49 protein-coding genes are annotated in these 53644 nt (G+C 73.2%); 20 read left to right on the top strand and 29 right to left on the bottom strand.

Annotation, left to right across the window (positions count from 1 at the left end; translation table 11 throughout):
• Positions 1–160: 160 nt before the first annotated feature.
• Both ACZ4XX_RS09325 and hutH read left to right on the top strand, forming a co-directional pair.
• Positions 161–442, top strand: coding sequence for a hypothetical protein (locus ACZ4XX_RS09325; protein ID WP_468507335.1), 282 nt, complete (start codon positions 161–163; stop codon positions 440–442).
• Positions 443–620: 178 nt separating this feature from the next.
• Positions 621–2162 carry a histidine ammonia-lyase gene (gene hutH / locus ACZ4XX_RS09330; protein ID WP_468507501.1) on the top strand — a complete coding sequence of 514 codons (1542 nt, stop codon included), beginning with the start codon at positions 621–623 and terminating at the stop codon, positions 2160–2162.
• A 131-nt stretch (positions 2163–2293) separates the two neighbouring features.
• Here hutH and ACZ4XX_RS09335 read toward each other — a convergent pair whose 3' ends face one another.
• Positions 2294–2563 (bottom strand): LPXTG cell wall anchor domain-containing protein, encoded by a 270-nt coding sequence (locus ACZ4XX_RS09335; RefSeq protein ID WP_468507336.1) that lies wholly within the window; start codon positions 2561–2563, stop codon positions 2294–2296.
• A 111-nt stretch (positions 2564–2674) separates the two neighbouring features.
• Here ACZ4XX_RS09335 and ACZ4XX_RS09340 point away from each other — a divergent pair, with 111 nt between their 5' ends.
• Together ACZ4XX_RS09340 and ACZ4XX_RS09345 are read left to right on the top strand one after the other, a co-directional pair.
• Positions 2675–3016, top strand: coding sequence for a hypothetical protein (locus ACZ4XX_RS09340; protein WP_468507337.1), 342 nt, complete (start codon positions 2675–2677; stop codon positions 3014–3016).
• Between the two features lie 218 nt (positions 3017–3234).
• On the top strand, positions 3235–4506 hold the full coding sequence (locus tag ACZ4XX_RS09345) for a L,D-transpeptidase (protein WP_468507338.1): 1272 nt from the start codon (positions 3235–3237) through the stop codon (positions 4504–4506).
• 63 nt (positions 4507–4569) lie between these two features.
• Here ACZ4XX_RS09345 and ACZ4XX_RS09350 read toward each other — a convergent pair whose 3' ends face one another.
• Positions 4570–5430, bottom strand: coding sequence for a helix-turn-helix domain-containing protein (locus tag ACZ4XX_RS09350; RefSeq protein ID WP_468507339.1), 861 nt, complete (start codon positions 5428–5430; stop codon positions 4570–4572).
• A 128-nt stretch (positions 5431–5558) separates the two neighbouring features.
• Between ACZ4XX_RS09350 and ACZ4XX_RS09355 the strand changes: the two genes are divergently transcribed.
• The gene (locus ACZ4XX_RS09355; protein WP_468507340.1) at positions 5559–6611 is read left to right on the top strand and encodes an NAD(P)-dependent alcohol dehydrogenase; all 1053 of its coding nucleotides are present in this window, start codon (positions 5559–5561) and stop codon (positions 6609–6611) included.
• A 74-nt stretch (positions 6612–6685) separates the two neighbouring features.
• Positions 6686–7042 carry a DUF1330 domain-containing protein gene (locus tag ACZ4XX_RS09360; protein ID WP_468507341.1) on the top strand — a complete coding sequence of 119 codons (357 nt, stop codon included), beginning with the start codon at positions 6686–6688 and terminating at the stop codon, positions 7040–7042.
• On the opposite strand, the gene abc-f is transcribed toward ACZ4XX_RS09360, so the two are convergent.
• From abc-f to ACZ4XX_RS09380, 4 genes are all read right to left on the bottom strand, one after another.
• Positions 7025–8662, bottom strand: coding sequence for a ribosomal protection-like ABC-F family protein (gene abc-f, locus ACZ4XX_RS09365; protein ID WP_468507342.1), 1638 nt, complete (start codon positions 8660–8662; stop codon positions 7025–7027). The genes ACZ4XX_RS09360 and abc-f overlap by 18 nt on opposite strands.
• 83 nt (positions 8663–8745) lie before the next feature.
• Positions 8746–9489, bottom strand: a complete 744-nt coding sequence (locus ACZ4XX_RS09370) for a hypothetical protein (RefSeq protein ID WP_468507343.1) — start codon at positions 9487–9489, stop codon at positions 8746–8748.
• Between the two features lie 17 nt (positions 9490–9506).
• On the bottom strand, positions 9507–10169 hold the full coding sequence (msrA, locus tag ACZ4XX_RS09375; protein ID WP_468507344.1) for a peptide-methionine (S)-S-oxide reductase MsrA: 663 nt from the start codon (positions 10167–10169) through the stop codon (positions 9507–9509).
• Positions 10170–10287: 118 nt separating this feature from the next.
• On the bottom strand, positions 10288–11394 hold the full coding sequence (locus ACZ4XX_RS09380) for a hypothetical protein (protein ID WP_468507345.1): 1107 nt from the start codon (positions 11392–11394) through the stop codon (positions 10288–10290).
• A gap of 72 nt (positions 11395–11466) precedes the next feature.
• Here ACZ4XX_RS09380 and ACZ4XX_RS09385 point away from each other — a divergent pair, with 72 nt between their 5' ends.
• A complete protein-coding gene (locus ACZ4XX_RS09385; protein WP_468507346.1) occupies positions 11467–12621 on the top strand; it encodes a cystathionine gamma-synthase in 1155 nt (384 codons plus the stop codon).
• A 140-nt stretch (positions 12622–12761) separates the two neighbouring features.
• On the opposite strand, the gene ACZ4XX_RS09390 is transcribed toward ACZ4XX_RS09385, so the two are convergent.
• Genes ACZ4XX_RS09390 through ACZ4XX_RS09405 form a run of 4 tightly spaced genes read right to left on the bottom strand, consistent with a single transcriptional unit; the run spans position 12762 to position 14382 of the window.
• Positions 12762–12953: a DUF1059 domain-containing protein gene (locus ACZ4XX_RS09390; protein ID WP_355961746.1), complete on the bottom strand. Its 192-nt coding sequence runs from the start codon at positions 12951–12953 to the stop codon at positions 12762–12764.
• A 55-nt stretch (positions 12954–13008) separates the two neighbouring features.
• Entirely contained in the window at positions 13009–13260 is a 252-nt protein-coding gene (locus ACZ4XX_RS09395; RefSeq protein WP_468507347.1) for a hypothetical protein, read from the bottom strand.
• Positions 13257–13751, bottom strand: coding sequence for a sigma factor-like helix-turn-helix DNA-binding protein (locus ACZ4XX_RS09400; RefSeq protein WP_468507348.1), 495 nt, complete (start codon positions 13749–13751; stop codon positions 13257–13259). Before ACZ4XX_RS09400 ends, ACZ4XX_RS09395 begins: the two co-directional genes overlap by 4 nt.
• A 31-nt stretch (positions 13752–13782) precedes the next feature.
• On the bottom strand, positions 13783–14382 hold the full coding sequence (locus ACZ4XX_RS09405) for a MarR family winged helix-turn-helix transcriptional regulator (RefSeq protein ID WP_468507349.1): 600 nt from the start codon (positions 14380–14382) through the stop codon (positions 13783–13785).
• A gap of 149 nt (positions 14383–14531) precedes the next feature.
• Between ACZ4XX_RS09405 and ilvA the strand changes: the two genes are divergently transcribed.
• The 3 genes from ilvA to ACZ4XX_RS09420 all read left to right on the top strand — a co-directional run bounded on the left by ilvA (position 14532) and on the right by ACZ4XX_RS09420 (position 17743).
• Positions 14532–15761: a threonine ammonia-lyase gene (gene ilvA, locus ACZ4XX_RS09410; protein ID WP_468507350.1), complete on the top strand. Its 1230-nt coding sequence runs from the start codon at positions 14532–14534 to the stop codon at positions 15759–15761.
• A gap of 135 nt (positions 15762–15896) precedes the next feature.
• On the top strand, positions 15897–16940 hold the full coding sequence (locus ACZ4XX_RS09415; RefSeq protein ID WP_468507351.1) for an ATP-binding cassette domain-containing protein: 1044 nt from the start codon (positions 15897–15899) through the stop codon (positions 16938–16940).
• A gap of 5 nt (positions 16941–16945) precedes the next feature.
• Positions 16946–17743, top strand: coding sequence for an ABC transporter permease (locus ACZ4XX_RS09420; protein ID WP_468507502.1), 798 nt, complete (start codon positions 16946–16948; stop codon positions 17741–17743).
• 22 nt (positions 17744–17765) lie between these two features.
• On the opposite strand, the gene ACZ4XX_RS09425 is transcribed toward ACZ4XX_RS09420, so the two are convergent.
• From ACZ4XX_RS09425 to ACZ4XX_RS09440, 4 genes are all read right to left on the bottom strand, one after another.
• Positions 17766–20102: a protein kinase domain-containing protein gene (locus ACZ4XX_RS09425; RefSeq protein ID WP_468507352.1), complete on the bottom strand. Its 2337-nt coding sequence runs from the start codon at positions 20100–20102 to the stop codon at positions 17766–17768.
• A 4-nt stretch (positions 20103–20106) separates the two neighbouring features.
• Complete coding sequence (locus tag ACZ4XX_RS09430) at positions 20107–22575, bottom strand: protein kinase domain-containing protein (protein ID WP_468507353.1); 2469 nt, start codon at positions 22573–22575, stop codon at positions 20107–20109.
• Between the two features lie 120 nt (positions 22576–22695).
• On the bottom strand, positions 22696–23193 hold the full coding sequence (gene greA / locus ACZ4XX_RS09435; RefSeq protein ID WP_355961763.1) for a transcription elongation factor GreA: 498 nt from the start codon (positions 23191–23193) through the stop codon (positions 22696–22698).
• 189 nt (positions 23194–23382) lie between these two features.
• A complete protein-coding gene (locus ACZ4XX_RS09440) occupies positions 23383–23784 on the bottom strand; it encodes a DUF4307 domain-containing protein (RefSeq protein ID WP_468507354.1) in 402 nt (133 codons plus the stop codon).
• A 98-nt stretch (positions 23785–23882) separates the two neighbouring features.
• Here ACZ4XX_RS09440 and mca point away from each other — a divergent pair, with 98 nt between their 5' ends.
• Both mca and ACZ4XX_RS09450 read left to right on the top strand, forming a co-directional pair.
• Positions 23883–24764, top strand: a complete 882-nt coding sequence (gene mca / locus ACZ4XX_RS09445) for a mycothiol conjugate amidase Mca (protein ID WP_468507355.1) — start codon at positions 23883–23885, stop codon at positions 24762–24764.
• Positions 24757–24993, top strand: a complete 237-nt coding sequence (locus ACZ4XX_RS09450; RefSeq protein WP_468507356.1) for a hypothetical protein — start codon at positions 24757–24759, stop codon at positions 24991–24993. Before mca ends, ACZ4XX_RS09450 begins: the two co-directional genes overlap by 8 nt.
• 64 nt (positions 24994–25057) lie before the next feature.
• On the opposite strand, the gene ACZ4XX_RS09455 is transcribed toward ACZ4XX_RS09450, so the two are convergent.
• Entirely contained in the window at positions 25058–28363 is a 3306-nt protein-coding gene (locus ACZ4XX_RS09455; RefSeq protein WP_468507357.1) for a tetratricopeptide repeat protein, read from the bottom strand.
• 319 nt (positions 28364–28682) lie between these two features.
• Here ACZ4XX_RS09455 and ACZ4XX_RS09460 point away from each other — a divergent pair, with 319 nt between their 5' ends.
• The 3 genes from ACZ4XX_RS09460 (at position 28683) to ACZ4XX_RS09470 (ending at position 33008) form a co-directional block, all read left to right on the top strand.
• On the top strand, positions 28683–29315 hold the full coding sequence (locus ACZ4XX_RS09460) for an ABC transporter ATP-binding protein (RefSeq protein ID WP_468507358.1): 633 nt from the start codon (positions 28683–28685) through the stop codon (positions 29313–29315).
• A complete protein-coding gene (locus tag ACZ4XX_RS09465; protein WP_468507359.1) occupies positions 29312–30862 on the top strand; it encodes a hypothetical protein in 1551 nt (516 codons plus the stop codon). The genes ACZ4XX_RS09460 and ACZ4XX_RS09465 overlap by 4 nt, the downstream gene beginning before the upstream one ends.
• Before the next feature lie 82 nt (positions 30863–30944).
• The gene (locus ACZ4XX_RS09470) at positions 30945–33008 is read left to right on the top strand and encodes a thioredoxin domain-containing protein (protein ID WP_468507360.1); all 2064 of its coding nucleotides are present in this window, start codon (positions 30945–30947) and stop codon (positions 33006–33008) included.
• 76 nt (positions 33009–33084) lie between these two features.
• Here the strand turns inward: ACZ4XX_RS09470 and ACZ4XX_RS09475 are convergent, their stop codons facing one another.
• The 3 genes from ACZ4XX_RS09475 to ACZ4XX_RS09485 form a co-directional block, all read right to left on the bottom strand.
• On the bottom strand, positions 33085–33492 hold the full coding sequence (locus ACZ4XX_RS09475; protein WP_030324004.1) for a rodlin: 408 nt from the start codon (positions 33490–33492) through the stop codon (positions 33085–33087).
• 94 nt (positions 33493–33586) lie between these two features.
• On the bottom strand, positions 33587–34627 hold the full coding sequence (locus tag ACZ4XX_RS09480; protein ID WP_468507361.1) for an LCP family protein: 1041 nt from the start codon (positions 34625–34627) through the stop codon (positions 33587–33589).
• A 411-nt stretch (positions 34628–35038) separates the two neighbouring features.
• Positions 35039–35449 (bottom strand): rodlin, encoded by a 411-nt coding sequence (locus tag ACZ4XX_RS09485; protein ID WP_468507362.1) that lies wholly within the window; start codon positions 35447–35449, stop codon positions 35039–35041.
• 218 nt (positions 35450–35667) lie between these two features.
• Between ACZ4XX_RS09485 and ACZ4XX_RS09490 the strand changes: the two genes are divergently transcribed.
• Both ACZ4XX_RS09490 and ACZ4XX_RS09495 read left to right on the top strand, forming a co-directional pair.
• Entirely contained in the window at positions 35668–36081 is a 414-nt protein-coding gene (locus tag ACZ4XX_RS09490; protein WP_468507363.1) for a rodlin, read from the top strand.
• 169 nt (positions 36082–36250) lie between these two features.
• Positions 36251–36484 (top strand): chaplin, encoded by a 234-nt coding sequence (locus ACZ4XX_RS09495; protein ID WP_468507364.1) that lies wholly within the window; start codon positions 36251–36253, stop codon positions 36482–36484.
• Between the two features lie 69 nt (positions 36485–36553).
• Here ACZ4XX_RS09495 and ACZ4XX_RS09500 read toward each other — a convergent pair whose 3' ends face one another.
• The gene (locus ACZ4XX_RS09500) at positions 36554–37810 is read right to left on the bottom strand and encodes an FAD-dependent oxidoreductase (RefSeq protein ID WP_468507503.1); all 1257 of its coding nucleotides are present in this window, start codon (positions 37808–37810) and stop codon (positions 36554–36556) included.
• Between the two features lie 26 nt (positions 37811–37836).
• A complete protein-coding gene (locus tag ACZ4XX_RS09505) occupies positions 37837–39201 on the bottom strand; it encodes a carboxylate--amine ligase (protein WP_468507365.1) in 1365 nt (454 codons plus the stop codon).
• A 157-nt stretch (positions 39202–39358) separates the two neighbouring features.
• Here ACZ4XX_RS09505 and ACZ4XX_RS09510 point away from each other — a divergent pair, with 157 nt between their 5' ends.
• The gene (locus ACZ4XX_RS09510; protein WP_468507366.1) at positions 39359–40921 is read left to right on the top strand and encodes a glycoside hydrolase family 26 protein; all 1563 of its coding nucleotides are present in this window, start codon (positions 39359–39361) and stop codon (positions 40919–40921) included.
• Positions 40922–40945: 24 nt separating this feature from the next.
• Here the strand turns inward: ACZ4XX_RS09510 and ACZ4XX_RS09515 are convergent, their stop codons facing one another.
• The 9 genes from ACZ4XX_RS09515 to ACZ4XX_RS09555 form a co-directional block, all read right to left on the bottom strand.
• A complete protein-coding gene (locus tag ACZ4XX_RS09515; protein WP_468507367.1) occupies positions 40946–42106 on the bottom strand; it encodes a GNAT family N-acetyltransferase in 1161 nt (386 codons plus the stop codon).
• A complete protein-coding gene (locus tag ACZ4XX_RS09520; protein ID WP_468507368.1) occupies positions 42103–42786 on the bottom strand; it encodes a YveK family protein in 684 nt (227 codons plus the stop codon). The genes ACZ4XX_RS09515 and ACZ4XX_RS09520 overlap by 4 nt, the downstream gene beginning before the upstream one ends.
• Before the next feature lie 13 nt (positions 42787–42799).
• Positions 42800–43933, bottom strand: coding sequence for a glycosyltransferase (locus ACZ4XX_RS09525; protein ID WP_468507369.1), 1134 nt, complete (start codon positions 43931–43933; stop codon positions 42800–42802).
• Complete coding sequence (locus ACZ4XX_RS09530) at positions 43930–44733, bottom strand: polysaccharide deacetylase family protein (protein WP_468507370.1); 804 nt, start codon at positions 44731–44733, stop codon at positions 43930–43932. Before ACZ4XX_RS09530 ends, ACZ4XX_RS09525 begins: the two co-directional genes overlap by 4 nt.
• A complete protein-coding gene (locus tag ACZ4XX_RS09535; protein ID WP_468507371.1) occupies positions 44630–46255 on the bottom strand; it encodes a lipid II flippase MurJ in 1626 nt (541 codons plus the stop codon). Before ACZ4XX_RS09535 ends, ACZ4XX_RS09530 begins: the two co-directional genes overlap by 104 nt.
• Before the next feature lie 557 nt (positions 46256–46812).
• Complete coding sequence (locus tag ACZ4XX_RS09540) at positions 46813–48126, bottom strand: O-antigen ligase family protein (protein ID WP_468507372.1); 1314 nt, start codon at positions 48124–48126, stop codon at positions 46813–46815.
• A gap of 2 nt (positions 48127–48128) precedes the next feature.
• A complete protein-coding gene (locus ACZ4XX_RS09545; RefSeq protein ID WP_468507373.1) occupies positions 48129–49577 on the bottom strand; it encodes an exopolysaccharide biosynthesis polyprenyl glycosylphosphotransferase in 1449 nt (482 codons plus the stop codon).
• On the bottom strand, positions 49574–50710 hold the full coding sequence (locus ACZ4XX_RS09550) for a glycosyltransferase (protein WP_468507374.1): 1137 nt from the start codon (positions 50708–50710) through the stop codon (positions 49574–49576). Before ACZ4XX_RS09550 ends, ACZ4XX_RS09545 begins: the two co-directional genes overlap by 4 nt.
• A 1-nt stretch (position 50711) precedes the next feature.
• Entirely contained in the window at positions 50712–51770 is a 1059-nt protein-coding gene (locus tag ACZ4XX_RS09555; RefSeq protein ID WP_468507375.1) for a DUF3344 domain-containing protein, read from the bottom strand.
• A 379-nt stretch (positions 51771–52149) separates the two neighbouring features.
• Here ACZ4XX_RS09555 and ACZ4XX_RS09560 point away from each other — a divergent pair, with 379 nt between their 5' ends.
• Both ACZ4XX_RS09560 and ACZ4XX_RS09565 read left to right on the top strand, forming a co-directional pair.
• Positions 52150–52389: a chaplin gene (locus ACZ4XX_RS09560; protein ID WP_468507376.1), complete on the top strand. Its 240-nt coding sequence runs from the start codon at positions 52150–52152 to the stop codon at positions 52387–52389.
• 276 nt (positions 52390–52665) lie between these two features.
• The gene (locus ACZ4XX_RS09565) at positions 52666–53562 is read left to right on the top strand and encodes a hypothetical protein (RefSeq protein ID WP_468507377.1); all 897 of its coding nucleotides are present in this window, start codon (positions 52666–52668) and stop codon (positions 53560–53562) included.
• The last annotated feature ends 82 nt before the right edge of the window (positions 53563–53644 follow it).

The raw sequence follows: 53644 nt of genomic DNA on the forward strand, positions 1-53644 counted from the left end.
CTCCGCGATCTTCCACAGCCCGTCCGGAACAATCCAACTCCACGTACCCCGCCCCATGACGGTCTCAACGACCGCCTCACCACATAGGACACGGTATTAGTGGCCGTCAGTTCACTTCCCCGTCATCCGCGTCAGCCGATCGCGGCCGTACATTTTTGACATGGACCTTCCCGAGGTGCCCGGCGTGGTCCGCTGGGTGTTCGTAGCCGTCGTCGCGCTCCATCTCGTCTCCCTCGTCGCCGTGCTGCGGAGGATGCGCCGGCCCGAGGCCGGGGCGCGGACCGAGGTGGTGCTGGACCTCGTGGACTCCGCCACGAGCGTCACACTGATGGTCGGGATTCTGCTCGACAGCGGTGTGCTGGTGTCCGTCGGAATCGTCGGTACGGGGGTGGTGATTCTGGTGAAGGGGGCCCGGCTGCTCCAGGTCCGGAGGCAGGCCTGACCCCGGTGTCCGCGCGGACGCACCGCCGTCCCGGACGGGATTCCCCGGCGGTGCCGAGCGGCGGAGTGGGGCCGGACCGGCGATCATCGGAACGGTAAGGGTCCGTCCCCCGCCCGGACGGTGACGAAGTCACCTAGTGACATGGCGGTCTTCAATCCGTAGGGTGCTGAATATGGATATGCAGACAGTCGTCCTCGGCACGTCCGGCACGACCCCGCAGGACGTCATCGACGTCGCCCGCCACGGCGCCCGCGTCGAGCTGTCGCCCGAGGCCGTGGAGGCCCTGGCCGCCGCCCGCAACATCGTCGACGCGCTCGCCGCCAAGCCCGAGCCCGTCTACGGGGTCTCCACCGGCTTCGGCGCGCTCGCCACCCGGCACATCGGCCACGAGCTCCGCGCCCAGCTCCAGCGCAACATCGTCCGCTCGCACGCCGCCGGCATGGGCCCGCGCGTCGAGCGCGAGGTCGTCCGCGCCCTGATGTTCCTGCGGCTCAAGACCGTCGCCTCCGGCCACACCGGCGTCCGCCCCGAGGTCGCCCAGACCATGGCCGACGTCCTCAACGCCGGCATCACCCCGGTCGTGCACGAGTACGGCTCCCTCGGCTGCTCCGGCGACCTCGCCCCGCTCTCCCACTGCGCCCTCGCGCTCATGGGCGAGGGCGACGCCGAGGGCCCCGACGGCGAGCTCCGGCCCGCCGGCGAGCTGCTCGCCGCCCACGGCATCACCCCCGTCGAGCTCAAGGAGAAGGAGGGCCTCGCCCTCCTCAACGGCACCGACGGCATGCTCGGCATGCTGATCATGGCCCTCGCCGACCTCGACACCCTCTACAAGTCGGCCGACATCACCGCCGCGCTCTCCCTCGAAGCCCTCCTCGGCACCGAGAAGGTCCTCGAACCCGAGCTGCACGCGATCCGCCCGCACCCCGGCCAGGCCGCCTCCGCCGCCAACATGCTGGCCGTGCTCAAGGGCTCCGAGCTCACCGGTCACTTCCAGAGCGGCGAGGCCCCCCGCGTCCAGGACGCCTACTCGGTCCGCTGCGCCCCGCAGGTCGCCGGCGCCGGCCGCGACACCATGGCGCACGCCCTGCTCGTCGCCGAGCGCGAGCTCGCCGCCGCCGTCGACAACCCGGTGGTTCTCGCCGACGGCCAGGTCCGTTCCAACGGCAACTTCCACGGCGCTCCCGTCGCGTACGTCCTCGACTTCCTCGCCATCGCCGCCGCCGACCTCGGCTCCATCGCCGAGCGCCGCACCGACCGGCTCCTCGACAAGAACCGCTCGCACGGCCTGCCGCCCTTCCTCGCCGACGACCCCGGCGTCGACTCCGGCCTGATGATCGCCCAGTACACGCAGGCCGCCCTGGTCAGCGAGATGAAGCGGCTCGCCGTCCCGGCCTCCGCCGACTCCATCCCGTCCTCGGCGATGCAGGAGGACCACGTCTCCATGGGCTGGTCCGCCGCCCGCAAGCTGCGCACCACGATCGGCAACCTCAACCGGATCATCGCCGTCGAGCTGTACGCCGCCACCCGCGGCATCGAGCTCCGCCACGGCCTGTCCCCGGCGCCCGCCTCCGCCGCCGCCATCGAGGCGCTGCGCGCGGCCGGCGTCCAGGGCCCCGGCCCCGACCGGTTCCTCGCCCCCGACCTGGCGGCCGCCGACACCTTCGTGCGCGAGGGGAAGCTGCTCGCCGCGGTGGAGCCGGTCACCGGCCCGCTGGCGTAACCCGGAGAAGACCTGAGGCCCGTCCCGGACGTCCCGGGGCGGGCCTCACGCGCGTACGGAAACGGCCGCCACGGAGGCGGCCGCTTGACGAAACCGGACGCCACGGAGCCGGTCGCCACGGAAACGACCGCTCAGGACGTCCGGTCGCGGCGCCGCATCGCCAGCGCCACGAAGCCCGCCCCGACACCCAGGAAACCCGTCCCGCCGAGCAGATACGACGTGGTGTCCCGGCCGCCGGTCTCCGCAAGGCGCCCGCCGTCCCCGACGGGGCCGTCCTGGGTCACCCCGATCCGTACCCCGCCCTGATCGTCGGTGGCGTTGGCGGACGGTACGAACCACAGGGCGCACAGCAGCGTGCCCGCGGCGGTCGCGGTCAGCAGTGGGCGTCGGGCGGCGGACACGGAAATTTCGATCCCCCTTGCGGAAACCGCGAATTGGTCGGTGCGTCGATGCTAATGAACACAGCGGGTCGTGGGAAAGCCGGGAGCCCCCCGACGCCTACGCTCCGACCCATGAGTACTTCTGAGACACCGCGCTATGTACGTCTTCGGGTCGATGTGGTCCTGGAGATCGACGGACCGGCCGAACTGGCCTCGGCTGCCCAGGCCCGGATCGACGCCGACGAGTTCATGCCCGAGGAGGAGCGGGTGCCCGCCCGCGCCGCCGCGCACGAGGACAGCGCCGAGGCCCTCGCGTACCTCGTCGAGCCCTTCGACCTGATCCGCGACGTCCCCGGCATCGAGATGGTCCAGGCCTCCTGGAGCACCGAGGAGATCGAGTACGACCCCGATGCGCTGGAGTGGGATCTCGGCGAGGAAGATGGGCAGGAGGAAGACGACGACGACCGGTCGTAGGACCGGTATCCGACCTGTTCGCAGGCCCCGGGACGGCGTCCCGGGGCCTGCGGCGCGCCAGGCGTGCGACGGGTGACGGGGGCCACTGCGGCTCCGGGAACCGGCCGGGACCGTACGAGCGTGTCGATCAGTGGTGTTCCCCACAAACGCTCCGCTTCCGGAACCGGACGGGGTGTCATGGGCGTTCTTAACAAGAAGTTGGCAGGGAATCGGCGACGATGGAGAAGCGTGTGATGACGGACGGCAAGCGCCGCCGCAGGAGCCTGGCCGCCGCGGCCGCCGTGCTCAGCGGTGTGCTGGTGCTTTCGGCGTGCAGCGACGAGGACAAGGGCGCGGGCGCCTCCGGTTCCGCGTCGCCGCAGTCACAGGCTCAGGTCGACGAGGCGGCCGCACAGAAGACCTCCAAGGCGAAGATCACGATCTCGCCGAAGAACGGCGCGCAGAACGCCTCCATCAACAACGACGCCAAGGTCTCCGTCACCGAGGGCAAGCTCACCGAGGTCGTCATGACCTCCGCCGAGGGCAAGGCCGTCGAGGGCGAGATAGCCGCCGACGGCCTGAGCTGGAAGCCGACCGGTCAGCTGGAGCGCGCCACGGTCTACAAGATCGCCGCCACGGCCACCGACGCGGAGGGCCTGGAGGCGCACGAGAACTCCTCGTTCACCACGGTCTCCAAGGCCAACAGCTTCATCGGCAACTTCACGCCGGAGGACGGCTCGACCGTCGGCGTCGGCATGCCGGTCTCGATCAACTTCAACAAGGCGATCACCGACAAGAAGGCCGTCCAGGCCGGCATCACGGTGACCTCCAGCACCGGCCAGGAGGTCGTCGGGCACTGGTTCGACGGCACGCGCCTCGACTTCCGTCCGGACGACTACTGGACCGAGGGCTCGACCGTCACCCTCAAGCTCGACCTCGACGGCGTCGAGGGCGCCGAGGGCGTCTTCGGCGTCCAGCAGAAGACCGTCACCTTCAAGATCGGCCGCAACCAGGTCTCCACCGTCGACGTCGCCACCAAGACCATGACGGTCACCCAGGACGGCAAGACGATCAAGACCATCCCGATCTCCGCCGGCTCCCCGGACAACCCGACCTACAACGGTCAGATGGTGATCTCCGAGAAGTTCAAGGAGACCCGGATGAACGGCGCGACCGTCGGCTTCACCGACGACGACGGCAAGGGCGAGTACGACATCAAGGACGTGCCGCACGCCATGCGCCTGTCCACGTCGGGCACGTTCATCCACGGCAACTACTGGGGCCCGGACTCGATCTTCGGCTCCGCCAACACCAGCCACGGCTGCGTCGGTCTGAACGACGTCAAGGGCGCCGGCGACCCGAACCAGCAGGCCGCCTGGCTGTACGACCACTCGATCGTCGGCGACGTCGTGATCGTCAAGAACTCCAAGGACAAGACCATCGCCCCCAGCAACGGCCTCAACGGCTGGAACATGAGCTGGGCGGACTGGAAGGCCGGCTCGGAGGCCTGATCCCCGGCACGCACGCACGAGAACGGCGGCCCCCTCCACCAAGGAGCGGGCCGCCGTTCCGCGTCACCGTACGACTTCCTCCACACCCCACTGCGCCAGCAGCCGCAGCGCGTCCGCCGACGCCGACCCCGGCTCCGCCTGGTACGTGATGAGCATCAGGTCCGGGTCCCCGCCCGCCACCTGCATGCTCTCGTACGTCAGCGTCATCTCGCCCACCAGCGGATGCCGCAGCACCTTCGTCCCGTGCCCCTTGTCCGCGACGGTGTGCGCCGCCCACAGCGAACGGAACTCCTCGCTGCGCACCGACAGCTCACCGACCAGTGCCAGCAGCGCCGGATCCTCCGGATAGCAGCCCGCGTACAGCCGCAGCACGCTCACCACCTCGGTCGCCTTGCACTCCCAGTCCCGGTACAGATCACGCGCGTTGGGCCCCAGGAAGACCATCCTGGCCACATTGCGCTCGACCGGCTCCATCGCCTCGAAGTCGCCCATCAGGGCCCGCGCCATCCGGTTCCAGGCGAGGACGTCGAGCCGCCGGCCCACGACGAACGCCGGGATGCCCTCCATGGCGTCCAGCAGGTGCCGCAGACCGGGCCGCACCTGCTGAGGACGGGCGATGGCCGCCCGGTGCTGCCTCTTCTTCGCCGTCGGCTTCGCCAGATGCGTCAGATGCGCCCGCTCGGTGTCGCTCAGCCGCAGGGCCCGCGCGATCGAGTCCAGCACCTCCATGGACACGTTGCGGCCGTTGCCCTGTTCGAGCCGGGTGTAGTACGCCACCGACACCCCGGCCAGCTGCGCCAGCTCCTCCCGGCGCAGCCCGGGCACCCGGCGGTGGCGCCCGAACTCCGGCAGACCCACGTCCTCCGGCTTCAGCCGGGCCCGGCGCGAGCGCAGGAATTCGCTGAGTTCGGCACTGAGATCCATGCGTCCCGATTATCCCAGGTCGCACGTCCCTACGGACGGCTGTTCCTGTCCCTGCCAGTGGTAGGCACACTGGACGTAGGCAGAACAGGGGGCTGGGTGATGCCCGCGCCCTCACGCAGGCTGGGTCCATGACCACGAACGTGACCACCGTCCCCGCGTACGCCGCACCCGCCGCCGACGCCCCGCTGGAGCGCACCACCGTGCCGCGCCGGCCCGTCGGCGAGCACGACGTCCTCATCGAGATCAAGTACTCCGGCATCTGCCACTCCGACATCCACCAGGCCCGTGACGGCTGGGGCGAGGGCATCTTCCCGATGGTCCCGGGCCACGAGATCGCGGGCGTCGTCGCCGAGGTCGGCTCCGGGGTCAGCAGGTTCCAGGTCGGCGACCGGGTCGGCGTCGGCTGCTTCGTCGACTCCTGCCGCGAGTGCGCGTACTGCCGCCAGGGCCTGGAGCAGTACTGCGTCCAGGGCGGGACCGGCACGTACAACGCCCTCGACAAGAACGGCGAGCCCACCTACGGCGGCTACTCCAGCCACATCGTCGTCGACGAGAACTACACCCTGCGCATCCCCGAGGGCATCGGCCTCGACGAGGCCGCCCCGCTGCTCTGCGCCGGCATCACCCTCTACTCGCCGCTCGCCCACTGGCAGGCGGGCCCCGGCAAGAAGGTCGCGATCGTCGGCCTCGGCGGCCTCGGCCACATGGGCGTCAAGATCGCCCACGCGCTCGGCGCCGAGGTGACCGTCCTCAGCCAGTCGCTCAAGAAGCAGGAGGACGGCCTGAAGCTGGGCGCCGACCACTACTACGCCACCAGCGACCCGGCGACCTTCACCGAGCTGGCCGGCACCTTCGACCTGGTGATCTCCACGGTCTCCGCGCCGCTGGACTTCAACGCCTACCTGAGCCTGGTCAGGACGGACGGCGCCCTGGTGAACGTCGGCGCCCCCGAGGAGCCCGTCTCCCTCAGCCTCTTCTCCCTCATCGGCGGCCGCAAGACCCTCGCCGGCTCGATGATCGGCAGCATCGCCGAGACGCAGGAGATGCTCGACTTCTGCGCCGAGCACGGCCTCGGCGCGGAGATCGAGCTGATCCGCGCCGAGCAGATCAACGAGGCGTACGAGCGGGTGCTCGCCAGTGACGTGCGCTACCGCTTCGTGATCGACGCGTCGACGATCTGACGCCCGCGCCCGGTGCCGGGGCATGACCTACGGGGTAATCGACCCCGCAGGGCGTGCCCCGGCATGCTTGCGTCATGACCGCATACGCCATCGGAAACCTGCACCCGAAGCCCGTCCTCGACGAGGAGGTCTTCACCTACATGGAGCGCGTCCAGGGCACCCTGGACCCCTTCGGCGGCCGCTTCCTCGTCCACGGCGCACCCGCCCGTGAGGTCCCCGAGGGCGACTGGCCTGGCGCCGTCGTGATCATCGGCTTCCCGTCGTACGAGAACGCCCGCGCCTGGTACGACTCCGCCGCCTACCAGGCCCTGATCCCGCTCCGCACCCGCCACATGGCCGGCGACATCCTCCTCGTCGAGGGCGTGCCCGACGGGTACGACCCGGCGGCGACGGCCGCGACGATGCGGGCCGCGTCAGGCGACCCGGCCTGAACGGAGCTCCAGCCGCCGGCCGCCGAAGCCCGCGCGGAAGCGTTCGTCGTGGGAGACCGCGACCACCGCGCCGGGGAAGGCGGCCAGGGCCGCCTCCAGGTCCTCCACCAGGGAGAGCGCCACATGGTTGGTCGGCTCGTCCAGGACGAGCAGATCGGCCGGCCGGGTCACCAGCCGGGCCAGCTCCAGGCGGCGCTGCTGGCCGACCGAGAGCCGGGCCACCGGCACCGACAGGTCCTCCTCCCGGAAGAGCCCGAGGGCGAGCAGCTCCGCCGCGTACTCCTCGGGCGGACCGGGGCGCCCGGCCGCGTACTCCGTGAGCAGCGGCTTCGGGGACGGTACGGCGGGCAGCTCCTGGCGCAGCCGGCCCACCCGGCCCGAGCGGCCGACCGTCCCGCTGTCGGGGCGCAGATCCCCGGCGAGCACCCGGAGCAGGGTCGTCTTGCCGGCGCCGTTGGGCCCGGAGACGAGCAGCCGGTCCCCGGCCGAGATCCGCAGCTTGTCGATGCGCAGCCGCTCGCCGACGACGACGTCGACGAGCTCGGCGAGCGGCCCGTCGACGGGAACTCCTTCGGCGTCGGCGGCCGCCGACGCGATCCGGGCCGTGAAGCGCAGGGGTTCCGGTGGGGCCGGGACCGGGGACCTCCGCAGCTGCTCCAGCCTGACCCGGGCCGCCCTGACCTGGCCCGACAGCTTGTTCTCGTGCGAGCGGCGGTGCTTGCCGAAGCCCTGCCGGGGGTCCTTCCCCGACCCGGCGAGCCGCTGCCCGGCCGCCGCCACCAGCTCCTCCGTACGGGCCAGTTCCTCCCGCCACTCCTCGTGCTCCTGCGCCCGGCGGCGGCGGGCTGCGGCCTTCGCCGCGCGGTAGCCGGACCAGCCGTCGCCGTACCGGGTCACCGCGCGGGTGTCCCGGTCGACCTCCAGGATCGTGGTCGCCATGCCCTGGAGGAACGCCCGGTCGTGGGTGACCGCGACCACGGTCCCGCGGTGGGTGCGCAGCCGTGCCTCCAGCCAGTCGGCGGCGGCACGGTCGAGGTGGTTCGTCGGCTCGTCGAGGAGCAGCAGCTCGGCGCCCGAGGCGAGGACGCAGGCCAGGGCGAGCCGTGACTGCTCGCCGCCGGAGAGCGTCCCGACGCGGCGCTCGTACGGGACATGGCCGAGGCCGAGCCCGTGCAGGGCGGCGTCCACCCGGGCGTCGGCCTGGTAGCCGCCCCGTTCCTCGTAGCGGGCGGCGAGTTCCCCGTACGCGAGGAGTTCCTCGGGGGTGGCTGAGCCGAGGGTCTCCTCGGCGGCCCGCATCTCCCGTTCCATGGCGCGGAGTTCGGCGAGCGCCGCATCGACGGCGTCCCGCACGGTGTGCCCGGGCCCGAGGCCGAGGGTCTCGGCGAGCGTCTGGGCGAGACGTGCGACGCCGCCGGGGAAGCGGACGGTCACCTCTCCGGTGTCGGGCGCCTCGGCCCCGGCCAGGAGCCGGAGCAGGGTGGATTTGCCGGAGCCGTTCTCACCGATGACGGCGGCCTTCTCACCGGGGCGGACGGTGAGCGTGAGCTGGTCGAGGACGGAGCGGTCCCCGTAGGACTTGGAGACGTCTTTCAGGGTCAACTGGGCGCGGTCGCGCATGGGATCTTTCCCTGGGTGCTGGGGGCATTCGGGCCGGGGAAGGGACACCGGGACCACCACTGCCGTGCCCCGAGGGCGCCGGATCAGCGGGTCGGACCGTGTCCGCGGCCGGAATCAGAGAAAGAAGTAGAACGAACCCATGCCCCCGAGTGTAGCCAGCGGGAGTGCGGGACCGCCGTGGCTTCCACGGCGTAGTCGAGGAGCTCCGCGAAGCGGAGCCACTGGAGAAGGGGTACGTTCAGCGGCCCGTAGCCGGGGGTGAGGTGCCCGCGGATGCCGGCGACGATGTCGCCCGGCTCGTCCCGGCCGTCGACCCGTCCGAGGGCGGTGAGATAGGCCGCCGCGCAGGCGTCGAGACGGCCGTGCAGCTCCGCGAGCCGGTGCCCGAGGTCGTCGGGAAGCAGCGACGGGTCGGGGTGGGGGACCTCCAGGAACGCGCCACGGCGGTTCGCCACGGCGGCGACGAGCCCCAGGCGCGAGGGCCCGGCCCCACCGGGCCAGCGGGGCCGCCACGGCGACGCCAGGGGGCCGGCGCCACGAGGCGTACGGACACCGGCCGCCTTCTCCACGCGGCGGCGGGCCGCGAAGACCGCGATCTCCTCGATCCTGGCGGCGCGGCTCGCCTCCAGGATGTCGAGCGCGCGCAGCAGCGCGGCCGTGTCCCGCCGCAGATCCGGCGCGGGCACGGCCGTCGCGGCCAGATAGGCCCAGGTCGCGTGGAAGCCGAGCGGCCCGTACTCCGCGACGGCACACCGCAGGGCGCCGTGTCTGCGGGCGGGTGACGCCTGTTCGTCCCGCACCCGCCGCGCGTGGGTCCCGAAACTCACGATGAGGACGCGGACCGTCAGCCGTCGGCCTTCGCGACACCGATCGGGCAGGAGACGCCCGTGCCGCCGATGCCGCAGTAGCCCGCCGGGTTCTTGTCCAGGTACTGCTGGTGATATCCCTCCGCCGGGTAGAAGGCACGGCCCTCCGCCGGGAGGATCTCGGTGCTGATCGTGCCGTAGCCGGAGCCCGTCAGGACCTTCTGGTAGGCCTCGCGGGAGGCGTCGACGGTGGCCGCCTGGGCGGGGGAGTGGGTGTAGACGGCCGAGCGGTACTGGGTGCCCACGTCGTTGCCCTGGCGGAAGCCCTGGGTCGGGTCGTGGGACTCCCAGAAGAGCTTCAGGAGGGACTCGTACGAGACCTTCGACGGGTCGAAGACGACCCGGACGGCCTCGGTGTGCCCGGTCAGGCCCGAGCAGACCTCCTCGTAGGCCGGGTTCGGCGTGTAGCCGCCCTGGTAGCCGACGAGAGTGGTCCAGACGCCGTCGGTCTGCCAGAACTTGCGCTCGGCGCCCCAGAAACAGCCGAGGGCGAAGTCGGCGACCTCCAGGCCCTCCGGGTACGGGCCGAGGAGCGGGTTGCCGAGGACCGTGTGGCGCTCGGGAACGGCGAACTCCGGCTCGGGACGGCCGCGCAGGGCCTGCTCGGGAGTGGGGAGGACGGGGGTGCGGGACAGGAACATGCTGCATCTCTCCTCGACGGTCGGCAGTGGTCACAACGCAGACGGGCGGGGAGGGATTCCCCGAGGGTTCCTCAGGGGTCCCTCCCCGCCCGCCGGGGAGTCGCGGTCCGCCGCGCCGTCAGTGCGGCAGCGTCGCCGGATTGCCGCCGTTCGCCTCGTACCCCGCCACCGCCAGGTTCCGGACGACCGTGAACGCCGCCGCCGGGTCACCGCTCAGCGTCCACGGCACCGCGCCCACGTGCCCGTCGACCTTCACCAGCTGGTGCATGGCCTCCGCCCAGCGCTCGCCGCGCACCAGGAACCAGACGAGCAGATGGCGGACGTGCGCCAGCATCGGGTCGTCGGGCCGGGCCGAGTGCACCGCGTACAGCGCGCCGTCCATCGCCTTCGACACCACGGCCGTGCGGAAGAAGTCCTGGACGAGCACCACGTCCGGCACGTGCTCGTGGACCGCGAACAGCGGGAGCGCCGCGAGCAGCGAACCCCGGGGGGCGCGCGCCGCGGCCGTCGTCGCGAAGTGGTCGGCCTCCTCGCGGGAACCGTGCCACTTCTCGCACCAGTAGTGCAGGGCCGCGAGATGGGCGCCCATGTGCTGCGGCGCCCGGTCGATGACCCGCGCCCACACCTGGTCGAACTCCTCGTGGCTGTAGCCGAGGCCGCGGGCCACGGCGAGCTGCGTGATGTACGGGACGGGGTCGCCCGGAGCGAGCAGCGCCGCCTCCTCGGTGACCTTCCGCGCCTCCTCCAGGATGATCCGGAAGTCGTCGGTCCCCGCCGCCGAGGAGCGCCAGGCCTGCTGCACCAGGAACTCGCCGTGCACCGCGGCGCCGCCGGCGTCCTTCGGGGCCTCCGCCCGCCAGGTCCGCAGCCATGCGCCGCCGACGCCCGGCCGCTCCTGGAGTTCCAGGGACGCGGCGCCCGCGAACGCCTGGACGCGCTGCCAGCGCACCTCGCCGTCCTTGTCGGTGGCGGCGAGCAGCCGCGACGCGGCCCGCCAGTCCTGGGTGGCCTGGACGACGTCGAGGACGTGCAGGAGTTCGTCGTCCGCGCCCGGGAGCCGTACGTCCTGGTCCTCCTGACGTACGAATCCGTACGCCTCCGGGTCCGCCGCGTCCGGTGCGCCCGGCGCGACCTGGCGGATGCCGCCACCGCGGCGGCGCAGCAGGTAGGGGCCGAGGACGCCGAACAGCAGGCCCAGCGCGATCAGGAACCAGAGAATCTCCATGTGTCCATTGTCCAGGACGCGTGGTGAGACGATCGAGGCGCCCGGGGTCACTCGGGACTACGCTCCTGACACATGAGCGACCAGCACTCTCACCAGAGCTTCGAGACCCGCGCGATCCATGCGGGCAACACCGCGGACCCGCTGACCGGCGCGGTCGTCCCGCCCATCTACCAGGTGTCCACCTACAAGCAGGACGGCGTGGGCGGGCTGCGCGGCGGTTACGAGTACAGCCGCAGCGCCAACCCCACCCGTACGGCCCTCGAGGAGAACCTGGCGGCCCTGGAGGGCGGCCGGCGCGGCCTCGCGTTCGCGTCGGGCCTGGCCGCCGAGGACTGCCTCCTGCGCGCGCTCCTCGCGCCCGGCGACCACGTGGTCATCCCGAACGACGCCTACGGCGGCACGTTCCGGCTCTTCGCCAAGGTCGTGCAGCGCTGGGGCGTCGACTTCTCCGTCGCGAACACCTCCGACGTCGAAGCGGTGCGTGCGGCCGTCAACGACCGTACGAAGCTGATCTGGGTCGAGACCCCGTCGAACCCGCTCCTCGGCATCACCGACATCGAGGCGATCGCGGGCGTCGCGCGGCAGGCCGGCGTGAAGCTGGTCGTCGACAACACCTTCGCCTCGCCCTACCTCCAGCAGCCGCTGGCTCTCGGTGCGGACGTCGTCGTGCACTCCCTCACCAAGTACATGGGCGGCCACTCCGACGTCGTCGGCGGCGCGCTGGTGACGGCCGACGAGGCGCTCGGCGAGGAGCTCGCGTACCACCAGAACGCGATGGGCGCGGTCGCCGGTCCCTTCGACTCGTGGATCGTGCTGCGCGGCATCAAGACCCTCGCGGTCCGTATGGACCGGCACAGCGAGAACGCCGAGAAGATCGTCGAGATGCTGACCCAGCACCCGAAGGTCACCCAGGTCCTCTACCCGGGGCTCCCGGAGCACCCGGGGCACGAGATCGCCGCCAAGCAGATGCGTTCCTTCGGCGGCATGATCTCGTTCCGTGTGGAGGGCGGCGAGGAGGCGGCCGTCGAGGTCTGCAACCGTGCGCAGCTGTTCACCCTCGGTGAGTCCCTCGGCGGCGTCGAGTCCCTCATCGAGCACCCGGGCCGGATGACCCACGCGAGCGTCGCGGGTTCCGCCCTGGAGGTCCCCGCCGACCTCGTCCGCCTGTCGGTGGGCATCGAGAACGTCGACGACCTGCTCGCCGACCTGCGGCAGGCGCTGGGCTAGTCGCCGGTAAGGGCCGGGTGCGGGCTCCTGTCGGTACGTCCCGGGCACCTGTTCGTCCCGGGCACCTGTTCCTGCGGGCCGGGTGGGTGCTCCTGTCGTCCGGAGCGCCCGCCCGGCCCGTCGTGCGGGGTGCCGCTCGTTCAGGTGCCGGGCAGGGGCTCCTTCATCGAGGCCCTGATCTCCGCGCGGAGTTCGGGGCTGTCCGTGTGCTCGTGGACGGAGACCACGTGCTGGACGGCGGCCCGTACGAGCTCCTCCTCCTCGCCCGACATGTAGAGCGAGCAACCGGAGACACTCGGAGTGTCCCGGCAGTCGGTTGCTTTCCTGGCCATGACGACCTCCTGACGGGCCTGCGGACAGGCCCCTTCCTCCAGGCTAGGTCCGTCCTCACAAGCCGTCGAACGGCGGTGTGGTCTCCGCCGCGGGGGCTTCCCAGGGCTGTGCCACCGATGCCCAGAACACGAAGGCGAGCACCGCGAGGGCGAACAGCGTCCACGCGGCCCGTCGGACGACCCGGTTCCTCCGGAGCAGTCGGGAGCCGCGTTCCGCGGCCTCCCCGGCGAGGTCGCCGGGGACCGGTGGGTGCGGGGTGTCGAGCAGTCGCCTGACCGCCGCCTCCCTGTCCTCGTAGCGGCTCACGCGGCGGTCCTCCCGGAGGATCTTCCGGTCGGCGTCCCCGTGCTGCCCCGGGCCGCTCTCAGGGCGGACACCGCGCGGGCGTGGACGGCCCTGACGCGGGCCTCCGGCAGTCCGAGCAGGGCCGCGACCTGTTCCTCGGCGACCCCCTCGTACAGCCGGAGGACGAGGATGAGCCGTTCCTGCGGGTGGAGGGCGGAGAGGACCCCGCCCCGGCCGCCGTGGTGCCGCCAGGCGGTGCGGGCGAAGCGGGCGGTGAGCTCGCGCCGGGTGAGCTCGTACGGATCCTCGTCCCGCAGTCGCTCCCACACCGCGTAGGTGTGCGCGAGGGCGGCGGTCAGCAGGGCCCGGGCGTACGGGTTGCGGGCGCGGGTCTCGGCGGTGAGCAGGGTCGCGGTGTGCAGCAGCCGGCCCGCCGCCCCGGCCACGAACGCGTCGAATTCCCGGGTGCGGTAGGCGCGTTCGGCGCGGGGTCCGTTCCGCTGCTCTGCCACGTCCTCATCTGAGGACAGCGGCGGGTCGGGGTCAAGAGGTCTGCGCGGACTCGTTCGACCTCTCGGCCGTGCTCCCGGTCGTGGACGGGGGCGCCGACGGGGCCGCCGGTGCGGGCATCGCCGCGGCCGCGGACTCCGTCGCCGGTCCGCCCGTGTGCGCCGACTGCCGTGCGGACAGGGCGGTGTTGAAGCGGGTGAGCAGGGTGCAGAAGGACTCGCGCTCGTCCGGCGTCCAGCCCTCCGTGACCTCCACCATCAGCTGGCGGCGCGAGGAGCGGACCTCCTCCAGGCGGGCGAGCCCGCGCGGCGAGAGCTGGAGCACGACCGCGCGCCCGTCCTCGGGGTGCGAGGTGCGCTTCACCAGGCCGGTGTCGACGAGCGGTGCGACCTGGCGGGTGACCGTCGACGAGTCGATGCCCATGCCCGCCGCCAGGGCCTTCACGCCCATCGGGCCTTCCTGGTCAAGACGGTTGAGGAGCAGGTACGCGGCGCGGTCCATCGAGTTGCGGAGCTGCCCGGTGCCACCGAGGCGCGTCTGCTCGGCCCGGCGGGCGAAGACGGCCACCTGGTGCTGGAGGGCATCGAGGAGACCGGGGTCGAACTCAGTCGTCATGTCCTGAGATGTGGGCATGGCTGTGGGTCTCTCTCGTGCGGGGGTGGTCGGTTGGTGGGGGACAGAGTACGCGGCCCCGGGGAGGTCCGTACCGGGGCTGCGCAAACCCGCTGGAGCACCCGGTCACCGGGCGGCCACCAGGGCCGTGAGCTGCGAGACTTGCTGTCATGAGCTTCCGTACGCCAGACCCCTTGCACCGGCTGATGCTCGACGACGTACGGGGGGCGCAGAAGATGCTGTCCGGGGTGGCCAGGACGACCCCGATGGAGGGCAGCCGTCATCTGTCGTCGCTGGTGGGAGCGCCCGTCCACTTCAAGTGCGAGAACCTGCAGCGGACCGGTTCGTTCAAGCTGCGCGGGGCGTACGTGCGGATCGCCGGGCTGCGGCCCGAGGAGCGGGCGGCCGGGGTCGTCGCCGCCTCGGCGGGCAACCATGCGCAGGGTGTGGCGCTCGCCTCGCATCTGCTCGGTGTGCGCGCGACCGTCTTCATGCCGGTCGGGGCGCCGCTGCCGAAGGTCGCGGCGACCCGGGAGTACGGCGCCGACGTCCGGCTGCACGGCCATGTCGTGGACGAGACGCTGGCGGCGGCGGAGCGGTACGCGCGGGAGACCGGAGCCGTCTTCATCCATCCCTTCGACCACCCCGACATCATCGTCGGGCAGGGCACGGTGGGCCTGGAGATCCTGGAGCAGTGCCCGGAGGTCCGGACGATCCTGGTGGGCGTCGGCGGCGGCGGTCTCGCCGCGGGGGTCGGGCTCGCGGTGAAGTCGGTGCGCCCGGACGTGAAGGTGATCGGTGTGCAGGCCGAGGGCGCCGCCGCCTATCCGCCCTCGCTGGCGGCCGGACACCCGGTGGTGGTCGAGTCGCCGGTGACGATGGCGGACGGGATCAAGGTGGGGCGGCCGGGCGACGTGCCGTTCGCGTTGATCCAGGAGTACGTCGACGAGGTCCGTACGGTCTCCGAGGACGCGCTCTCCTCGGCGCTGCTGCTCTGCCTGGAGCGGGCGAAGCTGGTCGTCGAGCCGGCCGGCGCCAGCCCGGTCGCGGCCCTGCTCAGCGACCCGGGGTCGGTCGAGGGCCCGGTGGTGGCGGTGCTGTCCGGCGGGAACGTCGACCCGCTGCTGCTCCAGCGCATCCTGCGGCACGGCATGGCCGCGGGGGGCCGCTATCTGAGTCTGCGGCTGCGGGTCACGGACCGGCCGGGGGCCCTGGCGACCCTGCTCGCGGTGCTCACGGTCGCCGACGCGAACGTCCTGGACGTCAGTCATGTACGGACCGATCCGCGGCTGGGCCTGACCGAGGCGGAGGTCGAGCTGCACCTGGAGACGAAGGGTCCTGAGCACTGCCGCGAGGTGGCGGACGCCCTGCGGGACGCGGGATACACGGTGCTGGGCTGAGTCCCGGCCCGTCTCCGCCCGACGCATGATCATGTGTCCCAGGTCACACATTCACTGGGCGGGGCGGCTCGGGCGAACCTAGGATCGGTGGGAAAAGCCCGAACTCAACGTTCGTATCTCCCTGGGAGTACCCACATGCCAGGCGCGATCTACGCCGAGGGTCTGGTGAAGACCTTCGGTGACGTACGAGCTCTGGACGGCGTGGACCTCGACGTCCCCGAGGGCACCGTCCTGGGTCTGCTCGGTCCGAACGGCGCGGGGAAGACGACCGCCGTTCGCGTACTGACCACCCTCCTCCAGCCCGACAGCGGCCGGGCCGTCGTCGCCGGGATCGACGTCCTGAAGGACCCCGACGAGGTGCGTCGCAGGATCGGGCTCTCCGGTCAGTTCGCGGCCGTCGACGAGTACCTCACCGGCCGCGAGAACCTCCAGATGGTCGGACAGCTCTACCAGATGAGGGCGAAGGACGCGAAGGTGCGGGCCGACGAGCTCCTGGAGCGCTTCCACCTCGCCGACGCCGCCGACCGCACCGCGAAGACGTACTCCGGAGGCATGCGCCGCCGCCTCGACCTCGCGGCCGCCCTCGTGGTGTCCCCGCCGGTCATGTTCATGGACGAGCCGACCACCGGTCTCGACCCCCGCAACCGGCAGGGCCTGTGGGAGGTCATCAAGGAACTCGTCGCGGGCGGTACGACCCTGCTGCTCACCACCCAGTACCTGGAGGAGGCCGACCACCTCGCCCATGACATCTGCGTGGTCGACCACGGCAAGGTCATCGCGCGCGGCACCTCCGACCAGCTCAAGGCCCAGACGGGTGGCGAGCGGGTCGAGGTCGTCGTCCACGAGAAGCGGATGATCGGCGACGCCCGGGACGTGCTCGCGCGCTACGGCATCGCGGGCATCGGTCACGGCGAGGTGTCCGTCGAGGACCACACCCGCAAGCTCACGGTCCCCGTCGCCGGCGGTGCGAAGCTGCTCGCCGAGGTCATCCGCGACCTGGACGCGGTGGGTGTGGAGATCGACGACATCGGACTGCGCCGCCCCACCCTCGACGACGTCTTCATCTCGCTCACCGGCCACGCGGCCGAGCGGGAGGCGGAGGAGAACGGCGGGTCGGACGGCACGTCCCGGCCGGGCGGCGGCCGCGACGGCAGGCGCGTGAAGGAGGCGGCCGAGTGAGCACCATGAACGACTCCCTGGTGATCGCCCGCAGGAACCTGATCAGGATGTCCCGGATTCCCGAGATGATCCTGTTCGGCCTGATCCAGCCGGTGATGTTCGTGATCCTCTTCACGTACGTCTTCGGCGGCTCGATGAGCGTCGGCGGCAGCACCGCCCCGGACGTCTACAAGAACTTCCTGATGGCCGGCATCTTCGCGCAGACCGTCACCTTCGCCACGGCGGGCGCGGGCGCGGGCATCGCCGACGACATGCACAAGGGCCTCATCGACCGGTTCCGGTCCCTGCCCATGGCCCGGGGCGCGGTCCTCACCGGCCGCACCCTGGCCGACCTCGTGCAGACCGCGCTGACGCTGTTCGTGCTCGCGATCGTCGCGCTGATCATCGGCTGGCGGCCCGGTTACGCGGCGCCGACCAACTTCGGGAAGGTCATGGCCGGCTTCGCCCTGCTCCTCCTCCTCGGCTATGCCTTCACCTGGATCGGCGCCCTGATCGGCCTCTCGGTCCGCACCCCGGAGGCCGCGACGTCGGGCGGCCTGATCTGGCTCTTCCCGGTGACCTTCATCTCGAACGCCTTCGTGGACACCAGCAACCTGCCGGGCTGGCTCCAGCCCGTCGCGGAGTGGAACCCGTTCAGTGCGACCGTCCAGGCCTGCCGCAAACTCTTCGGCGATCCGGGCCTGTCACCGTCCGACGCCTGGCCGATGCAGTACCCGGTGTGGGCGTCGCTGATCTACTCCGTCCTGATCGTCGCCATCTTCCGGACCCTGTCCGTCCGCAAGTACCGGCGCGCGAACGGCTGAGCGCTCCACGCACCCGGAGCCGTCAGGGCAGGTACCCGGAGACGACGAGGCCGTCGGGGAGGGCGAGGAAGACCGCCCCTCCGGCGACCAGCGCGTCTCCGGTGGCCTGCGCGTCGAAGTCGTCCGGCACGTTGGCCTCGAAGCGTTCGAAGTCGTCATCGTCGGAGGGGCCGGCCGCGGGGGCGGAGACCACCTCGAACTTCCCCACCGTGATCACCCGGTCGCCCGCGAAGTAGATCCGCTGCGGGTCGCCCTCGGTCATCATCGGCAGCATCGACCAGCGCTTCCGGCCGCTCCGCAGGTCGTAGGTGGTCACGGTCTGCCCGTTCGTGACCGCCACCAGACCGTCCGCGTTCACGGCGGGGCCCGCCGTCACCCCCGAACCGAGGGACCGCCGGCGCTTCAGCGACCCGGCGTCGAGCACGGCCACCGAGCCGTCCGGGGTGCCCGAGCAGAGCACGCTGCCGCTCTTCTCGTGCACGGTGACCTCCTGGCAGCCCTCCGCCCCGCGCGCCGTCTCCTTGCCGGTCCGCGCGTCGAGCGCCACCGGCACGGTCCCGACGGGGACGTACACCCGTCCGCCCGCCGCCACCGGCTGCTCGGGGAAGCCGTCGAGCGGCGCCCGCCACAGCTCCCGGCCCACGCCCTTCCCGCTCCCGCCGAGCTTCACCGCCGTCACGAGGCCTCCGCCCGACCCGCCGTCGCCCTCGGTGGACGCCGTGTTCACGTAGGCGACGTGGAGGATGCCGTCGGCCAGGTCGGAGCCCTTCACCGCCCACGCGGCGCCGGGGCCGGGGAGGGTGCCCTCCTTCCGGCCGTCCAGAAGGCCGTACGCGACGGTCCCCGAGGCATCCGTGACGTACACCCGGTCGCCGACGACCGCCGGGTACTGCGGTGTGGAACGCAGCCCCTCGGCGTTGGTGCGCGCCGGGACCGACCACAGCTCACGGCCGTCCGCCGCGTCCAGCCCCACCAGCGCGCCGCCGGAGCCCGCGCAGACCAGCACCTTCGGGGAGAGGGAGCAGGCGCCGTCGGTCGCCGCCGTCCGCGCCATCCAGGGCGACCAGCCCGCAGGGCGGTGGCCCCGGTCCGTCGCCGCGGAGCCGAAGTCGTTGGTACGACCCTCCCCGCCGTACGGCAGGACGACCCGGCTCAGCGTCGCCGGGGTGGGGTTCCCCGTACCGGGCGCCCCGGGGGAAGCGCTGTTCGAGGCAGAGGGCCCCGCCGTCCCGCCGTCCTCCTCGCCGTCCCGGTTCACCAGCACCACGCCGGCCGTCGCCACGACGGCCACCGCCACCGCACCGGCCACGGCCGCGCCCCAACGACGGCGCCGCGGCTCCTCGGGGGCCACCGGCGCCGTCATCGGACGGTTCGGGACGGCGGTGGGGGAGTACGGCACCACCGGGCCGAGCGTCGGCAGGTCCGCCACGCCCGCGCCCGAGGCCGCCGCCTCACCGGCCGTCCGCGCCGCCTCCCCGTACTCGGCGAGCAGCGAGAGCACGCCGCCCGGCCAGGGGAAGGCCTCGGGGGCCGTCCCGCCACCGAGGAGCGACACCACCTCCGCCGCCGTGGGCCGCTCGGCCGGGTCGAGCCGCAGACAGCGCTCCACCACCGGCCGCAGCTCCTCCGGCACGCCGGTCAGATCGGCGTCCGCCCGGATGATCCGGTAGACCACCGCGGCCATCTCGTCGTCCTGGAAGGGCCCCCGGCCGCTCGCCGCGAACGCGAGGACCGCGCCCAGACAGAACACGTCCGACGCGGGCACCACCGCACGGCTGCCCGCCAGGTGCTCCGGCGACATGAACCCCGGGGAGCCCACGACCAGACCGGTCGAGGTCAGCGCCGTCGCCTCGAAGGCCTGCGCGATACCGAAGTCGATCAGCTTGGGCCCGGCAGTACCGAGCAGGACGTTCGCCGGCTTGAGGTCGCGGTGCAGCACCTTCACCGTGTGGACGCCGGCCAGGGCGGTGGCCAGGGCGGTCCCCAGGGCCCGTACCGTCGCGACGGGCAGCGCCCCGGACCGTACGACGGCCTCCGCGAGCGAGGGCCCCGGCACGTATTCCGTCGCCAGCCACGGCGAGGCCGCGTCGGCGTCCGCGTCCACGAGCCGCGCCACTCCCGGCCCGTCGACCGTCCGGGCCGCCGCGATCTCCCGCCGGAACCGGGTCCTGAAGTCCCCGTCGACCTCCAGATCGCTCCGTACGGTCTTCACCGCGACCATCCGGTACGGATCGGCCGTCGGCGCGTCCGCCCGGCAGGCGAGGTGCACCTCGCCCATGCCGCCCGCGCCGAGCCGGGCGAGCAGCCGGTAGGGGCCGACCAGCTGCGGGGGCCGTCCCGCGGGCAGGGCTTCCAGCACGGGACTACTCCTTCTCGCCGGGCAGGACGACGGAGGCGACCGCGCCCTTGTCGAAGACGACGTACGCGATGCCGCCCACCGGCAGCACCTCCGGCTCCCGGATCTGCCGGGAGACGAGGTCGCCGTAGTCCGGGTCGTGGTACTCCTCCTCGGCGCGCGGACCGGGGGCGCCCGGCACCGGGGTGACCTTCAGGTCTCCCGGTCTGCCGTCGGCGCCGAGCCGCACCGTGTAGAGCGCGGAGTAGTCGGCGTACACGACCTGGTCGCCGGCGAGCAGCGGCGACGACCAGCTCTGGGCCAGGCCGGACGGAGCCCGCTCGGCGGGGAACGAGGCGAGTGTCCCGCCGGTGCGCGGATCGAGGATCCGCAGGCCCCCGTCGAAGGTCACCACGGCCCGGGGGCCGACCGCCGTGGGGGCCACCGTGCCGAGGTCGCCCGGCAGCGACGCCTTCGGGGCGAGGGTGCGGGCGTCGAGGAGGTGCAGGGCCGTGTCGGTGTCGCTGCCCGACCCGGCTCCCGCGCAGTACGCCGACGCACCGAGCACCTTGATGTCCCAGCAGTCCTTGGCGTCGGGTTCGACCTGCCCGAGCTGGGTGCCGTTCCTGCCGTCGTACGACACGAGTCCACCCTGGCTGAGGGCGTAGACGACGCCCTTGGCGTAGGCGACGGGCTCGTACGCCCGGCGCTCGGCGAAGGAGGTCTCGCCGTTGGTGAGCTCCTTCGACCACAGCTCGCGTCCGTCGGCCAGGGAGAACGCCGTCAGCGCGGCCCGCACGTGCAGGGCGTCCTCCGCCACGTTCGTCGCCGCGAAGACGATCCCGTCGGCGACGACGGGCCGGGTGGCCCAGAAGCCCTGCGGGCCCGCGGCCGGCTTCTCCCAGCGGACCGCCCCCGTGCGCGCGTCCCGGACCTGGAGGGAGCCGTCGGCGACGAGGACCGCGCTGCCGTCGTGGACCGTGGGCGCCGTGGCGGCCCCGGCCGTGAAAGGGAACCCCTTGCCGGTGACGTAGGTCTCGCCGGGGGTGTCCCTGGCGGCCGGGACGTCCCACAGCTGCCTGCCGCTCGCCGGATCCAGCGCCTCGTACCGCCCGTCCGTGGTCCGGCAGACCAGCACCTTCTCGCCGGCCGAGCAGCCGAGCGCCGGGGCGCTGAGCTTCGCCTGCCAGGGCTTCCAGCCGGCCGGCCGCTGGGCGGAGTTCTGCGGGACGACGCCGGAGGAGTCGGCGAGGCCCCGACCGTCGACGCCCGGGATCCGGGGTGCCGGCGGTGCGGCGGGCGGCGCCGCCTTCGGGGGCTGCGGCTTCCCCGGCCCGCCCTCCGGCCACAGCAGGTACGTGCCGAGGCCACCGGCCACGACGGCCAGGGCCACGGCGGCCGCGATCAGCCGGACCCGGCGCCGGCGGCCGGTCGGGTCGCTCGCGTCGGTCCCGGAAGCCCCATCAGTCCCGAGAGCCCCGGCTCGCGCCGAGCCCGGTGCCTGTGTCGCCGCGGAGTGCAGCCCGGGTGCCGCGGGCCGCGCGACCGGGTCCCCGGGGCAGGCCGGGACCGCCGGGGCGGCCTCAAGGAGCGGCCCGCCGGAGGCGACGAGCTGGGCGAGCTCCGTCCCGTACTCGCCGATGTGGTCCCGTACCGTACCGGGCCACGGGAAGACCTTGGGCGTGCCGCCGCCGAGCAGCTCCGCGAGCGCCTCCGGTGTCGGCCGGTCCGCCGGGTCCAGGGCCAGGCAGGCGGCGACGACGTCGTGCAGCTCCGCCGGGACCCGGGCGAGGTCGGCCTCGGCCTGGGAGACCCGGTAGAGGACGGCGGCGAGCGGCCCGTCGCCGAAGGGGTCCTCGCCGGTCGCCGCGTAGCAGAGCAGCGAGCCGAGGCAGAAGACGTCGGACGCGGCGGTCACCCGCCGGGCGCCGGCCACGTGTTCGGGCGACATGAAGGAAGGGGTGCCGACCATCAGGCCGGTCGCGGTCATGGTGGTGGCCGTGCTGCTGCGGGCGATGCCGAAGTCGATGAGGCGGGGTCCGTCGACGGAGAGCATGACGTTGCCGGGCTTGAGGTCCCGGTGCAGGACCCCGGCCCGGTGCAGGTCGGCGAGGGCCCGTGCGACGCCGGTGCCGAGTGCGCGGACGGTGTCCACGGGCAGCGCGCCGCCGCGCCGGACGGCCTGCGAGAGGCTGGGCCCCGGGACGTACGCGGTGGCCAGCCAGGGCACCTCGGCGTCGGCGTCACCGCCGAGCGGGGCGGCGGCGTACGGGCTGTCGACGAGCGCGGCGACCCGGATCTCCCGCCGGAAGCGGTCTCGGAAGGCGGGGTCGCCGGCGACGTCACGCCGCACGGTCTTCACGGCGACGAAGGTGCCGTCCGCGCCGGAACCGCCCCGTCCGAGGAAGACCTCGCCCATTCCGCCGGCCCCGAGCCTGGCGAGCACTTCGTACGGTCCTATCAGGCGCGGTGCGCCCTCGCGCAGTGGTCCCAGCACTTCGCCATCCCCCTTGTGACGCGATGTCAGGCCGCATCATGCCTCATCACCACAGGACGTGTGCATGCAGCACGAAGGGCCGGCCCCGGTGGGGGCCGGCCCTTCGTGGAGAGCTGTGCCTCAGCCGTTGTACGGCTTCGCGCTGAGGATCTTGACCGTGGCCTTCTTGCCGTTCGGCAGCTCGTACTCGGCGTCGTCACCGGCCTTCTTGCCGTTGACGCCGACGCCGAGCGGCGACTGCGGCGAGTAGGTCTCGATGTCGCCGCTCGCGTACTCGCGGGAGGCGAGCAGGAAGGTCATCGTGTCGTTCTCGTCGCCGTCGAACGCGATCGTGACGACCATGCCCGGCTCGACGACGCCGTCGTCCGCCGGGGCCTCGCCGACCTTGGCGTGCTCGAGGAGCTGGGTCAGCTGCCGGATGCGGAGCTCCTGCTTGCCCTGCTCTTCCTTGGCCGCGTGGTACCCGCCGTTCTCGCGCAGGTCCCCCTCTTCGCGGGCGGCGGCGATCTTGATGGTGATCTCCGTGCGCGCGGGACCAGACAGGTACTCAAGCTCGTCCTTGAGCTTGTTGTACGCCTCCTGGGTGAGCCAGGTGACGTTGTCGCTGGTCTGGGTCACAGGTGCTCCTCGTAGGTACTGGGAATACAAAGCATCGCCCTACACGGGAAAGCTCTGCTGTCCCGGGTGGGCGAAACCACGAGCCTAACAATGAGTGGCGAAAAGCGGGAGGACATAACCATCGGGATGGCGTCACCCCAGGTCACCGGGGTGACTCGCCGGGACTCGACACCCGGTCCCTACCCACCGCTACCGGGCCGTACACCCCATGAGCTCCGCACTGGTCGCGCGGGCGGTGGTGCGCAGCGAGTAGACGCGGTCGACCCGGCTCGCGGTCTCGTCGACCCGGACGTCCTTGCGGGCCACCTCGGCGCCGTCCTCGGAGCGGGAGCGCAGGGTACAGACGCCCTTGACGCCCTCGTCCTTGCGGATCTCCAGGTGTACCTGGACCTCGGTGGAGCTCACCACGTCGAACTTGATCATCTCGGCGCTGATCTTGCTGTCGACGACGTAGTGCCAGCCGAACCAGCCCAGGAGGCCGAGGAAGAGGACGCCGAGCACCGCGCCCGTGATCTTGAGCTTGCGATCGGCCGCCTCGTCCGCGGAGCGTCCGTAACGCCCCTCGGGCAGCTGCTCTCGCACCGCGCTCATGATCGATCCTCTCGAAGCCGGGGGTGGCGGAATTTTCACTCCCCCGATTCCGTCACTATAGAGACCACCCTCCGCGTCGAATCACTGAGGATCGAGTCTTGACTGAGCAGCTGCGACTGATGGCCGTTCACGCCCACCCCGACGACGAGTCGAGCAAGGGTGCGGCCACGATGGCCAAGTACGTGTCCGAGGGGGTGGACGTCATGGTCGTGACGTGCACGGGCGGCGAGCGCGGCTCGGTCCTGAACCCCCAGCTCCAGGGTGACGCCTATGTGGAGGCGAACATCCACGAGGTGCGCCGCAAGGAGATGGACGAGGCCCGCGAGATCCTCGGCGTCTCCCAGGAGTGGCTGGGCTTCGTCGACTCGGGCCTGCCCGAGGGCGACCCGCTGCCGCCGCTCCCCGAGGGCTGCTTCGCGCTGGAGGACGTCGACACCGCGGCCGGGGAACTGGTCCGCAAGATCCGCTCCTTCCGTCCGCAGGTCGTCACGACCTACGACGAGAACGGCGGATACCCGCACCCCGACCACATCATGACCCACAAGATCACGATGGTGGCCTTCGACGGTGCGACCGACACCGAGAAGTTCCCGGAGGCCGAGTTCGGCCCGTCCTGGCAGCCCCTGAAGCTCTACTACAACCAGGGCTTCAACCGTCCCCGCACGGTCGCCCTGCACGAGGCCCTCCTCGCCCGCGGGATGGAGTCCCCGTACGGCGAGTGGCTGGAGCGCTGGAAGGAGTTCCAGCGCGCGGAGCGGACGCTGACCACCTTCGTGCCCTGCGCCGACTTCTTCGAGATCCGCGACAAGGCCCTGATCGCCCACCGCACCCAGATCGACCCCGACGGCGGTTGGTTCCGGGTCCCGATGGAGATCCAGAAGGAGGTCTGGCCGACGGAGGAGTACGAGCTCAGCAAGGCGCTGGTGCCGACCTCCCTCCCCGAGGAAGATCTCTTCGCGGGCATCCGCGACAATGCCTGACATGAGCGCACACCTGGCACTGACCCAGCTTGTCCCCTTCGCCGCCGAAGAGCTGGACGAGAACAAGGTGACCCCCGGCGTCCTCGGCTTCGTCGTCTTCGCGGTGCTGGCCCTCGCGGTCTGGCAGCTGATGAAGTCGATGAACCGCCACATGGGCAAGGTCTCCTTCGAGGAGGCCCCCGACCCGGCCGCCGCCCCGGAGACCCCGGCCGGCGCCGCCGGCAAGTAGCAGACCGCCCCCGGGCCCGTACCCCAGTGGTACGGGCCCGGGGGCGACGTCTTCCGGAGGCGGGCTACCCCACCGGCACCCCCAGGACCTCCCGGGCGTGCCGGTGCGGCACCATGCCCAGGTCCCAGGCCTGCCAGGGCGTCGACGGATGGATGCCCCGGCCCAGGACCACCGCGTACGCCTCGGCGCAGTCGTCGAGCCGCGGGTCGCGCGCCGGATGCCGGTCCGCGATCAGCGCCGCGAGCTCCTCGCGCGCCGTGACCGTCCCCGGCTCCGGGCTCCCCGGCACCGCGTGCGGGAGCAGCGTGCAGCGCAGGAAGCGGGCCCAGTCCGCGCCCCGCCGGTCGCCGTACGTGCCGAACAGCGCACAGGCCTCGTCGCACAGCCCGAGCGCCTGCGGCACCCGCGCGTTCCCGGCGTCGATGATCGCCAGCTCCAGGGAGGTCCAGGCCTCCCCGTGCGGCACCCCGATCCGGTGGAAGTCCGCCCGCGCGTCCACGAGCAGCTGCCGGGCGAAGCCCGAATTGCGCAGACCGCCGGTGCGGGCCGCGAGCTGGTCGCGGGTGACCCGCCCCGAATGGTGCCGGGCACTGGCCAGCCCGTACACGTCCCGCATCCGCGAGAACATCGTCCGCGCCCTGCCCAGCTCCCGTACCGCGTCGTCCCGGTCGCCGCGCTCCTCCAGCGCATGGGCCAGGTGGAACAGCGTCCACGCCTCCCCGCGCGCGTCCTCCTGCTCCCGGTGCCGGGCGAGCGCCCCGCGCAGCCCCTCGACGGCCGGTTCGGCGTCCCCGGCGGCGAGCCGCGCCCTGGCCAGCTGGGTCAGCGCCCAGGCCTCGCCGCGCCCGTCGTGGATCCGCCCGTAGCCGTCGAGGGCCTCCCGCAACCCGGCCTCGGCGCCCGGCACGTCGCCCCGCAGCAGCAGCACCTGGCCCCGCTGGAAGTGCGCCCACGCCTGGCCGTGAGGGGACTCGTGCTCCCGGTGCAGCGCGAGCGACCGGTCGAGCAGCGCCGTCGCCTCCGCCAGGTTCCCCCGGTCCCGCTCCACGGCCGCGAGCGCGTGCAGCGTCCAGCCCCGGTCGGCGGCGAGCGCCGCCGGCTCCTGGAGAGCGAGCGCCTCCCGCAGCCGGGCCGCCGCGTCCGTGAGCCGGCCCTGGTGGTGCAGGGTGATGCCGAGCGAGCAGAGCGCGAGCGCCGCCCCCGGGTCCTGATGGGCCTCCTGGTAGAGCGACACCACGGACGTCAGGGTCGTCCGCGCCTTGTCGAGCTCGCCGAGCTGCCGGGCCGCGATGCCGGTCCGCCACTGCACCGAGCGGGACAGCTGGCCCTGCCCGACGGACTCGGCCAGCTCGTTGATCTCGCCGAGCCGGTAGAGGTCGCCGCGCAGCAGGCAGTAGTCGCAGAGCGCGCCCAGCAGATCGAGCACGGTCTGCTGGTCCACGCCCTCCGTGTGCCGCAGGGCCGCCGTGATGAAGCTGGACTCCTCGTCGAGCCAGCTCAGGGCCGCCTCGAGGGAACCGAAGCCGTGCCCGTCGAAACGGTCGGCGCGGGTCGACATCTTGCCGTCGACCATCCGGATCACCGCGTCCGCGAGCTCCGCGTAGTTCCGTATCAACCGTTCCTGCGCCGCCGCGATCTCCGCCGTGTCCTCCTCGTCGAGAAGCCGGGCCGCCGCGAAGCCGCGGACCGCGTCGTGCAGCCGGTACCGCTCCCCGCGCACCGGGGCGAGGAGCCCCGCGCCGGACAGCTCCCGCAGCAGCCGGGCGCCCTCGGCGCCGCTCCCGTCGAGCAGCGCGGCGGCCGCCGCGGCGCCGAGGGAGGCCCGCCCGGCGAGCGACAGCCGCCGGAGCAGCCGCCGCGCCTCGTCGTCGAGATCGACGAAGTACCGGGCCCACAGGGCGCGTTCGACCGGGACGTCGCCCCAGCCCGGTCGGCCGAGCACCTCCGCGAGCTCGTCCACGGACCGCCGCCCCAGCAGGGAGCCCGCCGCCCGCAGCGCCAGCGGAAGCCCGCCGCACAGCTCCCGGATCCGGTCGAGCGCCTCCGCGTCGTACGGGCCGGGGTCCGACGCCCCGCCCGCCGCCCGCAACAGCTCCTCCGCCCCGCCCGCGTCGAGCGCCGCCACCGGGAGGACGTGTGCGGCCACGTCCCCCAGGTCCAGCGGCTCCCGGCAGGTCACCAGGACCAGACTCTCGGAACGCTCCGGCAGCAGCGCCCGTACCTGGGCCGCGTCCACGGCGTCGTCCAGGATCACCGTCACCGGCACGCCGGTCAGCTGCCGCTGGTACAACTCCGTCAGCCGCGCCACCTGTTGGTCCGCCGTGGCGCCCTCCCGGAAGAGGAGCCGCTCACGCGGGGCGCCGAGCCGGTTGAGCAGATGCAGCAGCGCCTCCCGGGTCGCGAGGGGCCGCTCACCGCTCGCGCCTCCCCGCAGGTCCACCACGCACGCGCCGCGGAACTGGTCGCGGAGCGCGTGCGCCGCCCGTACGGCGAGCGCCGTCCGCCCGGACCCGGGCTCGCCGTGCAGCAGGACCACCGTCGGCCGGGTCTCCGCCGAGGCGCGCCCCGTCTGCACCCACCGGGTGATCCGGGCCAGTTCCTCCCGCCGCCCGGCGAAGTCCCCGCCGGGGTCCGGCAGATGCCCGAAGGAACGCTCCAGTACGGCCCGGCGCCGGGCCGCCGCACTCCGGTCGGCCCCGCGCAGCCGCTCGGGCCGCGACGCCACCGCCCGTCGGTCCCAGGAGGACCGTTCCTCCCGGCCGTCCGGCAGCGGGCCCCGCCCGCTCCCGGCACCGGACCCGCCGGACGCGAGGGGCCGGTCTCCCGCGTCCCCCGGGGGTGCGTCCCCGCTCCCACCGGCGAGCGCCACCCGCTCCCGCTCCAGGAACGGGCGTACGCCCCGTACCTCCAGAGCCGTCAGCCACCGCACCCGGGCCGCCTCGACGGCACCGTCCGGCGCCGCCGTCGGTGCGGTCTGCCCGGCGCGCCCTCCGGTGGCCCTCAGCACCGTCGCCGCCGCGCCCGCCACCGCCACGACCGCGCCGGCGCCGAGCGCCGTCCCCGTCGTCGTACCGAGCGCGAGGTCCGCGCCGACCGCGGCGACGGCCGCGACCCCGGCGACGAGCGCGGGACCGCCGAACACCGGACCGGAGGAACGGTCCGCCGCGCTCCGGGCGCCGGTCTCCCCCTCCGCCACGGCCCTCGCGTACGCCGCGTACTCCTCGCCCGCGTCCGCCGCCATCGAGTCCAGCGCGGCCCGGCCCCGGGCGAGCAGGGTCTCCGCGTCCGCCCGGCCCCCGGAGCTCCGCAGCTCCTCCTCCACCGCCCGCTCCCACAGCCGCTCAGCCTCGACCCGATGGCTGTCCCGCATGTGCGTCCCCCTCCGCGCGTGCCCGTCCGTCCCGTCCCTGAGGCCCAGTCAGGCCCCGTACCGTGCGCGTCCAGTGTGCTGCGCGGGACGCGAAGGCGCGAGAGCGGAACGAGGAGGGGGACGGCTGCGGCAGGACGGCCCCGGTCCCGAGCACGTCGACACCGGCCGCGCTCCACGAGCAGGCCCCCTGGGCTACGCTGGCGAAGATCCGCCCGAGGGCGCGGATCGCGCATCTGGAGGTGACGGGCGTCGACGGGTCGTACGCGGGAGAGCCCTGCACCGCGGGCTCGCGGGAGTCACCGGTCGTTCCGGAGCGGCGGTGAGCGACGTGCCGGCGATCGCCGCGCGGGACGCCACCGTGGTCCTGGACGGGACCACCCTCCTCGCGCCGACGACGTTCGAGGTGATGCCCGGCGCGTTCTGGTGCCTCACCGGGAGCAACGGCTCCGGGAAGACGACCCTCCTGCGGGCCTTCCTGGGGAGCCGGAGGCTGACGGACGGCGCCGTCCTCGTCCGCGGCGAGCCCGTCGACCTGGCCAGGCCCCGGCACCGGCGCCTGCTGGCCTCCCTCGTCGAACCGATCCCCGTCGCCCGTGACATGACACTGCGCGAGCAGGTGACCCTGGTCGCCGCCTCCTGGTACGGCAACACCACGGCGACCACCGAACGCGCCGACGAGATCACCGGGCGACTGGGGCTCACCGCACTCGGCACCCGCTTCCCCTCCCAGCTCTCCTCCGGCCAGCTCCAGCTCTTCAACCTCGCGCTGACCCTGGTCCGCCCCGCCGACGTCGTCCTGCTCGACGAACCCGAGCGCCATCTCGACGCCGATCGCGTCCGCCTCGTCGCCGCCCTGCTCGCCGAGCGCGCGGAACAGGGGACGTCGTTCCTGGTCGCCACCCATGAGTCCGCCTTGGTGGAGGCCTGCGACGGCGTCATGGAGCTGGGATGACCACGGACGGCATCACCGCGGTCGACGCCGACCCCAGGGACCGCGTCCACGCCGTACGGCACCGGTACGCCCGCCGCGGCGACCGCGCCACGGTGCAGGACCGGGCCTACACCGTCTACCTCGGGGTCATCCTCGGCGCCGTCTACGTGGCGCCCGTCGTCCACCTGGTGCGCACCACGGAGGTGCTCGTCTCCCTGCCGTCCGCCGAGGCGGCGACCCCCGTGGCGTGCCTCGCCGCGGCGGCGGCGGTCTGGGGCGCGCAGCTCACCGGGCGGTTCTGGGGACCGCTGGTGCTCAAGCCGTTCCTGCTGCACGTGTTCATGTCGACGGACCTGTCCCCGACGCACTACCTCGGCACGATCGCCCGCCGCCGGCTCACGTACGCGGGACTCGGCACGCTCCTGGCGGTCTGCACGGCGGCGTTCCTCGCGACCGACCTGTTCGACGACCCCGGAAGCGCGCTGCTGCCTCAGGGCCTGGCCGTCGCGGCGGGCATCGGCGCCGTCGCCCCCGTGGCATGGCTGTGGGGCCAGGTCCGGACGGTGCGCGAGAACGCCCTGGTCGCCGCCGCCGTGGCCGTCGCGGCGGCCGTCGTGGCACTGCTCGGCCGGACCGCCCTGCCGGGCGGGGGCGGCCCGTGGCTCGTCACCGCCGTGCTCGCCGTCGCGGCCGCCCTGCTCGGCCGGTCCGCCTTCCGGTCCGTCCGTACGGTCGACCTCGCCCGGCTCGCACGCGACGCGGCACGTGCCGCCGAGGCCCAGACCTTCGCCTGGACCGGCACGCTCCACCACGCGCTCGACCTGTACCGCCCGCAGCCGCGCGGGCTCACGTCCGCCCTGACGCGCCCGGACGGGCGGCTGCGCGGTCACCTCGCGCAGGGGGCGGTCCGCGCGGTCCGCACCCGGGGCCGCGCGCTCGCGGCCGCGGTGTTCCTGCCGGCCGGCGGCGTCCTGCTGACGCTCGGCGTCGCCGAGCCGGACGCCCGGCTCGCGGCCCCGTCCTGGACGGCGGGCGCGGTCGGCGTGTACCTGGGGTCCGGGTGGGTCGGCGAGAACTGGCGCGGACTGCGCGACGAGCTGACCCTGGCCCCGCTGCTCGGCGAGTGGTGGGGCGGGCTGCTCGCCCGCACCCTGGCCTGGCCGGTCGTCGCCGTGGCGGTCCCGGTGGGGCTCGCGAACGCGGTCACCCTCCTGGCCCGGTGGCCGCTCCAGGGCGGCGGACCGGCCGACGCGGTACTGCTCGCGGCGGGGTCGGTGGTGCTCGCGCTGGGCGCCAGGTTCCTGCGCGAGACGAAGACGAACCTGCCCGTGGAACTGCTGCTTCCCCTCATCACACCGCTGGGCGACCTCTCGGCCCTCCGCGTCTTCGTGTGGCAGTTCGACGGGCTCGTCGTCGTCCTGGCCGGCGTCCTCGTGATGAACGGGATGCCGTCCGCGTCCGGCGCGGCCCTGACCGCCCTGGGTGTGGCGGCCTGCTGCGCCTGGGCGGGCCTGCGCCGCACCGGCTGGTCCGTCCGGTCCTTCGTCACCCGCCTCGGCCGGGTGTAGCGACGGCCCGCGGGAGTGGCCCCCGGTCCGCCGGGGGCAGGGGTCCCGCGCGACTCCGGGGCGGCAGGGCAGGATGGACACCATGGCGAACCGACTGGCCCATGAGACCTCCCCGTACCTCCTTCAACACGCCGACAACCCGGTCGACTGGTGGCCGTGGTCGGCCGAGGCCTTCGAGGAGGCCCGGCGCCGCGACGTCCCCGTGCTGCTCAGCGTCGGCTACAGCTCCTGCCACTGGTGCCACGTCATGGCGCACGAGTCCTTCGAGGACGACACCACCGCGGCCCTGGTGAACGAGAACTTCGTCGCCGTCAAGGTCGACCGCGAGGAGCGCCCCGACGTCGACGCGGTCTACATGGAGGCCGTCCAGGCCGCGACCGGCCAGGGCGGCTGGCCGATGACCGTCTTCCTCACCCCGGACGCCGCCCCCTTCTACTTCGGTACGTACTTCCCGCCCGAGCCCCGCCACGGCATGCCCTCCTTCCCGGAGGTCCTGGAGGGCGTCAAGGGCGCCTGGGCCGACCGGCGCGACGAGGTCGGCGAGGTCGCGGAGCGCATCGTGAAGGACCTCGCGGGCCGTTCCCTCGCGTACGGCGGCGACGGCGTCCCCGGCGAGGAGGAACTCGCCCAGGCCCTCCTCGGCCTCACCCGCGAGTACGACGCGACCCACGGCGGCTTCGGCGGCGCCCCCAAGTTCCCGCCGTCCATGACCCTGGAGTTCCTGCTCCGCCACCACGCCCGCACGGGCTCCGAGGGCGCCCTCCAGATGGCCGCCGACACCTGCGAGGCGATGGCCCGCGGCGGCATCTACGACCAGCTCGGCGGCGGCTTCGCCCGCTACGCCGTCGACCGCGCCTGGGTCGTGCCCCACTTCGAGAAGATGCTGTACGACAACGCCCTGCTCTGCCGGGCCTACGCCCACCTGTGGAAGGCCACGGGCAGCGACCTGGCCCGCCGGGTCGCCCTGGAGACCGCCGACTTCCTGGTCCGTGAACTCCGCACCCCCGAGGGCGGTTTCGCCTCCGCGCTCGACGCGGACAGCGCCATCGCAGACGGATGGGGGCACCCCCAGGCCGAAGGCTCTGGGGGAGGCACCGGCAGGCACGTCGAGGGCGCCTACTACGTGTGGACCCCGGCGCAGCTCACCGAGGTCCTCGGAGCGGAGGACGCCGCCCTCGCCGCCGCCCACTACGGCGTCACCGAGGACGGCACCTTCGAGCACGGCAGTTCCGTCCTCCAGCTTCCGCAGGAGGCGGGCCCGGCCGACGCCGACCGGATCGCCTCGATCGCCGCCCGGCTCCTCGCCGCCCGCGAGGAGCGCGAGCGCCCGGGCCGTGACGACAAGGTCGTCGCCGCCTGGAACGGTCTCGCGATCGCCGCCCTCGCCGAGACGGGTGCCCTCTTCGACCGCCCCGACCTCGTCGAGCGCGCCACCGAGGCCGCCGATCTCCTCGTCCGGGTCCACATGGACGAGTCCGCCCGCCTCACCCGTACGTCCAAGGACGGCCGGGCCGGCACCAACGACGGTGTCCTGGAGGACTACGCCGACGTCGCCGAGGGCTTCCTCGCCCTCGCCGCCGTCACCGGCGAGGGCGCCTGGCTCGACTTCGCCGGCTTCCTCCTGGACCTCGTCATCGACCGGTTCACCGCCGAGGGAGGCGCCCTCTACGACACGGCCCACGACGCCGAGGCCCTGATCCGCCGCCCGCAGGACCCCACGGACAACGCCGCCCCGTCGGGCTGGACGGCCGCGGCCGGCGCGCTGCTCTCGTACGCCGCGCACACCGGCTCGGACGCCCACCGGGCCGCCGCCGAGGGTGCCCTCGGCGTGGTCAAGGCCCTCGGCCCGCGCGCGCCCCGCTTCATCGGCTGGGGCCTGGCCGTCTCCGAGGCCCTCCTCGACGGGCCACGGGAGATCGCCGTGGTGGGCGCCCCCGGCGACGAGGCCTTCCGGGAGCTGTGCCGTACCGCGCTGCGTGCCACCGCCCCCGGCGCGGTGCTCGCCTTCGGCGCCCCCGACAGCGAGGAGTTCCCGCTGCTGAGGGACCGTCCGCTGGTGGCCGGTGCTCCCGCCGCGTACGTGTGCCGTCACTTCACCTGTGACGCGCCGGTCACCGACCCGGACGCGCTCCGCCGGAAGCTCTGAGGCCTCCGGAACGGGGACGGCCCCGCTACCCCTCCGAGGAGGGGCGGCGGGGCCGCGCCGTGCCGGGCGTCGTCGCTCAGCTGTTGCCGGCGCCGTTGCCGGACAGCACGGGGATGTCGCTGAGGATGTGCGACAGCGGCTCGTCACCCTTGGCCTGGGTGGAGTTCTCGGTGCACTGCTGGTTCTGCGGGGAGGACAGGACGTTGACGTCCTGGACCGCGATCGGGATGAGGCCGATGAGCGAACCGGCGTTGACCTTGGCCGGCAGGCCGACGCACGGCTTGTTCAGGGAGCCCTGAACGAGCGCGAACTGCGGGCTCATGTTGCCGTGGGTGGCCGAGTTGCCGAACTCCTGGTGGGCGCCGTTGCCGCTGAGCGACGTGGTGCCGCCGTCGTCGGCGATGGCGAGCGCCTGTCCGGCACCCGCCGCCGTCGCGCCGAGCACCGACGCGGCCACAGCAGCCGTAGCCAACAGCTTCTTCATTGTTCAGGCCTTTCGGATCGTGGCCCGCTGAGTGCCGAGCCGTGCTGATCAACTGGTCAGCGGTGCGGAGGTTCCGCGAAGTCCACCGGACGGACTACGGGCAGATGAGCGAAGCCCCGGTAGCCGGCCGGTAGGTGGCGGCGGAGACCTGGCTGGGCGCGACCTCGTCGGCCGCGGGCAGCGGCCGGTCCTCGCGCAGCCGCCGGAAGACCTCGGCCGCACCTTCCTCGTCCCAGGCGAGGGTGGACCCGACACCGGCGATGTCCGGGTTGAAGCCGCGTACGGGCACGGTGGCGAACTCCGTACGGTCCGGGGGCAGGTCCCGCAGCCGAGCGGCGAGCCTGAGCAGCTCGGCCGTGGAGATCCCCCGCTCGGCCGTGCCCGTGCCGCGCAGGGTCTCCGCGAAGTCCCGCAGCCGGCCGGGGTCGTCGAGGATGCCCTCGCGGAGCCGTTCCAGGGTGTTCACCACGAACTTCTGCTGCTTCTGGATGCGGCCGAAGTCCATCTGGCCGTCGGCCTTCCGCGACCGCACGTACTGGAGCGCCTCGCCGCCGCCGACCGGCTTGGTCCCGGGCTGCAGGTCGATGCCGGTGGCCGGGTCCTTGAGGGCCTTCTCCGTACAGACGGGGACCCCGCCGTCGACGCGGTCCACGGTGTCCATGAAGCGCCGGAAGTCGATCTCCAGGTACCGGTGGACGGGCAGCCCCGTCATCGACTCGACGACCTCCACCGCGAAGGAGGAACCGCCCTCCGCCCAGGCGCCGTTGATCTTCGCCTGGTGGGCGGCGTGCAGTTTGCCGGTGCGCCGGTCGCGGTGCTGGTCGGGGAAGGAGGCCAGGGAGTCCCGGGGCAGGCTCACCACGTCGACCCGGTCGTTCCCGGCCGAGACGTGCACGAGCATCATCACGTCCGTGCAGTCGCACTCCTGCCCGCCGAGCCGGAAACGTTCCTTCTCCTCCGCGGTGACTCCCTTGCGGCTGTCGATGCCGACCACGAGGAGATTCAGGCCCTGTCCGGGGGCGGGGAGATCGGAGGGAGCGGCGGCGAGGGCACCGGGAGCGAGGGCGGCGAGGGTGGCGAACGCCGCGGGGACGAGCAGCGGACGTCGGGGGCGCCGTGATCGCGGGAATTTCATGCCCGCACGGTAATTCGATCACCCTCGCACACAGATACGCGACGCGACATGAACAGGGCGAATCACTCTCCTGCGGCGCCTGTGGAATGATGCGGGAATCGCAGCGGAAGGAGCGAAGATGGCGCCGGATCCCGGGAAATGGGAACGGATGGCCTTCATTCCGAAGAGCCGATATGTGAGCGACCCGCCCCCAGCCGACCGCACACCATTCCCCCTCTATTCCGCACTCGTGACCCAATGGGTGCAGGCGGGCCGGACGGTACCGGGGATGCCCGACCGCGAGTGGGAACGCCTGGTGGCCACTCCGGTCTGGCCCACCTGGTAGCGGCGGGCCGACAGGGAGCAGACGCGAAAGGGGCCGCCCGGAGGGCGGCCCCTGACGTGTGGACGTCGTCGCGCGGAGGCGGAACGTCAGTTGTTGCCGACGCCGTTGCCCGACAGGACCGGGATGTCGTCCAGGATGTGCGAGAGCGCCTCGTCACCCTTGGCCTGGGTGGAGTTCTCGGTGCACTGCTGGTTCTGCGGGGAGGACAGGACGTTGACGTCCTGGACCGCGATCGGGATGGCCCCGATGAGCGAACCGGCGTTGACCTTGGCCGGCAGACCCACGCACGGCTTGTTCAGCGAGCCCTGGACCAGCGCGAACTGGGGGCTCATGTGGCCGTACGTGGCGGAGTTGCCGTACTCCTGGTGGGCGCCGTTGCCGCTGAGCGACGTGGTGCCGCCGTCGTTGGCGATGGCGAGCGCGGGGGAGGCAACGGCGGCGGTGGCGCCGACGATGGAGACGGCTGCGGCCGCAGTGGCCATAACCTTCTTGATCACGGGAGTTCCCTTCTAGAACCGGCTCCGTGCAGGGAGCGGCCTGATCAACTGGCCACGGACGCAAGGGTTCCGCTGTGTCACTCCCTTGGCGGAGCGCACTCGGCAGCGCCAAACGGGAGGCCAGTCGAACGGGTGAAGCGCCGGAACCTCAGCCCCCGCGCGCAGTTGATCCCGTCGCATCAATCAGGTCGATTGGTGGGAACAGGAACGGAATCACCGTGATCAAGAAGATTATGGCGGCTGCGGCTGTTACGGCCTCTGTTGTCGGCGCTTCTGCTGCGGCGGCCTCCCCGGCGCTCGCCATCGCCGACGACGGCGGCACGACCTCGCTCAGCGGCAACGGCGCGCACCAGTCGTTCGGCAACTCGAAGACCACCGGCGACATGAGCCCCCAGTTCTCGGCCGTCCAGGGCTCGCTGAACAAGCTCTGCCTCGGCGCCCCGGTCAAGGGCAACGTCGGCTCGGTCGTCGGTGTCCTCGTCCCGGTCGCGGTCCAGGACATCAACGTCCTGTCCTCCCCGCAGAACCAGCAGTGCGCGGAGAACTCCACCCAGGCCAAGGGCGACGAGCCGCTGTCGCACATCCTGGAGGACATCCCGGTCCTCTCCGGGAACGGCGCCTACAACGGCTGATCCGTCTCGCGCACGACAGGGCCGGAGGGAACGATCGAGTTCCCTCCGGCCCTGTCGTGCGCGCAATGGAGTGAAAGAACGAAACTCGTCGTTTTCGCGGTTTCCTTTGTGCGACATGTTCGTTGTGTTGCGTGAAAAGTGTTCCGCCACCGAAAGGATGCAGACGAAAATGAACTGTAAGAAGGCTGCTGCCGTCGTCGCCGGAATCATCATGGCCATGGGTGCGGCGACCCCCGCCTTCGCCGACGCGGGCGCCGAGGGTCTCGCGGTCGGTTCGCCGGGCGTCCTCTCCGGCAACGTCGTCCAGGTCCCGATCCACGCGCCGATCAACGTCTGCGGCAACAGCGTGAACGTCATCGGCCTGCTCAACCCGGCCGCGTTCAACACCTGCGCCAACGTCTGAGCCCCAGCGGCACGCAGACACAGGGGCCGGCCCCCGGAGAGCGTCCGCTCCCCGGGGGCCGGCCCTCCCTCATGCCGCGACCGGGGCCCTCCCTCCCGTACGCGGCCGGCCCACCGCCCCGCCCCGGCCCCCCGCCTTCAGCCGTTGCCGCACCCCGCGCACCAGGCGCCCCGCCGTGTACTCGGCGCCGAAGACGAACCGCATCGAGGGACCGTACGAAGGAGCGGTGAGCAGCCCGGCGAGGAACAGACCCGGCCACGAGGACTCGAAGAGACCGCCGACCTCCGGGGCGCCGCCCCCGCCGACCCTCCGCAACGCGCCACGCAGCCCGGGGGTGAGCACACCCGCCCGGTCCAGGCTCGGGGTGAAGCCGGTGGCCGCGACGACATGGTCGGTCTCCAGGACCGTCGTTCCCTCCGGCCCCGCCACGTCGAGCCTCAGCCGGGCGTCCCCGGTGACGGCCGCCGCCGTGATCCGCTGCCCGAGGCGTACCTCCCCGACCGCCGCGAACCGCTCGCGCAGCCACCAGGCTCCCGCCGGGCCGAGCGCCGAGTCGAAGATCCGCTCACGGGTCGCGGCCGGCAGCCGCCGGAAGACCCCCGGCGTGTCCGCGTACAGCTTGTTCCGCCAGCCGCAGCCGAGCCCCGTGTGCGGCGCGCGCACGGTCGGCCACAGCCCCCGGTCGAGGGCCGGGGGCAGCGTGTTCCAGTTCAGTCGGTCCGCGCGGGCGAGGATCCGTACGGTCGCGGCGCCCCCCTCGACGAGAAGCGCGGCCGTCTCCAGGGCGGCCTGCCCGGCCCCGACCACGGTCACGTCCCGGCCGGCGAAGCGGCCCAGCTCGCCGTGGTGGCTGGAGTGGGTGACGTACCGCCGGGGCAGGCCCCGCAGCGGCCCCGGGATCTCCATGAACGGCAGGACGCCGACCGCCAGCGCCACCGTCCTGGCCCGCAGCGCCTCGCCGTCCTCGGTGCGCAGCTCGAAACCGTTCGCACAGGGCGCGACCGAGTCGATCAGCCGCTCGTCGAGCGCGGGCACCGCCTGCCGGGCGAACCAGTCGCCGTACGCGGCGAAGAAGTCCACCGGCAGCGGCACCCCGTGCGTGGCGCGCACGCCCCGCGTGGCGGCGTAGGAGTCGAGCCCGTACGCCCGCCCCGGGTCGGAGAGATGGGACGCCCAGGGCTCCGACTTCAGGAACATGCCCGAGGGCATCGCGTGCCAGGACTCCATCGAGCGGCCGAAGGTCCGCAGGTCCAGCCCGTGGGCGGCCGCGTGCGCGGCCACGGACAGACCGTACGGTCCGGCCCCGACGACCACCAGGTCGTACATCGACTTCGACATCGTGCCTTCCACCTTCATCGTGGGGTGAGCTGGTTGGAGGAGCTGCGGGCCGGCGGCGCCGTCGGGGGCACCTGCGGACGCGCCCGCCGGGACGCGAGGTACCGGCGCGCCGAGGCCACCGCCCGGCGCAGCAGGTGCCCGAGCCAGGCGAGACCCATCGCGCAGGCCGGTGCCGGGTCGTCCGCCGCGCACCAGGCGTACTCGGTCCGCCCCGACGCGCCCTCGGGCCCGGCTCCCGCCCCGTCCACGGGACGGCGGCGCGGGGAGGTGAGGAGCGAGAGCGCCGCGTAGTTCTCGACCACGAACCGGCGGCCGTACGCGGGGGAGTACGGGGGTACGGGGCGGCCGGTGAGGTCCAGATGGAGCGCCCGGACCACGTCCAGCCCCTCCGCGTCGGCGAAGAGCCGGAACTGCGCGCCGGGCCGGGGGTTGAAATCGAGCAGGTGGTACGCGCCCGTCGACCGGTTCAGCCGGAAGTCCAGGTCGCACACGCCCCGGTAGCCGAGCGCGGTGAACAGCTCGCGCGCCGTCCGGTCCACGGCCGGGTTCGCCGTCCAGCGGCCCACGGCGGTGAGCCCGGCCCCGTCCGGCCAGGACCGATCCTTGCGCCCCGTCGCCCCCGTCGTGCAGCCGCCGCCCGCCTCCACGTACCCGTGGAAGAACCAGTCCAGGCCACGGCCCTCCGGGAGGAGCTCCTGGAGCAGCAGCCGACTGCCGGCCTCCGGCGTACGGGCGTACAGCTCCCGTACCTCGGCGAGGGACCGCACGATCGAGGTGCTGCGCAGCCCGCCGCCGGCCGGGAGCAGCCAGGGGCGGCTCCACTTGGCGACCACCGGCAGACCGAGCGACCAGGCCATCGCGGCGGCCTCGTCGGAACCGGAGGGGAGTTCCGTACGGGGATGGGGCAGGCCCAGGGCCGCACAGGTCTCGGCGAGCTCCGCCTTGTCCACGACGCGCAGCAGCTGTTCCTCGGTCTGCTCGGGGAGCAGGAAGCGCGGGGAGAGCTCGGCGCGGTGGCGCGCCAGACCGAGGGCGCTCACGTCGTCCAGGGGGAGGACGAGGAAGGGAGTTGACGAAGCATCGGGGGCCGGGAGGCCCTGCTCGCGGTGCGGGCCCGTCTCGTCCCCGATCTCGTCCGCGTACCCGTGGAGGAGCGCGGCCAGCTCGGTGGGGGAGGTCTCCCCGGGGCTCGCGCGCGACGACCGGAGATATCGGGAACGGGCGACCGGACTGGTGCTCGATTCGATGACCGCGTGGACCGGAATTCCCGCCCGTCCCAGCGAACGCGCGGCTCCGAGCGTGCCGTGATGGAAGGGATTCCGGTCGAGCCGTACGAGGACGGTGGGAACGCTGGTGTCGAAACTCTGACGGCGCAGCACGGCATGCCCTTCATCTCGGGTGCCCCAACTGGGCGATGAAATCCTCTAATGGACTACTGATCAGAGCGAAGCCGAGTTCACGGTCGGCTCATTAGGAATACTTTCGGAGTATCGGATTGACGGATCATCAAAACGCGTGCGACGCGAAGGAGCAGCCATGGCGGCTACACACCGGAGAACTTCGAGAGTGTGGCTGGGGGTGTTCACCGCCGGTCTCCTCGCCTCGGGCTCAGTCGTGCTCTCGTCCCCCGTGCACGCCTCCGAATCAGTAACGACGAGAGACCCCGGACCGACTCTCTCCAGCGCCATGGGAGCCTTCCTCGACTCGGGCGCGCTCGGGGTCGCCCGCATCGAACAACTGGAGCAGTGGCTCGGCGGACGCGAACTCCGCGTCGGCCACACCTACCTCCCCGGCGACCTCTGGAAGAACATCGAGGGCCCGCCCGGCTTCCTCGACGCCTGGGCGGACTGGCGCAACGAGAAGGCGGACCGCCTGTTCGTCCTCAACGTCCCCATGCTGGAGCGCAACGAGGCCGGCGTCTCCGACGCCGAGGTCCGCCGCCAGCTCCAGCTCGGTGCCGCCGGGTACTACGACCACCACTTCACGGCTCTCGCCGAGCGGCTGGTCCGGCTGCGGGCGCTCGACACGGTCGTCGTCCTCGGCTGGGAGATGAACGGGACGACGTACACCCACCGCTGTGCGCCGGACCCGACCGCGTGGAAGAAGTACTGGAACCGGATCGTCACCGCGATGCGTTCCGTCCCCGGCCAGAAGTTCCGCTTCGACTTCAACCCGAGCCGCGGTCGCGACGCTGTTCCGTGGACCGAGTGCTACCCGGGCGACGACGTCGTCGACATCATCGGGATGGATTCGTACGACCAGCCCCCGGGTTCGAGTTTCGACCAGCACGTCAGCGAACCGTACGGCCTGCAGAAGCACGTCGATTTCGCCGCCGAGCACGGAAAGCAGATCTCCTTCCCCGAATGGGGACTCTTCCGCAACGGCGACAACCCCGTATACATGCGGCGCATGCTGGAGTGGATGAAGCAGCACAAGCCGCTCTATCACACGATCACCGATTACTGTCCGCACGGCGTCTGGCAGTGCGACGACAATCCGCGGTCGTCGCTGACGTTCCGGCAGATGATGTACGGCACCGAGCCGGAACTCCCGACCCAGCCGACGGACCCCGTGGACCCGGTGGATCCGACGGACCCCGTGGACCCGACGTGGCCTACCGACCCGACTGGGCCGACGGACCCGACTGGGCCGACGGACCCCGTGGACCCGACGTGGCCTACCGACCCGACTGGGCCGACGGACCCGACCGGGCCGACGGATCCGGTGGACCCGACGGTTCCTGAGCCGAAGCCTGAGCCGAAGCCTGAGCCGAAGCCTGAGCCGAAGCCTGAGCCGAAGCCTGAGCCCAAGCCTGAGCCCAAGCCGGAACCCAAGCCTGAGCCCAAGCCCGAGCCCAAGCCTGAGCCCAAGCCTGAGCCCAAGCCGGAACCCAAGCCGGAACCCAAGCCTGAGCCGAAGCCCGAGCCGCAACCGGAACCCGAGCCCCAGCCTGAGCCCAAGCCCGGGTGCTGGACCGTGAACCTCGGTTCATGGGTCGAGAGTTGGATCGGTGGCCCGGTCTGTGTCCCGAAGGACTCCTGGAAGGACGAGGTCGACCTCGACTGGAAGGACGCGCTGAAGGGCGTCTGGCCCTTCTGACCCCCGTGACGGCGGCGGCGGAGATCATCCGCCGCCGCTGTCGGGCGTGCGCCCGGGGAGCCGGCCGAGCGCACGGCCCACCCAGGCGCGTTCCCGCGCCTGCCGGGCCGCCCAGCGGCGCGCGTCGGCGGCGGCCGCGCGGAGCCAGAGCAGCGGGGCCGTACCCCGTCCGGTGAGCATGAGCCGCTGGTTGCCGACGGTCTCGGGCCGCCAGTGGTGCTTGTACGCCTCGGTGCCCCGCAGCATGCTCAGCGTGGCCCGGCCGCCCGCGCTCGTCTCCCCGGCGCCGTGCCGGAGCAGCATCGTCGCGACGTCGACCTTGCGGGCCCGCAGGGCCGGGTCGGCGCCGTACAGATAGCCGCCGGCGAGCCGCGGCGACATCAGCGTCAGATCGGCGGCCACCACGTCCCCGGCCAGCCGGAACTCGGTCACCATCGCGTCCCCGCGCTCCACCATCGGCCGCACGGCCCGGGCGAGGTGCTGGGCGAACCGCTCACTGGTGTGCTCGACGGTGACGCCCCGCCCCTGCCACTGGAGCTGATGGAGCCTCAGGAGCCGTTCGAGGGCGGCGGGCACCTCGGAGCCGGTCACCACACGCGTGTCGATGCCGAGGGCGTCGAGCTTGCGCAGCTTGGCGCGGACCCGCTGGGCCTTCCCTGACGGGATGCGGGCGAGGAGCCCCTCCATGGGGACCGCGGGCAGTTCGAGGCAGAGCGAGTCGGGCATCCGCCGGCGGGGACCCCGCCAGTGGACGAGGACCCGTTCGCTGGCCGCACCCGGCCGCACCTCCCGCAGGTCGATCACCGCGCCCCGGGCGGTCCGGGCGAGCGCCCCGGCCAGCGCGGGGGCCGCCTCGGGACAGTCGTCGTCGAGGAGCACGTCCGTGAAGTCGGTGATCGAGCCGCCGAGCTGGGTGAGGACGGGCAGCGGGCCCCGGGCGCGCATCAGGGCCGCGGCGGCGACGAGTGCGCCGTCCTCCCGTCGTACGAGCACCAGCCGCAGCGCACCGGGCCTGCCGTACGAGAGCCACCAGGAGTGCAGCCAGGCGTGGGACTGGAAGGGGGTGGCGGTGGAGCAGCGCCCGTACAGCGCCGTCCACTCGGCCGCCAGCCGCCCGAAGCCCTCCTCGTCACGGCAGATCTCCGTCCGCAGGACCGGTGCGGTGCCCGTCGCTCTCGGACTCACACCGCCTCCGGCTGGTGCGCGGCGGCCGGAGCGGGCACGGCGGCGGAGGCCGTGGCTCCCGACGGGGCCGCGGTCTGCCGGGAGTGCCGGGCCTCGCCGCGCGTGGCGGCGCGCTTCGGCCGGACCAGGAGGGCGAGGCCGCCGAGGAGCCCGCCCGCACAGCCGCCGACGAGCGCGGAGAGCGGCGCGGAGGGGGAGACGGGCGCGACCGGCTTGGTCGCGCGGGAGAACTGGACGACCTTCACGCCCGTGCTGCCGGCGACGTGGGTGCTGTTGAGGACGAGCGCGCGGGCCACCCCGTCGGCCATGGACACGGCCTTCGCGGGCTTCTCGGCCGTGGCGGTGATCGAGATCATCGGAGCGTCCGGCGAGGTCGCGGCCTGCACGTTCCTGCGCAGGGTGTCGGCGGTGACCCCCGCCCACACCTGGGCGTCGCCGGTCACCGCGATGTCGGTGGCGACCCGCCCGTAGGCCTGGGCGAAGCCGAGCGCGGCGGCCGGGTCGGACTTCTCGGCGGGTACGACGATGACGTAGCTGGTCGCCGCGTACTGAGGGGTCTTGAGGGCCCCGTAACCGCCGCCGAGGACGGCTCCGGCGAGGACGGCGGCGGGCAGGACCGCCCAGCGGCCCGGTGCGCGCAGGCCGGCGGGGAGTACGGTGCGGCGTGGCGTGGTGTTCATGGGACGGGCTCTCTCACTTCGCGGGGGAGGGGGTGCCGTGGACGGCCTGGTCGTAGAGGGACATCAACTGCTGTGCGCTGTGCGCGATGTCGTAGCGGCGGGCGGCGGCCGGCAGCGGGAACCGGGCCGGCCGGGCGTCGTGGACGCCGCGCAGCGCGGAGATCAGCTCGGGTACGGACTCGCCGATCCGGCGGGCGCCCGGTGCCGCCTCCGGTGCCAGGTCGTCGACGGCCGGGCAGGCCACGTACAGGACGGGCAGTCCGGCGGCGAGGGCCTCGACGACGGCGAGCCCGAAGGTCTCGTCGGGGGAGGTGGACACGAAGACGTCCATGGCGGCGAGCAGTTCGGGCAGCGAGGGTCCGGGCCGGCCGGTGTTCGGGGGGTCCTCGCAGGCCCCGGCGAGCAGGACCCGGTCGGCGGCCCCGCAGGCGCGGGCCACCCGGAGGAGTTCCGCGCGCTGCTCGCCCTCGCCGACGAGGAGCAGCCGGACGTCCGGGATCGCGGCCACGGCCCGGACGAGCCGCTCGAACCGCTTCCCGGGCGTCAGCCGCCCCACCCCGCCGACGACATAGGCGTCCTCGGGGAGCCCGAGGACGCCCCGGGCGACTCGACGGGCGCGGGCGTCGAAGGCGAAGCGTTCGGTCTCGATGCCGTTGGGGACGATCCGGATGCGGTCCGGTGGCACTCCCCAGTCGGCGAGCCGGCGGGCGACGCTGGGGGAGACGGCGACCGTGGAGGTGCCGAGCCGCTCGGACGCGAGGTAGAGCGCGCGGGTGCCCGCCGAGAGCGGCCGGCCCTCGATCTGGGACTCGCCGAGGGAGTGTTCGGTGGCGATGACGCGGCGCACGCCGGCGAGCCGGGCCGCCGTCCTGCCGTACACGCAGGCCCGGTAGAGGTGGGTGTGGACGAGGTCGTAGCGACCCTGTCGGACGATCCGGGCGAGGCGGGGGAGGGCACCGATGTCACGGTTGCCCGCCATGCCGAGATGGGTGACGGGGGTGCCGTCGGACTCGATGCCGGCGGCGACGGCGCCGGGGTTGGTGAGCGTGACCACGCCGCTCTGCACCGGGAGATGGCGGAGCAGGAGCCGCAGCTGCTGCTCGGCGCCGCCGATGCCGAGCCCGGTGATGACGTGCAGGACCTTCATGAGGCACCGACCACGGCGGGGCCGTACCGTGCGGGGACCAGGTCGGCCGGATGGCGGCGGCGCAGCGGGTGCAGGAGGCGCTTGGCGGTGAGCCGCCACGCGGTGTCGTCCTCGCCGATGTGGACCCGGGGCAGGGCGTACGTGCCGGTGTGCGGGCCCGGGTCGATCGCGCAGCCGTAGCGGTAACCGGCCCTGCGCACGGCGTGGATCACGCGCGGGTCGACCTTCCCGTACGGGTAGCAGAAGCCCTCGACGGTGGTGCCGGTCATCTCCTCGAGGAGCGCGCGGCTCTGGCGGGTCTGGGCGGCGAGCTCCGTGTCGTCGGCCTCGGTGAGCGCGACGTGCGTGAGCCCGTGCGAGCCGATCTCCATGCCGGCCTCGGCGATCCGCAGGATGCCGTCCTCGGTGAGCAGCGGCTTGCGCGGCCCCTTCGTGTCCCAGCTGTTCTCGCCGCCGAGGCGTCCCGGCAGGACGTACACCGTCGCCGTGAAGCCGTGCCGGCGGAGCAGCGGCAGTGCCGAGTCGAGGAAGTCCGCGTAACCGTCGTCGAAGGTCAGGCCCACGAGCCCCTGGGAACGGCCCTCCGCGGCGGCGGCGAGCAGCTCCCGGACCGACACCCCGCGCAGTCCCCGGTCGCCCAACCAGTGCAGCTGCCGGGCGAAGCGCACGGGGGAGACGGTCACCCGGTACGGATCGTCAGCGGTGTCCGTGATCGAGTGGTACATCGCCACCCAAGGGGGCGGCTTCATCCACAGGGGCGGCTTCGGCAGCAGACGGCTCAGCGCGGTGGCGGCGGGCATGGGGGGTCCTCCGGGAGGCGGAGCGGGGCAGGGGCGGAATCTCGGGCGCCTTGGCGGCGCAGGCGATGAAGATCAGGAAGATGCCGATGACGACCAGTCCCGCCACCGCGACGGCGAGGGCGGCGGGGCCGATCGCGAGCGAGCACAGCCAGCCGGCGCCGGTGGCCCACGCGCCCGCGGTGGCGAGCCGGAGCAGCCCCTCGCCGAGCCGGTCGACGTGGACCGGTACGGCCTGCCGGTGCGCGCCGCGCAGCAGCAGGACCGCGGTCAGGGTGATGCCGAGGGCGTTGGCGGCGGCGATGCCGACGGCGCCCCAGTGGTGGGCGCCGGGGACTCCGGCGACGGCGGTGGTGACGAGCCCGGCGGCCATCGCCGCGGCCGGGTACCAGAGCGGGCGCGCGGCGGAGAAGTAGCAGCGGACCAGGGCGCCCACCATCGTCTGGCCGAGCAGCCCGAGGGCGTAGACCCGCATGACGGCGGCGGTGGCGACCGTGTCGGCACGGGTGAACTCGCCGCGCTCGAAGAGGAGCTCGACGATCCGGGGCGCGGCCGCGATCACCGTCGAGGCGCCGACCAGGACGACGACGGCGGCGAGCAGCAGGTCCCGCTCGACGCGGAGGCGGGCCGCCTCCGTCTCGCCCGCGGCGAGGGCGCGGGCGACCACCGGGAAGCTGACCGTGCACAGCATCAGGGAGAGGATCATCGGCATCTGCGCGACCTTCTGCGCGTAGTTCAGATGCGAGATGGCGCCGGCGGGCAGCGGTGAGGCGAGGAAGCGTTCGATCAGCGTCTGGGACTGGCGGGCCAGCGAGAACGCGACGACGGGGGCGATCAGGCCGAGGACCAGGATGCGGCCCTCACCGGTGGAGGGGGGCGTGAGCGCCTCGGGCTCCCGCAGGGGTACGGGGCGGGCGCGCAGCTCCCGGACGAGCGAGGGGGCTTGGACGAGGACCATCAGGATCCCGCCGACGGCGACCCCGGCGGCGGCCGAGCGCACGCCCCACGGCTCGCGGAGCAGCAGGATGGTGCCGATGATGCCGGCGTTGTACGCCACGTAGATGGTGGCCGGTGGCAGGAACGAGCCGTGTGCGCGGAGTGCCGCCGAGCAGTAGCCGACCAGGGCGAAGGTCAGGACGCAGGTCCCGGTCAGCCGCGTGCAGTCGATCGCGAGCCCGGGGTCGGGCAGTCCGGGCGCGAGCGCCCCGACGATCAGCGGGGCCGCGGCGATCAGGATCGCGGCGACGACACCGACGGTGAGGGTGAGCCGGGGGAGGGTCCCGCGCACGAGGGCGCGCACGGGGTCGCCGGACAGGTCGCCGGAACGGCGGGCCAGGGCGCGGGAGAAGGCGGGCACCAGGATCAGTGCCATGGCGTCCTCGATGAGCAGCGTCGAGGCGAACTCCGGCACGGTCCACGCCACCAGGAACGCGTCCGTCTCGGCACCTGCCCCGAAGTACCCGGCCAGGATCTGGTCCCGTGCGAGCCCGAGCAGGGCCCCGAGCGCGGTGAGCGCGGCGGTCACGGCGGCGGCCTTCGCGAGGAACCCTCCGCCCTCGGGTGCACCGGTCCGGGCCGTCCGGCCCCGTGCGTGGGCGCGGCGGCCGGAGCGCCGGGGGGAGGGGGTGGTCCCGGACGCGGACGTACGGGGTTGGGGCGGCGGGGGGGGGGGGGGGGGGGGGGGGGGGGGGGGGGGGGGGGGGGGGGGGGGGGGGGGGGGGGGGGGGGGGGGGGGGGGGGGGGGGCGGTGGGTCGTTCCGCTCCCGCTCCCCCTGTTCCCTTCCTCCCCCCCCCCCCCCCCCCCCCCCCCCCCCCCCCCCCCCCCCCCCCCCCCCACCTGGACCCGGACTCGGACCCGGACCCGGACCCGGACCCGGACTCGGACCCGGACCCGGAACCGCACCTGAACCCGTACCGGCCCCCGGCAGCACGACGGCCTCCGAGGGCCACGGGGAGTCCGTGGGGCCCGGAGGCGCGGTCGGCCAGGGGTCGGTCAGCGGGGTGCCGCAGGGCGGCCCGCCCGACGGGCGTGGTTCACCGGCCCGCGGGGTGTCCGTGGGCTCCGGTTCCCCGGCCCACGGGTCACGCACGCCGGACCTCCGCGAGGGCCCACCAGGCCGCGAGGCCCAGCACGACCGACATCAGGACCGTCGAGGGGCCGCCGATGTCCGCGTAGAAGAAGTCGATGAGCTGCCAGCCGAGCAGGCCCGTCGCGACGAGCGCGCAGTCCGCGCCGAGGCGCCGCCGCCGCAGCGCGCCGACGAGCAGCGCCACCCAGCTGCCCGCGAGGGCGAGCAGCCCGAACAGGCCCTGCTCGCTGAGGACCAGCAGGTACATGTTGTGCGGGGACAGCAGCGGCTGACGGGCGAAGGCGGCGCCCGCGCCGGCCGTGTCACTGCCGGAGGACAGCGCGAGGGAGGCGTTCGAGTCGCGGTACTGCGGGAAGCCCTTGAGGCCGACGCCGGTGACCGGCTCCGAGGCCCACATCCGCCCGGCCGCCGCCCACATCGTGTACCGGTCCGTCACCGACTGGTCCGGTGCGGCCGCCACCTGCGTGATGCTGGCGGCCCGCTCCTTCACCATCGCCGAGCCGATGCCGAGCCCGCCGACCAGGACCACCCCGAGCGCACCGGCGGCGAGTGCCACGCGCGCGGCCCGCCGGGGCCCGGAGAGCAGCAGCTGGACCCCGCAGGCGAGCACGGTCGCGATCCACGCGCCCCGGCTGAACGACAGCACGAGCGGCACGAAGAGCAGTCCGGCGCAGACGAGCGCGACCGTCCGGGTCCGGCCGGGACCGCTGCCGAGCGCGATCCCGGTGACGACGACGAGCCCGTACGACACGACGGTCGCCATGCCCATCACATCGGTCGGTCCGAAGGTGCCGACGGCCCGGACGTCCTCACCCATGTACGAGGCACCGGTGCCGGTCAGGTACTGGGCGACGCCGACCGCGCCCTGCAGCAGCGCGAGCCCGACCAGACCCCAGGCGACCACGGCGAAGTCCCGCCGGTCACGGATCATCAGGAGCACGGCGGCGGGGACGAGCACGAAGATCTGCACGTAGCGGGCGACGCCCGGCAGGCTCGCCGCCGGGTCGTTCGAGGTGATCGCCGCGAGACAGATCCCGAGGACCGGCAGGCCGAGGACGACGGCCGCCGTCCGGGTCAGCGGCCGGGCGCCGCCGCGCAGCACCCGGACGAGACAGATCAGGACGAGCAGCCCCGAGGCCGCGTCGGCGACCGTACCCGTACCGCCGGTGCCGCCCTGAGCGCCGCCGCTGCCCGGGACGAGCAGCAGCGCGATCACGGCGAGGACCGGGGAGAGCACCCCGGCCCTGCGCGCCCAGTCCCGCACGTCGTCCGGGGCGAGCGCCGGCACCGTCACGGCCGTGGCCATCCTCAGCTCCCCGTGGGTTTGACGAGTCCGGCCGCCGTGCGCAGCAGGATGCAGACGTCCTGCCAGAGCGACCAGTGGTCGATGTAGTGGTTGTCGAAGCGGCAGCGGTCCTCGATCGAGGTGTCGCCGCGCAGCCCGTGCACCTGGGCCAGACCGGTCAGTCCCACGGGCATCCGGTGCCGGTCCGCGTATCCGGCGTGGATCTTGCTGAACTGGGCGACGAAGTAAGGGCGTTCGGGACGCGGCCCGACCAGGCTCATGTCGCCGCGCAGCACGTTCCACAGCTGCGGCAGCTCGTCGAGCGAGCTCTTCCGCAGGAAGTTCCCGGCCGCGCTCATCCGCCGGTCGCCCGCCACGTTCCAGCGGGTCGCCGACTCGGTGTCGTCGGAGGGGCGGAGCGTACGGAACTTGAGCAGCGTGAAGTGCCGGCCGTGCTGGCCCACCCGTTCCTGCCGGAACAGCACCCCGGGACCGTCCGCGAGCCGTACGGCGAGCGCGCAGAACAGCAGCACCGGCAGCGCGAGCGCCAGCGCGGGCGCGGCGAGCACGATGTCGAGGGCGCGCTTGGCCGGCAGCCGGCGCCGCTCGGCCCGGGGGGCGACGCGCTGCCAGGCGTACCCCCACATGTGCGCGCCCATCGGGCCGTCCTGGTGCCGTCCGCCGACCCGCCAGGTCGTGCAGCCGTAGTGCTGGAAGAGGGACACGAGCCCCGGCTCGTCGTCGAGGAACACCGCGTCGCGCACGGTGTTCTGGATGACGGCGCGGTGGATCTCCTCGGTCGTGGTGAGCACCGGAAGCCCGGGCTCGCCGGCCGTCCGGGGTGCGCCGCCCTGCTCGGGCACGCCGACGATGCCCACCGGCCGCACCCCGTACTCGGGGTGCTGGGCGGCCGCGGAGGCGAACCGGCGCGCGGTCCCCGCCCCGCCGACGACCAGCGCCGACCGGGGGTGGGCGCGGGCGATCCGGCGCCGCCGGGCGAGCAGCACCGCCCGGACGAGGATCACGACGCCGACGTGCGTGGCGTACGCGGCGCTGAGCCGCAGCGGTCCGATCGCCAGGTTCGGGGAGTACGCGGCCACCGCGGCCGCAGCCAGACACCAGGCGACGCCGGCGCGGGAGGCGAGCGCGGGCAGTTCGTCGAGGGCCCGGGTGTGCGGGGGAGGGCGGTGGAGCCCCGCGTGCCCGTCGAGGACGAGGACGAGCGCCACGACCGGCAGCAGCAGCCGGGCGTCGTGGTGCGCCGTGCTCAGCAGCGTGGCGGCGGACAGGACGGCCAGGCAGTCGACCGCGACGAGCGGCAGCACGCCGGACCGGTGCCGCACGGGGCGGTACGGGAGGGCGAGCCGGTCGATCGTGCGCCGGCGGGGTGCGAGGGAGGCGAGGCCGAAACTCTGGCCTGCCGTGGGCCAGGGGCCCGGTGAGGGAGGGACGCTGGTGCTTTCGGTGGTCACTGCGCAATCGGCTCTCTGTGCTCGGTGTCTCGCACTCCGGCCAGTTCGCGGTAGACGTCCGCGACGGCCGCGCCGGTGCGCCGGACATCGAATCTGCTGAGTACGTGCTGATGGGCCTCGCGGCCCAGGCGGTGCCGGAGCTCCTGCCTGCCGAGAAGGCGGCCGAGAGCGGTGGCGAGTGCGGCCGGGTCCTCGGGCGGGACCAGGCACAGGGGTTCATGGGCGGGCGGCAGGCTCTCGCGGGCCCCGTCGACGTCGCTGACGACGACCGGCCGGCCGGCGGCCATGGCTTCGAGGGGTGCGAGCGCCATGCCCTCCCAGCGGGACGGCAGGACGACCACGTCGGCGGCCCGGTACCAGGGGACGGTGTCCTCGACGGCTCCGGTGAACCGCACCGACGGGCCGGCGGAGGCGCGCAGCCGGTCGCCGTCGGGGCCGTCGCCGACCAGGACGAGACGGGCCGTCGGTACCTCCGCGAGGACGCCGGGCCAGGCGGCGAGCAGCACGTCCTGCCCCTTCTGGCGGCAGAGCCGGCCCACGCAGACGACGGTCGGCGCGGGGTTGCCGGGCGGTCCCTCGGTCGCGAACCGGGCCACGTCCACACCGTTGTGGACGACGGACCAGTCCGCCGTGACCCCGGCGGCCTCGCCGGTACGCCGCTCGGCCTCGCTGACGCAGAGGATCCGGTCGGCCCAGCGGGCGCCGAACCGCTCCCAGCGCCGGGCCAGCGCGGCGGTCGTTCCCTCGACGGCCTCGAAGGACCAGGCGTGCGGCTGGTACACCGTCGGAATCCTTCCGCGCAGGGCGAGTCGGGCGCACAGCCCGGCCTTCGCGCTGTGCGCGTGGACGAGTCCGGGGCGGACGGCACGGATCACCCGGGCGAGGGCGCGGGTCTCGCGGACCAGCTCGGGACCGGGGTTCCGGCCGGCCCGCCAGACATGGGTGTGGGCCCCCTCGGCCCGTACGGCGGCGGCGAGGACGGTGTCCGGTGGGCAGGCGACCGCGACCCGCAGGCCGGCGGCGAGTTGGGCGCGGACGAGGTCGATGACGACACGGGCGACCCCGCCGTCACCGGGCTGGACCGCGTGCAGGACGGTGACGGACCCGGGGTCCGTGTCTCGTGGAGGCAGCACGTCAGCGCCGGACGTCCGCCTGGAAGAAGAGCGCACCGAGCCAGACGGTGTCCTTCCGGCTCCCCGACCGGACGTGGACACGGTCGGCCCCATCGCGCAGTGCCCCCCGCAGATCGAAGACGTCGGAGTCGTACCCGAGGGTGTTCGTACCATCGGGTGAGCGGACCGTACGACCGGTGCCGAATTCGGTGATGCTGGAGTTCATGACGTCGTCCGCGGAATTGGCGGAATCGGAGAGCCGGACGCTCTTCGAGCGGCTCGTTTCCACCGCCAGGTAATCACCGGAAGTACCCCGGTCGCCGTCATAGGCGATCACTCCGAGACTGCCGTTCGTGGCCTTGCCGTAACGGTTTGCGTCGAGCGGTACGCGAAGCTCGCCCGAGTGCGGTCCGACCGTTTCGAATCCGTCCCAGACACCGATCCTGCGGAGCGGTTCCGACGCCTTCTCGTACGCGGCGACGAGCGTCCAGCCACCCCAGCCGCCGACCGCCGACCGGCCCATGGCGACGTTGACCTGGGCGACCGTCCACTGCCCCGAACGGGAGGAACGGACCAGCTCGGTGACGTCGGCGGAGGCCTGGAAGGCGTCGGCGCCGTCGGCCGTGCGGTGACCGATCAGGGTGTCCGCGAGCAGCGCCTTGTACGCGCCGCCGGGCTCGGCGATCAGCACCCGGCCGTTGTCCTCGGGCGGCTTCTGCTCGCCCACCCGCAGGTTGCCGCCCCAGTAGAGACGGGCCCAGCTGACCCGGGCGCCGGCGGGAACGGCGAGTTCGGCACGGCTGGAGTTGTACGTGTCGGGGTCGCTGTCCACGTCGACGTAGGCGATCGTGGCGTCGTCGTTGACCGACTCGGTGCCCTTCGCGCCCCTCGCCGAGGAGTTGGCCGCGCGCACGACCCCACCGTGCTGCACGGACTGGTAGCGCGCGGCGAACGGGACGCGGGTCGCCTCCCGGGGTCGGGGGGCTGAGGCGGAGGCGACCGGCAGCGCGGCGGCCATCGCCGCACACGACAGGGCGCACAACACGCTGCGACGCACAGCAGGAACCGCTGAATTCCGCATACAGGTTCTCCGCTTTGATGAGAGAAGGAAGGGAAGACCCGTGAAGGCCGGGAGAGGGGAAGGTGTCGTCCGCACGAAATGGGTGAACGCGCGGCGGGCCCGGAAGCAACGTTCGGGAACGTTATAACCCCGACGCGGGGCGATAGTACGCATTAGATGCCTGGAAACGCTAACTCCCGTATCCGCGCGGCCGGTTCCTCGTTGAGCGTGTTGCGCCATTCCACGCCCACTCCCTCCAATGGCCCTCCTATGGCCCAAAGATCGGTTGAACGTCACCCGTTCGGGAGAGCAACCGATGAAAAGCCGGGGCGTTGTTGAGGGAGTCGGGCCGAACAGTCCGCGCAGTCCACGTTGAATTTCGATCGAGGAGCACTTCCCCATGTCCCGTATCGCCAAGGCCGTTGTCCTGACCGTGGGTGCCGCTGCCGCGGTCGCCGGTGCCGCCGGTGCCGCCACCGCCGACGCCGGCGCCGAGGGCGCGGCCGTGAAGTCCCCCGGCGTCGGCTCCGGCAACGTCGTCCAGGTCCCGGTGCACATCCCGGTCAACCTCTGCGGCAACACCGTCAGCGTCATCGGCGCGCTGAACCCGGCCTTCGGCAACACCTGCGTCAACGCCTGATCCGGCACGCCTGATCGGTCCTTTCGAAGCCGGTGCGCCCACTCCCGACGGGGTGGGCGCATCGGCTTTCCCTTGTCGCCATGGGGTCGGTACTCGTTCGGCGGCACCGTCGTGCGCCGGTCGGTGCAACGGCGTACGCCCCTTCGGGGGGCATGTTCGAGGAGTGGATTCACTCGAACGGAGGCGTGGCGCTCAGTAGTTCTGCGGTTGCGGAGGGCTATACCCGCAGGCACGGTGAGAGAGAAGTTGTCCGACGCATAAGGAAAAGGAACACATATGCGTCCCCTGGCTACACGCCGCATCACCGCCCTGGCGATATCCGCCGTCATCACCCTCGGCACGGCGGGACCCGCCATCGCCGGCGAACACCATCCGTCCACCGCGGCCGAACGGGCCGCCCGCGCACCCCTCCCCGACGCCGCCGCCCTGCTGGCCCAGGCGGAGGCGCTCGGGGACCTCGGCTCGGTGACCACTCCCGTGACCGAACTCGTCACGGCCGCGCTCAAGGCCGACTCCGGTCAGCTCCCGGCGGCCGACGCCGAGGCCCTCAAGGCCAAGATCGCGGCAGCCGTCGACGAGGCCAAGGCCACCGCGCCGGCCCCGCTGCCGGACACGCCCGTCACCCCGCCCTCGACCGACCTCCCGGTCACGCCGCCGTCCACGGATCTGCCGGTCACGCCGCCGGCGGCCGAGCTCCCCGTCACGCCGCCGGCCGTGGAGACCCCCGTCGAACTTCCGGCGGCGCCACCCGTGGAAGCCCCGGCCCTGCCGGTGAAGCCGCCCGTGACCCTGCCCGTCGCGGCCGGGGCGAAGGCCGCGTGGGCCGGCAAGGCGGCCGCCCCGGCGGACGTCGTCGACGACGCCCTCGCCACGGTCGAGAAGGCGGTCGCCGCCCTGCTCGCCGCCGTCACCTCCGGCGACGCCGGCGGAGTCGTACCCCAGGTCACGGCGACCCTGACCTCGCTGGTCAACCTGGCCGTCGCCACGGTCCTCGGCAGCGGCCTGCCCGCTCCCGACCTGCCCGGACTGCCCGCGCTGCCCGCGCTCCCGGTCACCGCGCCCGAGCTGCCGGTGGACCCGCCGGAGCTGCCGGTCGACCCGCCCGAGCTCCCCGTCGACCCGCCGGTCGACGTGCCCCAGCTGCCGGTCACGGCCCCGCTGCCGGTCCGGTAGTCACCCGCAGGCCCTCGTGGGGGGGGGGGGGGGGGGGGCGGCGGGGAGGGGGGGGGGGGGGGGGGGGGTGGTGGGGTGTTAT

This window comes from Streptomyces sp. NPDC029956 (assembly GCF_055574655.1).

Coding starts and splice junctions, on each gene's coding strand:
- ACZ4XX_RS09450 (WP_468507356.1), top strand. CDS start 24,757: ATGCCTGACATGAGCGCACACCTGGCACTGACCCAGCTTGTCCCCTTC.
- ACZ4XX_RS09475 (WP_030324004.1), bottom strand. CDS start 33,492: ATGAAGAAGCTGTTGGCTACGGCTGCTGTGGCCGCGTCGGTGCTCGGC.
- ACZ4XX_RS09465 (WP_468507359.1), top strand. CDS start 29,312: ATGACCACGGACGGCATCACCGCGGTCGACGCCGACCCCAGGGACCGC.
- ilvA (WP_468507350.1), top strand. CDS start 14,532: ATGAGCTTCCGTACGCCAGACCCCTTGCACCGGCTGATGCTCGACGAC.
- ACZ4XX_RS09360 (WP_468507341.1), top strand. CDS start 6,686: ATGACCGCATACGCCATCGGAAACCTGCACCCGAAGCCCGTCCTCGAC.
- ACZ4XX_RS09520 (WP_468507368.1), bottom strand. CDS start 42,786: ATGAACACCACGCCACGCCGCACCGTACTCCCCGCCGGCCTGCGCGCA.
- ACZ4XX_RS09340 (WP_468507337.1), top strand. CDS start 2,675: ATGAGTACTTCTGAGACACCGCGCTATGTACGTCTTCGGGTCGATGTG.
- ACZ4XX_RS09565 (WP_468507377.1), top strand. CDS start 52,666: ATGCGTCCCCTGGCTACACGCCGCATCACCGCCCTGGCGATATCCGCC.
- ACZ4XX_RS09390 (WP_355961746.1), bottom strand. CDS start 12,953: ATGGCCAGGAAAGCAACCGACTGCCGGGACACTCCGAGTGTCTCCGGT.
- ACZ4XX_RS09455 (WP_468507357.1), bottom strand. CDS start 28,363: ATGCGGGACAGCCATCGGGTCGAGGCTGAGCGGCTGTGGGAGCGGGCG.
- ACZ4XX_RS09530 (WP_468507370.1), bottom strand. CDS start 44,733: ATGCCCGCCGCCACCGCGCTGAGCCGTCTGCTGCCGAAGCCGCCCCTG.
- ACZ4XX_RS09500 (WP_468507503.1), bottom strand. CDS start 37,810: ATGTACGACCTGGTGGTCGTCGGGGCCGGACCGTACGGTCTGTCCGTG.
- ACZ4XX_RS09350 (WP_468507339.1), bottom strand. CDS start 5,430: ATGGATCTCAGTGCCGAACTCAGCGAATTCCTGCGCTCGCGCCGGGCC.
- ACZ4XX_RS09495 (WP_468507364.1), top strand. CDS start 36,251: ATGAACTGTAAGAAGGCTGCTGCCGTCGTCGCCGGAATCATCATGGCC.
- ACZ4XX_RS09540 (WP_468507372.1), bottom strand. CDS start 48,126: ATGGCCACGGCCGTGACGGTGCCGGCGCTCGCCCCGGACGACGTGCGG.
- ACZ4XX_RS09380 (WP_468507345.1), bottom strand. CDS start 11,394: ATGGAGATTCTCTGGTTCCTGATCGCGCTGGGCCTGCTGTTCGGCGTC.
- ACZ4XX_RS09470 (WP_468507360.1), top strand. CDS start 30,945: ATGGCGAACCGACTGGCCCATGAGACCTCCCCGTACCTCCTTCAACAC.
- ACZ4XX_RS09325 (WP_468507335.1), top strand. CDS start 161: ATGGACCTTCCCGAGGTGCCCGGCGTGGTCCGCTGGGTGTTCGTAGCC.
- ACZ4XX_RS09560 (WP_468507376.1), top strand. CDS start 52,150: ATGTCCCGTATCGCCAAGGCCGTTGTCCTGACCGTGGGTGCCGCTGCC.
- ACZ4XX_RS09355 (WP_468507340.1), top strand. CDS start 5,559: ATGACCACGAACGTGACCACCGTCCCCGCGTACGCCGCACCCGCCGCC.
- ACZ4XX_RS09525 (WP_468507369.1), bottom strand. CDS start 43,933: ATGAAGGTCCTGCACGTCATCACCGGGCTCGGCATCGGCGGCGCCGAG.
- ACZ4XX_RS09555 (WP_468507375.1), bottom strand. CDS start 51,770: ATGCGGAATTCAGCGGTTCCTGCTGTGCGTCGCAGCGTGTTGTGCGCC.
- msrA (WP_468507344.1), bottom strand. CDS start 10,169: ATGTTCCTGTCCCGCACCCCCGTCCTCCCCACTCCCGAGCAGGCCCTG.
- ACZ4XX_RS09415 (WP_468507351.1), top strand. CDS start 15,897: ATGCCAGGCGCGATCTACGCCGAGGGTCTGGTGAAGACCTTCGGTGAC.
- ACZ4XX_RS09420 (WP_468507502.1), top strand. CDS start 16,946: ATGAACGACTCCCTGGTGATCGCCCGCAGGAACCTGATCAGGATGTCC.
- ACZ4XX_RS09405 (WP_468507349.1), bottom strand. CDS start 14,382: ATGCCCACATCTCAGGACATGACGACTGAGTTCGACCCCGGTCTCCTC.
- hutH (WP_468507501.1), top strand. CDS start 621: ATGCAGACAGTCGTCCTCGGCACGTCCGGCACGACCCCGCAGGACGTC.
- ACZ4XX_RS09440 (WP_468507354.1), bottom strand. CDS start 23,784: ATGAGCGCGGTGCGAGAGCAGCTGCCCGAGGGGCGTTACGGACGCTCC.
- ACZ4XX_RS09480 (WP_468507361.1), bottom strand. CDS start 34,627: ATGAAATTCCCGCGATCACGGCGCCCCCGACGTCCGCTGCTCGTCCCC.
- ACZ4XX_RS09345 (WP_468507338.1), top strand. CDS start 3,235: ATGGAGAAGCGTGTGATGACGGACGGCAAGCGCCGCCGCAGGAGCCTG.
- ACZ4XX_RS09510 (WP_468507366.1), top strand. CDS start 39,359: ATGGCGGCTACACACCGGAGAACTTCGAGAGTGTGGCTGGGGGTGTTC.
- abc-f (WP_468507342.1), bottom strand. CDS start 8,662: ATGCGCGACCGCGCCCAGTTGACCCTGAAAGACGTCTCCAAGTCCTAC.
- ACZ4XX_RS09385 (WP_468507346.1), top strand. CDS start 11,467: ATGAGCGACCAGCACTCTCACCAGAGCTTCGAGACCCGCGCGATCCAT.